Annotated in this window: 58 protein-coding genes (1 of these 58 only partly in view); 34 read left to right on the top strand and 24 right to left on the bottom strand. The window is 64.3% G+C overall.

Going from position 1 to position 56,421, the window contains the following annotated elements; translation table 11 throughout:
- Positions 1-1,393, top strand: partial view of a glycogen debranching protein GlgX gene (gene glgX / locus DVO78_RS04485; protein WP_120003616.1) — the 3' portion only. The gene continues 722 nt to the left of window position 1, outside the view; the window shows 1,393 of its 2,115 coding nt (coding positions 723-2,115); the start codon falls outside the window, past its left edge; it ends in the stop codon at positions 1,391-1,393.
- On the opposite strand, the gene thpR is transcribed toward glgX, so the two are convergent.
- Positions 1,394-2,023, bottom strand: coding sequence for an RNA 2',3'-cyclic phosphodiesterase (gene thpR / locus DVO78_RS04480; protein WP_157983874.1), 630 nt, complete (start codon positions 2,021-2,023; stop codon positions 1,394-1,396).
- Between the two features lie 62 nt (positions 2,024-2,085).
- On the opposite strand from thpR, the gene DVO78_RS04475 reads away from it, so the two are divergent.
- A complete protein-coding gene (locus DVO78_RS04475) occupies positions 2,086-2,301 on the top strand; it encodes a DUF1990 family protein (RefSeq protein WP_120003614.1) in 216 nt (71 codons plus the stop codon).
- Between the two features lie 2 nt (positions 2,302-2,303).
- Here DVO78_RS04475 and DVO78_RS04470 read toward each other — a convergent pair whose 3' ends face one another.
- Both DVO78_RS04470 and DVO78_RS04465 read right to left on the bottom strand, forming a co-directional pair.
- Positions 2,304-2,837 (bottom strand): GNAT family N-acetyltransferase, encoded by a 534-nt coding sequence (locus DVO78_RS04470; protein ID WP_202912087.1) that lies wholly within the window; start codon positions 2,835-2,837, stop codon positions 2,304-2,306.
- 100 nt (positions 2,838-2,937) lie between these two features.
- On the bottom strand, positions 2,938-3,684 hold the full coding sequence (locus tag DVO78_RS04465) for a M50 family metallopeptidase (RefSeq protein WP_157983873.1): 747 nt from the start codon (positions 3,682-3,684) through the stop codon (positions 2,938-2,940).
- A gap of 131 nt (positions 3,685-3,815) precedes the next feature.
- Between DVO78_RS04465 and DVO78_RS04460 the strand changes: the two genes are divergently transcribed.
- Positions 3,816-4,499 carry a TVP38/TMEM64 family protein gene (locus DVO78_RS04460; protein WP_238385144.1) on the top strand — a complete coding sequence of 228 codons (684 nt, stop codon included), beginning with the start codon at positions 3,816-3,818 and terminating at the stop codon, positions 4,497-4,499.
- Positions 4,492-5,361 (top strand): alpha/beta hydrolase, encoded by an 870-nt coding sequence (locus DVO78_RS04455; protein WP_120003612.1) that lies wholly within the window; start codon positions 4,492-4,494, stop codon positions 5,359-5,361. The genes DVO78_RS04460 and DVO78_RS04455 overlap by 8 nt, the downstream gene beginning before the upstream one ends.
- Before the next feature lie 44 nt (positions 5,362-5,405).
- On the opposite strand, the gene DVO78_RS04450 is transcribed toward DVO78_RS04455, so the two are convergent.
- The 5 genes from DVO78_RS04450 to DVO78_RS04430 form a co-directional block, all read right to left on the bottom strand.
- A complete protein-coding gene (locus DVO78_RS04450; RefSeq protein WP_238385143.1) occupies positions 5,406-6,581 on the bottom strand; it encodes a PQQ-dependent sugar dehydrogenase in 1,176 nt (391 codons plus the stop codon).
- Between the two features lie 111 nt (positions 6,582-6,692).
- Positions 6,693-8,480: an acetyl/propionyl/methylcrotonyl-CoA carboxylase subunit alpha gene (locus DVO78_RS04445; protein WP_120003610.1), complete on the bottom strand. Its 1,788-nt coding sequence runs from the start codon at positions 8,478-8,480 to the stop codon at positions 6,693-6,695.
- Between the two features lie 8 nt (positions 8,481-8,488).
- Positions 8,489-9,241: a Maf family protein gene (locus DVO78_RS04440; protein WP_238385142.1), complete on the bottom strand. Its 753-nt coding sequence runs from the start codon at positions 9,239-9,241 to the stop codon at positions 8,489-8,491.
- Positions 9,238-9,546, bottom strand: coding sequence for a hypothetical protein (locus DVO78_RS04435; protein WP_157983872.1), 309 nt, complete (start codon positions 9,544-9,546; stop codon positions 9,238-9,240). Before DVO78_RS04435 ends, DVO78_RS04440 begins: the two co-directional genes overlap by 4 nt.
- A gap of 215 nt (positions 9,547-9,761) precedes the next feature.
- A complete protein-coding gene (locus DVO78_RS04430) occupies positions 9,762-11,363 on the bottom strand; it encodes an acyl-CoA carboxylase subunit beta (RefSeq protein WP_120003608.1) in 1,602 nt (533 codons plus the stop codon).
- 221 nt (positions 11,364-11,584) lie between these two features.
- On the opposite strand from DVO78_RS04430, the gene DVO78_RS04425 reads away from it, so the two are divergent.
- The 9 genes from DVO78_RS04425 to DVO78_RS04385 all read left to right on the top strand — a co-directional run bounded on the left by DVO78_RS04425 (position 11,585) and on the right by DVO78_RS04385 (position 21,730).
- Positions 11,585-12,442, top strand: a complete 858-nt coding sequence (locus DVO78_RS04425) for an SDR family oxidoreductase (RefSeq protein ID WP_120003607.1) — start codon at positions 11,585-11,587, stop codon at positions 12,440-12,442.
- A 183-nt stretch (positions 12,443-12,625) separates the two neighbouring features.
- Positions 12,626-13,471, top strand: a complete 846-nt coding sequence (locus tag DVO78_RS04420) for a biotin--[acetyl-CoA-carboxylase] ligase (RefSeq protein WP_120003606.1) — start codon at positions 12,626-12,628, stop codon at positions 13,469-13,471.
- A 127-nt stretch (positions 13,472-13,598) separates the two neighbouring features.
- A complete protein-coding gene (locus DVO78_RS04415) occupies positions 13,599-14,204 on the top strand; it encodes a hypothetical protein (protein ID WP_120003605.1) in 606 nt (201 codons plus the stop codon).
- The gene (locus tag DVO78_RS04410) at positions 14,197-15,582 is read left to right on the top strand and encodes an adenylate/guanylate cyclase domain-containing protein (RefSeq protein WP_338016563.1); all 1,386 of its coding nucleotides are present in this window, start codon (positions 14,197-14,199) and stop codon (positions 15,580-15,582) included. Before DVO78_RS04415 ends, DVO78_RS04410 begins: the two co-directional genes overlap by 8 nt.
- A gap of 93 nt (positions 15,583-15,675) precedes the next feature.
- Positions 15,676-16,449, top strand: coding sequence for a PP2C family protein-serine/threonine phosphatase (locus tag DVO78_RS04405; RefSeq protein ID WP_120003698.1), 774 nt, complete (start codon positions 15,676-15,678; stop codon positions 16,447-16,449).
- A gap of 54 nt (positions 16,450-16,503) precedes the next feature.
- Positions 16,504-16,800, top strand: coding sequence for an Asp-tRNA(Asn)/Glu-tRNA(Gln) amidotransferase subunit GatC (gene gatC, locus DVO78_RS04400; RefSeq protein WP_120003604.1), 297 nt, complete (start codon positions 16,504-16,506; stop codon positions 16,798-16,800).
- Positions 16,801-16,807: 7 nt separating this feature from the next.
- Positions 16,808-18,337 (top strand): Asp-tRNA(Asn)/Glu-tRNA(Gln) amidotransferase subunit GatA, encoded by a 1,530-nt coding sequence (gene gatA, locus DVO78_RS04395; protein ID WP_120003603.1) that lies wholly within the window; start codon positions 16,808-16,810, stop codon positions 18,335-18,337.
- On the top strand, positions 18,334-19,851 hold the full coding sequence (gene gatB / locus DVO78_RS04390) for an Asp-tRNA(Asn)/Glu-tRNA(Gln) amidotransferase subunit GatB (protein ID WP_120003602.1): 1,518 nt from the start codon (positions 18,334-18,336) through the stop codon (positions 19,849-19,851). The genes gatA and gatB overlap by 4 nt, the downstream gene beginning before the upstream one ends.
- Before the next feature lie 247 nt (positions 19,852-20,098).
- Entirely contained in the window at positions 20,099-21,730 is a 1,632-nt protein-coding gene (locus DVO78_RS04385; protein ID WP_120003601.1) for an alanine/glycine:cation symporter family protein, read from the top strand.
- Positions 21,731-21,880: 150 nt separating this feature from the next.
- On the opposite strand, the gene DVO78_RS04380 is transcribed toward DVO78_RS04385, so the two are convergent.
- The 7 genes from DVO78_RS04380 to DVO78_RS04350 form a co-directional block, all read right to left on the bottom strand.
- On the bottom strand, positions 21,881-22,234 hold the full coding sequence (locus tag DVO78_RS04380; protein WP_157983871.1) for an endonuclease domain-containing protein: 354 nt from the start codon (positions 22,232-22,234) through the stop codon (positions 21,881-21,883).
- 46 nt (positions 22,235-22,280) lie between these two features.
- Entirely contained in the window at positions 22,281-22,616 is a 336-nt protein-coding gene (locus DVO78_RS04375) for a hypothetical protein (RefSeq protein ID WP_120003599.1), read from the bottom strand.
- Between the two features lie 188 nt (positions 22,617-22,804).
- On the bottom strand, positions 22,805-23,614 hold the full coding sequence (locus tag DVO78_RS04370) for a fructosamine kinase family protein (RefSeq protein ID WP_120003598.1): 810 nt from the start codon (positions 23,612-23,614) through the stop codon (positions 22,805-22,807).
- Between the two features lie 26 nt (positions 23,615-23,640).
- Positions 23,641-24,537 (bottom strand): inositol monophosphatase family protein, encoded by an 897-nt coding sequence (locus DVO78_RS04365; RefSeq protein WP_120003597.1) that lies wholly within the window; start codon positions 24,535-24,537, stop codon positions 23,641-23,643.
- The gene (gene ligA / locus DVO78_RS04360; RefSeq protein ID WP_238385141.1) at positions 24,530-26,833 is read right to left on the bottom strand and encodes an NAD-dependent DNA ligase LigA; all 2,304 of its coding nucleotides are present in this window, start codon (positions 26,831-26,833) and stop codon (positions 24,530-24,532) included. The genes DVO78_RS04365 and ligA overlap by 8 nt, the downstream gene beginning before the upstream one ends.
- Before the next feature lie 132 nt (positions 26,834-26,965).
- A complete protein-coding gene (locus DVO78_RS04355; RefSeq protein WP_157983870.1) occupies positions 26,966-28,045 on the bottom strand; it encodes a baeRF2 domain-containing protein in 1,080 nt (359 codons plus the stop codon).
- A 173-nt stretch (positions 28,046-28,218) separates the two neighbouring features.
- Positions 28,219-29,688, bottom strand: a complete 1,470-nt coding sequence (locus DVO78_RS04350) for a glutamyl-tRNA reductase (protein ID WP_120003594.1) — start codon at positions 29,686-29,688, stop codon at positions 28,219-28,221.
- Between the two features lie 79 nt (positions 29,689-29,767).
- Here DVO78_RS04350 and hemE point away from each other — a divergent pair, with 79 nt between their 5' ends.
- The 5 genes from hemE (at position 29,768) to DVO78_RS04325 (ending at position 34,421) form a co-directional block, all read left to right on the top strand.
- Positions 29,768-30,913, top strand: coding sequence for a uroporphyrinogen decarboxylase (gene hemE / locus DVO78_RS04345; RefSeq protein WP_238385140.1), 1,146 nt, complete (start codon positions 29,768-29,770; stop codon positions 30,911-30,913).
- Between the two features lie 103 nt (positions 30,914-31,016).
- Entirely contained in the window at positions 31,017-32,492 is a 1,476-nt protein-coding gene (hemG, locus tag DVO78_RS04340; RefSeq protein WP_120003592.1) for a protoporphyrinogen oxidase, read from the top strand.
- Between the two features lie 246 nt (positions 32,493-32,738).
- Positions 32,739-33,512: a formylglycine-generating enzyme family protein gene (locus tag DVO78_RS04335; RefSeq protein ID WP_120003591.1), complete on the top strand. Its 774-nt coding sequence runs from the start codon at positions 32,739-32,741 to the stop codon at positions 33,510-33,512.
- A 14-nt stretch (positions 33,513-33,526) separates the two neighbouring features.
- The gene (locus DVO78_RS04330) at positions 33,527-33,823 is read left to right on the top strand and encodes a TfoX/Sxy family protein (protein WP_120003590.1); all 297 of its coding nucleotides are present in this window, start codon (positions 33,527-33,529) and stop codon (positions 33,821-33,823) included.
- 121 nt (positions 33,824-33,944) lie between these two features.
- The gene (locus DVO78_RS04325; protein WP_120003589.1) at positions 33,945-34,421 is read left to right on the top strand and encodes a VOC family protein; all 477 of its coding nucleotides are present in this window, start codon (positions 33,945-33,947) and stop codon (positions 34,419-34,421) included.
- A gap of 190 nt (positions 34,422-34,611) precedes the next feature.
- Here the strand turns inward: DVO78_RS04325 and DVO78_RS04320 are convergent, their stop codons facing one another.
- Complete coding sequence (locus DVO78_RS04320; protein WP_120003588.1) at positions 34,612-35,199, bottom strand: TetR/AcrR family transcriptional regulator; 588 nt, start codon at positions 35,197-35,199, stop codon at positions 34,612-34,614.
- A gap of 49 nt (positions 35,200-35,248) precedes the next feature.
- Here DVO78_RS04320 and DVO78_RS04315 point away from each other — a divergent pair, with 49 nt between their 5' ends.
- The gene (locus DVO78_RS04315; protein WP_120003587.1) at positions 35,249-36,382 is read left to right on the top strand and encodes an FAD-dependent monooxygenase; all 1,134 of its coding nucleotides are present in this window, start codon (positions 35,249-35,251) and stop codon (positions 36,380-36,382) included.
- Positions 36,383-36,587: 205 nt separating this feature from the next.
- Here the strand turns inward: DVO78_RS04315 and DVO78_RS04310 are convergent, their stop codons facing one another.
- On the bottom strand, positions 36,588-36,824 hold the full coding sequence (locus DVO78_RS04310) for a PIN domain-containing protein (protein WP_238385139.1): 237 nt from the start codon (positions 36,822-36,824) through the stop codon (positions 36,588-36,590).
- Positions 36,793-36,939 (bottom strand): FitA-like ribbon-helix-helix domain-containing protein, encoded by a 147-nt coding sequence (locus DVO78_RS18350; protein WP_420799051.1) that lies wholly within the window; start codon positions 36,937-36,939, stop codon positions 36,793-36,795. Before DVO78_RS18350 ends, DVO78_RS04310 begins: the two co-directional genes overlap by 32 nt.
- 269 nt (positions 36,940-37,208) lie before the next feature.
- On the opposite strand from DVO78_RS18350, the gene DVO78_RS04305 reads away from it, so the two are divergent.
- From DVO78_RS04305 to hemL, 9 genes are all read left to right on the top strand, one after another.
- A complete protein-coding gene (locus tag DVO78_RS04305) occupies positions 37,209-37,820 on the top strand; it encodes a DUF998 domain-containing protein (RefSeq protein ID WP_202912083.1) in 612 nt (203 codons plus the stop codon).
- Between the two features lie 73 nt (positions 37,821-37,893).
- Positions 37,894-38,703, top strand: a complete 810-nt coding sequence (hemQ, locus tag DVO78_RS04300) for a hydrogen peroxide-dependent heme synthase (RefSeq protein ID WP_120003586.1) — start codon at positions 37,894-37,896, stop codon at positions 38,701-38,703.
- A gap of 33 nt (positions 38,704-38,736) precedes the next feature.
- Positions 38,737-39,762 (top strand): hydroxymethylbilane synthase, encoded by a 1,026-nt coding sequence (gene hemC / locus DVO78_RS04295; protein ID WP_120003585.1) that lies wholly within the window; start codon positions 38,737-38,739, stop codon positions 39,760-39,762.
- Positions 39,763-39,810: 48 nt separating this feature from the next.
- Positions 39,811-40,038 (top strand): FitA-like ribbon-helix-helix domain-containing protein, encoded by a 228-nt coding sequence (locus DVO78_RS04290; RefSeq protein WP_120003584.1) that lies wholly within the window; start codon positions 39,811-39,813, stop codon positions 40,036-40,038.
- Complete coding sequence (locus DVO78_RS04285; RefSeq protein WP_120003583.1) at positions 40,035-40,439, top strand: type II toxin-antitoxin system VapC family toxin; 405 nt, start codon at positions 40,035-40,037, stop codon at positions 40,437-40,439. The genes DVO78_RS04290 and DVO78_RS04285 overlap by 4 nt, the downstream gene beginning before the upstream one ends.
- Positions 40,440-40,463: 24 nt before the next feature.
- Positions 40,464-41,267, top strand: coding sequence for a uroporphyrinogen-III synthase (locus DVO78_RS04280; RefSeq protein ID WP_120003582.1), 804 nt, complete (start codon positions 40,464-40,466; stop codon positions 41,265-41,267).
- A gap of 139 nt (positions 41,268-41,406) precedes the next feature.
- Positions 41,407-41,889, top strand: a complete 483-nt coding sequence (locus DVO78_RS04275) for a hypothetical protein (RefSeq protein WP_120003581.1) — start codon at positions 41,407-41,409, stop codon at positions 41,887-41,889.
- 39 nt (positions 41,890-41,928) lie between these two features.
- Positions 41,929-42,909, top strand: a complete 981-nt coding sequence (gene hemB, locus DVO78_RS04270) for a porphobilinogen synthase (protein WP_120003580.1) — start codon at positions 41,929-41,931, stop codon at positions 42,907-42,909.
- 92 nt (positions 42,910-43,001) lie between these two features.
- The gene (hemL, locus tag DVO78_RS04265; RefSeq protein WP_120003579.1) at positions 43,002-44,306 is read left to right on the top strand and encodes a glutamate-1-semialdehyde 2,1-aminomutase; all 1,305 of its coding nucleotides are present in this window, start codon (positions 43,002-43,004) and stop codon (positions 44,304-44,306) included.
- A 208-nt stretch (positions 44,307-44,514) separates the two neighbouring features.
- Here the strand turns inward: hemL and DVO78_RS04260 are convergent, their stop codons facing one another.
- A complete protein-coding gene (locus DVO78_RS04260; RefSeq protein ID WP_120003578.1) occupies positions 44,515-45,435 on the bottom strand; it encodes an aminoglycoside phosphotransferase family protein in 921 nt (306 codons plus the stop codon).
- Positions 45,436-45,818: 383 nt separating this feature from the next.
- Here DVO78_RS04260 and DVO78_RS04255 point away from each other — a divergent pair, with 383 nt between their 5' ends.
- Complete coding sequence (locus DVO78_RS04255; protein WP_202912082.1) at positions 45,819-46,949, top strand: DUF262 domain-containing protein; 1,131 nt, start codon at positions 45,819-45,821, stop codon at positions 46,947-46,949.
- Positions 46,946-47,608 carry an MAE_28990/MAE_18760 family HEPN-like nuclease gene (locus DVO78_RS04250; protein ID WP_157983869.1) on the top strand — a complete coding sequence of 221 codons (663 nt, stop codon included), beginning with the start codon at positions 46,946-46,948 and terminating at the stop codon, positions 47,606-47,608. The genes DVO78_RS04255 and DVO78_RS04250 overlap by 4 nt, the downstream gene beginning before the upstream one ends.
- A 378-nt stretch (positions 47,609-47,986) precedes the next feature.
- On the opposite strand, the gene DVO78_RS18345 is transcribed toward DVO78_RS04250, so the two are convergent.
- The 3 genes from DVO78_RS18345 to DVO78_RS04235 form a co-directional block, all read right to left on the bottom strand.
- Entirely contained in the window at positions 47,987-48,205 is a 219-nt protein-coding gene (locus tag DVO78_RS18345; RefSeq protein ID WP_420799050.1) for an integrase core domain-containing protein, read from the bottom strand.
- 323 nt (positions 48,206-48,528) lie between these two features.
- A complete protein-coding gene (locus DVO78_RS04240; protein WP_120003575.1) occupies positions 48,529-50,151 on the bottom strand; it encodes a DUF6119 family protein in 1,623 nt (540 codons plus the stop codon).
- Positions 50,152-50,717: 566 nt separating this feature from the next.
- The gene (locus DVO78_RS04235) at positions 50,718-51,266 is read right to left on the bottom strand and encodes an NADPH-dependent FMN reductase (RefSeq protein ID WP_120003694.1); all 549 of its coding nucleotides are present in this window, start codon (positions 51,264-51,266) and stop codon (positions 50,718-50,720) included.
- Positions 51,267-51,687: 421 nt separating this feature from the next.
- Between DVO78_RS04235 and DVO78_RS04230 the strand changes: the two genes are divergently transcribed.
- Positions 51,688-52,755 (top strand): NHL repeat-containing protein, encoded by a 1,068-nt coding sequence (locus DVO78_RS04230; protein WP_157983868.1) that lies wholly within the window; start codon positions 51,688-51,690, stop codon positions 52,753-52,755.
- Between the two features lie 39 nt (positions 52,756-52,794).
- Here the strand turns inward: DVO78_RS04230 and DVO78_RS04225 are convergent, their stop codons facing one another.
- Positions 52,795-53,394: a uracil-DNA glycosylase gene (locus DVO78_RS04225; protein WP_120003573.1), complete on the bottom strand. Its 600-nt coding sequence runs from the start codon at positions 53,392-53,394 to the stop codon at positions 52,795-52,797.
- Between the two features lie 668 nt (positions 53,395-54,062).
- Between DVO78_RS04225 and DVO78_RS04215 the strand changes: the two genes are divergently transcribed.
- The gene (locus DVO78_RS04215) at positions 54,063-54,404 is read left to right on the top strand and encodes a PfkB family carbohydrate kinase (RefSeq protein WP_238385137.1); all 342 of its coding nucleotides are present in this window, start codon (positions 54,063-54,065) and stop codon (positions 54,402-54,404) included.
- Here the strand turns inward: DVO78_RS04215 and DVO78_RS04210 are convergent.
- The gene (locus DVO78_RS04210; RefSeq protein WP_120003570.1) at positions 54,380-55,114 is read right to left on the bottom strand and encodes a CDP-alcohol phosphatidyltransferase family protein; all 735 of its coding nucleotides are present in this window, start codon (positions 55,112-55,114) and stop codon (positions 54,380-54,382) included. The two genes, DVO78_RS04215 and DVO78_RS04210, sit on opposite strands and share 25 nt — an antisense overlap.
- 73 nt (positions 55,115-55,187) lie before the next feature.
- Here DVO78_RS04210 and DVO78_RS04205 point away from each other — a divergent pair, with 73 nt between their 5' ends.
- Together DVO78_RS04205 and DVO78_RS17465 are read left to right on the top strand one after the other, a co-directional pair.
- Positions 55,188-55,646 (top strand): transposase, encoded by a 459-nt coding sequence (locus tag DVO78_RS04205; RefSeq protein ID WP_338016561.1) that lies wholly within the window; start codon positions 55,188-55,190, stop codon positions 55,644-55,646.
- 379 nt (positions 55,647-56,025) lie between these two features.
- Positions 56,026-56,163, top strand: a complete 138-nt coding sequence (locus DVO78_RS17465; RefSeq protein ID WP_157983866.1) for a hypothetical protein — start codon at positions 56,026-56,028, stop codon at positions 56,161-56,163.
- Positions 56,164-56,421: the final 258 nt, after the last annotated feature.

Raw genomic sequence — 56,421 nt, 5'->3', positions numbered from 1 at the left:
TGACCCGGTCACCGAGTTCAAGCAACTGGTCCGCACCCTCCACGAGGCCGGCATCGAGGTCCTGCTCGATGTGGTCTACAACCACACCGGCGAAGGCGGTGCCTCCGGTCCGACGCTCAGCTTCCGCGGGCTGGACAATCACACCTACTATCGGCTCGGCGAAGACCAGTCGACTTATCTTGACGACACCGGCACCGGCAACTCTCTTCCGGCTGCGCGTCCTGCGGTGACCAGGCTCATCCTGGACAGTCTGCGGTACTGGGTGACAGAGATGCATGTGGACGGCTTCCGGTTCGACTTGGCCACTACGCTGGGCCGTGAGAGCCCGGACTTCGAACCGGGCGGCCGGTTCTTCCACGCACTGCGGCAGGACCCGGTGCTGGCCGGGGTGAAGCTGATCGCTGAGCCTTGGGACATCGGCCACGAGGGCTATCACGCCGGCGGCTTCCCGCATCCCTTCCGCGAGTGGAACGACCGCTACCGTGACGGCATCCGGCGCCTCTGGCGCGGCGAGGACTTCGCCGCCGCGGACCTCGGATCGCACCTGCTGGGCTCGGCGAAGATCTTCCAGCGCCCAGGCCGGGACGCGACGACGTCAGTCAACTTCCTCACCGCCCACGACGGCTTCACACTGACCGATGTGGTCAGCTACGCCGAGAAGCACAATGAGGCGAACGGGGAGCAGAACGCCGACGGTCACAACCATAACTTCTCGGACAATCTCGGCGTCGAAGGTCCGACCGAGGATCCGGCGGTCAATGCCGCCCGAGCAAGCCGGCGCCGGGCGATGATGGCGACACTGCTGATCTCTCAGGGTGTGCCGATGCTGCTGGCCGGCGACGAGATCGGCAACAGCCAGGGTGGCAACAACAATGCCTACGTGCAGGACAATCCGACCGGATGGGTGGACTGGACGGATCCTGATGCCGAGTTCCTTGCGCTGACCCGCAGCTTGATCCGGCTGCGTGCCCAGCAGCCGCTGCTGCGTCAGCGAGACTTCCTGCACGGTGAGACCCGAGCTGACGGTGAACCGGATATCCGCTGGCACCGGGCCGACGGCATCGCCCCGCAAGAGGCCGACTGGCACGATCCTGACTGGCAGACGCTGGTCGCCGAAGTCCGCGGCTCCGCCGCCGCGCCGGCCGAACAGCAGCGTGCAGGAGCGTTGCTGCTCATCGTCAACACCGGCTCCGAGACCGATGTGGTGCTGCCCGAGACGAGCCAGCGCTGGGAGGTGCTCATAGACACTGGCACGCTGTCTGACCTGCCGGTCGGCGAAGACCCAGGGGAGCAGGTGGCTGGCCGCCGAGCCGCAGCGAATACTGCCGTGCACACGGGAGGAACAGCGCGCTCGGTGGCGGCCCAGTCGGTTGCGGTGCTCGGCGCGCTCTGACTAGCGCAGGCCCAGGGGCAGTGCCGCGAGCGTGGAGTACTGTGGAGCCCCCGATTTTCCAGCCCCGAGCTCAGAGAGCACCAGATGCGCTGCGTCAGCCACCCATGCTGGACCTTCGTAGACCGCCAGCGCCTCAGCGCGGCGACGGATCTGGGCCTCACCTCTGCGCCGGTCCCGTTCCCTGGCACGGGCAAGGGTCACATGGGCACGACGGCGCTCCCGGGGCCGGGCAGGTTCAGAGCCACGCCCGTAGCCCACACCGATCTCTTGGACCGTGCGCATCAGATCGACCAGCGGGTTTGAGCCGTTGGAGTGCACGGCCAATGTCTTCTCCTGCACGCCTGCCCACAGAGTGCGGCCGGTGAACACCCCAGCCCCGCGGAGTCTCAGAGACATAGCTGGTGCGGCGGCCAGTGCCGATTGAAGATCGGCGATGAGGTCTTCGGCTGCCCCGGAGGGGACATCACCGTAGAACGCCAGAGTGATGTGCCGGTCTTCAGGAGCCACCCAGCGTAGAGGATGGCGGCCTCGTCCATCGGCGTCGCCGGGAGCGCCATTGACAGATTCGAGGGCCATCTGCAGATGATCGTTGATGTGCTCGGGCAGAAAGAACCCCACAAACAGGCGCATACCTTCCCAACGCCGCCTGCGGCCCCGTCCATTCCGACCTTCGGTAAGGTGTGAACGGATGAGTGCCCTCATGGTCCCGCAGTGGCAGCCCCGCCGTTCCTGGTCACCCGGTCTCCGGGGAGGAAGCCTTCATCGTCCAGCGGCAGGGACGAGAGGTGCGGTTCATGGTGCGTTCGCTCACCAAACCGGCAGAAACACAGCCGTGGCGGGCGTTATTTCCTCTGCTGCTGGTGGCTCAGCGAATCACCCGCCGCCGCTATCTCCGGGCGCTGCGCTGAACTCAGACCAGGGTGGCCTGGAGCTGAGTCTCGGTCAGGGGCCGGTCGGCGTAGACCAGGCGGACCGCACTCGGATCCGGATTGCCGGCGTCGGGCCCACGGTGCTGCAGGCTCAGACCGACCTTCTGCGCCACCCGTGCCGAGGCGAGGTTGTGCTCCAGCAGATAGGCCACCACCGGAAGTTCAGGGCGTACCCGCTGAGCCTGATCCACGGCGTGCCGGGAGGCCCTGGTGGCGATGCCACGGCCGTGGGCCTCATGGGCAAGGCGATAGCCCAGATTCCAGAACGCCCCGTGCTTCACCGAACACCCGATGTGTCCCAGCAGTTCCCCGGTGCCGGCGTCGCGCACCATCCAGGCTGAAAGTCCGTCACACTCCCACCCCTCGATCCACGCGCACACCATTTCTTCGGTCTGTCTCAGCTCGGCGTGCCGACCTGAGGGTAGGTGCGTCCAGACCCGTGGGTCGCTGTAGATAGTGTGGAGCGCTGCGGCGTCGCCCGGTGTGGGCCTCTCCAGCCGGAGCTCGTCCATCATCACCTGCTCAATGCTAGTCCTCAGCCCTGGTCGAAGCCGCTCAGGGCGGCATCCCAGTGTCTGCGTGCTGGAAACCCCCGCGGACTGCGATCGAGGTCAGTCACCTGAACAGCATCCAGAACACCGCCGCGGCGCAGCCGAGGCTGATGAGCAGGAAGAAGATCAGCCACAGTGCAGCCGGCAGAGGGAGCCCCCGCCACGCTCGGGCAGCCTGGGAGGCATCTGTGGCGGCGACAGCTGCCCTGGACCTGCCTCCTCCTCTGCTGAGGTGGACCCGGCAGACATCCAGGGTCCCGCGCACTCCGGCCAGGGCATAGAAGACCCCGAGCGCGACCACGGTGTAGCCGACGACTTCGGGGTCGTTGCGCCACCAGATGAAGCCCGAGGCCAGTGCCGCCATTAGGCAGGAGAGGACACCGACCACATTGCGGGAGAGCAGCAGCGCCAGCAGAAGAACCGCCACATAAACCGTCAGTGCGGCACCGGAGTGGCCGGCAGTGGCCAGCCAGACCAGTCCCACCGCCAGCAGTCCGGGTGCGGGATAGCCCGCTAGAAAGGTGATGAGCAGACCCGGGCCGCTGGTCTTGCCGCGTGAGACAGTCACCCCGGAGGTGTCGGTGTGCAGCTTGATCCCGGAGACCCTGCGCCCGCTCAGCCAGGCTGCGAGCACATGGCCCATCTCGTGAATGATGGTCGAGGCCTGCCGGGAGATTCGCCACACCGCCGGCACAGCAGTCAGCACCAGCACCAGTCCGGCGGTCGCAGCCACCATCGCTGGATCAGGGGAGGCTTCCACGCCCCAGCGCGCGATGACGGCCTCCCAGGCAGCGCGAAGTCGCTCTGTCACAGCTGGTGGTGCTGCGGATGCATGAGGCGGTGCCAGAGTTCCATCATGTGAGGTCCTTTCACTGTCCTGCCCGGGTGTGCGGTGCTGACTCATTGATGGTAGTCCCGCCGGTGACAGATAGCATGGCGGACATGGCACAGCAGGAGCACGACGACGCCGGGGAGACCGAGTCCCCCTGGGTCGCCTGGCTGCGCAACGCGGCGCTGGTGGCTGTGGTGCTGGGGATGCTCTGGCTGCTGTTCAACGTCGAGCTTCCGCCGGCCGATGAGCTGCAGGCTGCCATTGAGGATTTCGGCTGGGCGGCTTGGCCGGCTTTCGTGGGTCTCTACGCAATAGTCGCCCTGACGCCGATTCCGGTCACGGTCATGGCGGTCACCGGTGGTTTCGTCTTCGGGACGGTCATCGGCAGCGGGCTCTCGGTCATCGGAGCGTTTCTGGGCGCCTGGGGTGCCTATTGGCTGGCACGCGGTCTGGGCAAGAAGACCGTGCTGAGGCTGCTGGGGAGGTACCGGTCCCGGGTTGAGGAGCACCTCAGACACGAGGGGTTCGAGGCCGTGTGCGCGCTGCGGCTGATGCCGGGGGTGCCGTACTGGCCGGTCAACTACGGAGCTGGCGCCTTGGGCGTGCGCACCAGGGTCTATGCGCCAGCCAGTCTGCTCTCCATCATTCCCGGTCAGGTCTCACTGGTGGCGATCGGCAACTTCATCGCCGAGCCGAACGCCATGGCCGGGGCGCAGGTCCTGATCGCCTGGGGCGTGGTCGTGCTGCTGACGATTCTGGCCTACCGCCGCTGGCGCGTAGCCCTCAATGAGTAGTAGTGCCGGCGGGCAGCCCCCGCATACCCGCAGCCGTGCCCGTCGGCCTGTCCGGGCCGCTGCGGTCGTTCTGACAGCACTGGTGATGGTGGTGATACTGATGTGGAGCCTTCAGCGTTCCCTCATCTACTTCCCCGACACCTCCGAGGTGCCACCGGCACCGGATGTGCTCTCCGGCGGCCAGGATCTCACCTTGAGAACCTCCGACGGACTGGAGCTGGGCGCTTGGTTCGCACCGGCGGCAGCCGGGGCCGAAGACCGTGAGCTGGCGGTCCTCATCGCTCCGGGAAACGGGGGGAACCGCTTGGCCCGGGCCGGATTGGCCGAATCCTTGCAGCAGCAGGGGTTCGCCGTGCTGGTCATGGACTACCGCGGCTACGGGGGAAATCCCGGCAGGCCCAGCGAAGACGGGCTGATCCAGGACGGGCTGGCGGCGGTGGAGGCGCTAGAGGCTGAAGGGTACCCGCCGGAGCGCACCATCTACTTCGGGGAGTCGCTCGGCGGCGGCGTGGTGGCAGCCCTGCTGGTCCAGCGGCCACCGGCGGCCGTGGTGCTCCGCTCCCCGTTTACCGAACTCGCCGAGGTCGGCCGGCACCATTACCCCTGGCTTCCGGTGCGGACCATTCTGCGCGACGAGTTTCCGGTGACACCGCACGTGGCCCAGTCACAGGTGCCGATCTCGGTGATCCGAGCAGAGGAAGACTCCGTGGTCCCGGCTGAGCTCAGCGCCGAGGTGGCCGCCGCTGCCCCGAACCTTGTCCAGGAGCAGGTCATCGACGACGCCGACCATAACGACCCGGTCATGTTCGGCTCGGAGATCGCCGAGGCCGTTGCCCGCCTGGCCGCGGTCATCGACTCATGAGCCAGCGGCTTCCAGCTGCTCTCAGGCCACTGACCAGCAGGAGGCTATTCCGGGCGGAGTTCGAGGAGATCACCGCTGTCGGTGGCGATCCAGATCGCGCCGTCGGGGGCTTCCTCCACCGCGCGGATGCGGTCACCCATGTCCCACTCCCCGGCAGGCTCGGCGTCTTCTCCGTCGAGTTCCACGCGGACCAGATTCTCACCAGAGAGTCCGCCCAGTACCGCACTGTCCTGCCATCCGGTGAACAGATCACCCTGGTAGATCATCAGGCTCCCTGGTGAGATCGCGGGCACCCAATAGGCCTTGGGAGCTTCGAACTCGTCGTCGTCGGTGTGGTCGGGAATGTCCCCGCCGTCGTAGTGCATGCCCATGGAAGCCTCAGGCCAGCCGTAGTTCGCACCTGCTGTGATCAGGTTCAGCTCGTCACCACCCTCCGGCCCCATCTCTGAGGACCAGATACGGCCCTGGGAATCGGCGGCGATGCCCAGCGGGTTGCGGTGACCGGTGGTCCAGAACTCAGCTGCTGCGGCGTCGTCCTCGGCAAATGGATTGTCCTGTGCTGGTTCACCCTCCAGGGTCAGCCTCACGATGGTCCCGAGGTTGGTGTCCATGTCCTGTGCCGGGTCGAGCTCCTGGCGGTCCCCAGAGGTGATGTAGAGGTGCTCCTGGTGGGCCAGCAGGCGAAGGGCGAAGTGACCGTCATCGGAGGCGGGATCCTGCTCCCAGATGACCTCAACATCCTCCAGAGAGGCCTGTTCCAAGTCCAGCTGGGCCCGGCCCGCCACTCCCTGGCTGCCCTCGTCGGCGGAGCGGACCCAGCTGAGGTAGACGGTCTGGTCCTGCTCGAAGCTGGGAGCGGCGATCACATCGTGCATGCCTCCTTGGCCCTCTGAGACCACCTCAGGGATTCCGCTGATCTCCTGGATATCACCGGATTCCTGATCCCGCATCATCAGCGCGCCGGTGCGCTCGGTGATCAGCAGCGCATCAGTGCCGGGCAGAAACTCCAGGGCCCATGGGGAGTCGAACTGTTCATGCTCGATGGTCTCGAAGTCGGTGACCGGCTCGCTGTCCTCGGAATCTGCAGCGGAGGTCTCGTCAGGGGCCTCTTCCGCCGTCTCGGCAGGTGATGCCCCCTCAGCGGGCTCAGCGGTCCCGCCAGGACTGCCAGGCTGGTCGGAGGCGCAGCCGGCCAGCAGAAGTGATGCCGTTGCGGCCATAGTGAGCGCCGGTCGCATACGCCGAACGTAGCGGACCAGGTCTGGGAAAACCTGTGCGCCCACCACGCGTCGGCTGGGCGGTACGCGGAGCGGGAGGGTATGTTCTGAGGCTCAGTCGGCGATAGTGGCCAGCGCTTCCCCGGATTTGACGCTGGTGCCGGCCTCGACCTTGAGGCCTTTGACCTTGCCGGCCTTGTGCGCGGTGATCGGCTGTTCCATCTTCATCGCCTCCACCACCACCACCAGATCCCCCTCGGCAACCTTTGCCCCGTTTTTCACCGCAACTTTCACCACAGTGCCCTGCATCGGGGAGGTGAGATCGTCCCCATTGACGGCAGCGGCGGCGGCAGCCCGTTTCCGGCGCTTCTTCTTCGCTCCCCCCTGACCGGCTCCGGTCAGCTTCCCTGCGGTCAGGGATGAGGGCAGGTTGACCTGCACCCGTTTGCCGTTGACCTCGACCACCACCTCTTCGCGGCCCTCCGCCTCAGCACCGCCTGGGTGGGCAGTCAGCGCGTTGTAGGGGGCGATGGTGTTGTCGAACTCGGTCTCGATCCACCGAGTGTGCACGTGGAACTCACCGGCCCGGGGCTTCTCCAGCTCAGGTGCGAACGCCGGGTCCTCCACCACCTTCCGGTGGAAGGGCAGAACCGTCGGCATACCCTGGATGTTCATCTCGCCCAGTGCACGTGTGGCCCGTTGCAGCGCCTGGCGCCGGCTGGAACCGGTCACAATCAGTTTGGCCACCATTGAGTCGAATGCCCCCGAGATGGTCTCCCCGGACCGCACCCCGGCATCGACCCGCACCCCAGGGCCCGTCGGGAGGTCGAAGACCTCCAGGCGGCCCGGGGCGGGCATGAAGTTCCGTCCGGGGTCCTCTCCGTTGATCCTGAACTCGATGCTGTGTCCACGTACCGAGGGATCGTCATAGCCGAGCTTCTCGCCTCTGGCGATCCGGAACTGCTCGCGCACCAGATCGATGCCGGTGACCTCCTCGGTCACCGGATGCTCCACCTGCAGCCGAGTGTTGACCTCCAGGAAGCTGACCGTCCCGTCGGCCCCGATCAGAAACTCGCAGGTGCCGGCGCCGGTGTATCCGGCCTCCTTGAGGATGGCTTTGGAGGACCGGTAGAGCTGACGGTTCTGCGCCCGGGTGAGAAACGGCGCCGGGGCCTCCTCCACCAGCTTCTGGTTCCGCCGCTGCAGCGAGCAGTCACGGGTTGAGACCACGACGACGTGCCCGTGCCTGTCTGCCAGGCACTGGGTCTCCACGTGACGGGGCCTGTCCAGGAACTTCTCGATGAAGCATTCGCCGCGCCCGAAGGCAGCAGTGGCCTCCCGCACCGCGGATTCATAGAGCTCCACGATCTCGTCCTGCTCGCGGACGACCTTGATGCCGCGCCCTCCTCCGCCGTGGGCGGCCTTGATGGCGATCGGCAGGCCCTGCTTCTCCGCGAAGCGCAGGACCTCCTTGGCGGAGGTCACCGGCTCCTTGGTGCCAGGAGCCAGCGGTGCGCCGACCTTCTCGGCCAACTGACGGGCCGAGACTTTATCACCCAGCAGCTCGATGGCCTCCGGGCTCGGACCCACCCATACCAGTCCGGCTGCCATCACCGCACGGGCGAACTCGGCGTTCTCCGAGAGGAAACCATAGCCGGGGTGCACGGCGTCGGCCCCGGTGGCCGCGGCGGCATCGAGGAGCTTTTCGATGACCAGGTAGGAATCTGCCGCACTGGACCCGCCCAGCGCGTAGGCCTCATCGGCCATTCCCACGTGGACGGCGTCACGGTCCGGGTCGGCGTAGACCGCCACCGTGGACAGGCCCTCATCCTGAGCAGCCCGGATGATCCGCACCGCGATCTCACCGCGGTTAGCGATCAGTACCTTTGAAAACTCGGTCATGGTCTTCCTTACTCCGTGTAATCGGTCAGATCGTGGCCCAGGCGTTCCAGCAGCCGGCCCAATGCGGCCGGGGACACCCCGATGACCGCCTCCCGGTCGCCGTCGACCTTGTCGATGAACTCTGCGGCCCCGCCCTCCAAGGTAAAGGCTCCGGCACAGTGCAGCGGCTCTCCGGACTCTACGTAGGCGCGGATCTGCTCATCAGTTGGATCGCCGAAGACCACCTCGGACGAGACGGTCTCCGAGGCCGCCTCCAGCTCCCCATTGGGCGGCTGGGGAGAGCCTCCGAGCAGTCCGTCGGCGAACCTGCCCAGCCAGTGGAAGGCTGTGGTCTGCGTGGCCGTGCTGGCATCGACGAGCCAGTGGCCTGTGTGCAGGACTCCGGTGTTCCCCCGCATGGCCAGCCAGCGCTGGAAGGCGACGTCCACCTCATAGGGCTTGCCGTAGCCCACGCCGTGAAGCTCGAATACCGAGTCGCAGCCCAGCACCACCGCCCCGCGCGCCTCCGGCCGGGATGCCACATCCTCTGCCTTGGCCCGGGCCAGCAGCTCCGCCTCATCGGCGGGACTCAGTGCGCCGCCGATCTCCGCGGCGGTCTCCACGGCCGCCCGCTCATCGACTTCGGAGACCACCACCTCGAAGCGGATGCCGGCCTCCTGCAGAATCATTCGCCGGCTCGGCGAGGCCGAGGCAAGGATCAGGCGCGGGGTCTTACCGGATCTGCCGCTGGGCCAGGGCTGGGTGTGGGCTGAGCGGCTCACCGAAGACCTCCTGTCGCCTGTTTCCAGGAGGCAGGTCCGGGCCGGCCCCAGAGTCCGTGCTGGTCGGAGTCCAGGCGGTGCTTGCGCTGCAGGGTACGGTCAGCAGGCCCGGTGCCGCCGGCATCATTGCCGGCCGGCTCCGCTGAGGCCAACTGGGCCAGCACGGCCACGAGCGCCGCAGACTCCTCCTCGGACAGCTCCGTGCCGCGGACGCCCAGGTCAGCATCAGTGTTGGTCTCGCTGGCGGGGAGACCCCGCTCAGCTCTCGGCCGGCTTTCGCCGGCCTTCGCGCCTGAAGTCGGCACATCGCTTCGTTCGTGCCTCACAGTGCTGGTGACGCGCCTTGCGGCGCTCAAACCCTCAATCGGGTCTCCGGCGGCGGGGAAACCCCGTTCGCTCCCCGACGTGGCCCCCGAAACTGTCACAGTTTCGCGGGTCCCAGACGTCAGGGGCCCTAACGCTGACGCGTCTGCACGGGTCCCTGACGTCGCGGTTCCCCTCGGCTGGCTTGCGCTCGTCATCACAGCGGAATGTTCCCGTGCTTCTTGGCCGGCGGGGTCTCCCGCTTGTGATAGGTGGCCCGCAGCGCCTTGCCGATCTGCCAGCGGGTCTCGGCCGGTTCGATCACCGCGTCGATATAGCCCAGCTCAGCAGCCTGGTAGGGGTTCAGCAGTGCGGCCTCATAGCCGTCGATCAGCTCCTCGCGGCGGGCCTCGACGTCGCCGCCCTCCTTGGCCACGCCGGCCAGCTCCCGGCGGTAGAGGATGTTCACCGCGCCCTGGGCGCCCATCACCCCGATCTGGGCGGTGGGCCAGGCCAGGTTGACATCAGCGCCCAGCTTCTTGGAGCCCATGACGATATAGGCGCCGCCGAAGGCTTTGCGGGTGATCACGGTGATCTTCGGAACGGTGGCCTCGGCGTAGGCGTAGAGCAGCTTGGCGCCGCGGCGGATGATGCCGTTCCATTCCTGGTCGGTGCCGGGCAGAAAGCCGGGAACGTCCACCAGGGTGAGAAGAGGGATGTTGAAGGCGTCGCAGAACCGGACGAACCGGGCGGCCTTCTCGCTGGCGGCTATGTCCAGGGTGCCGGCCAGCTGGGTGGGCTGGTTGGCCACCACACCCACCGAGCGGCCCTCGACCCGGCCGAAGCCGATGATGATGTTGGGCGCATAGAGCGACTGCAGCTGGAGGAAGTACCCGTCATCGAGCAGCTGCTCGATCACCACGGCCATGTCATAGGGCGCGGAGGCCGAATCGGGGACAAGAGTGTTCAGCGCCTCATCGTCGGCCTCGATCTTGGGGCGCTCCTGGTACGGCTCCACCGGGGCCTCGGCCAGATTGTTCAGCGGCAGAAGCTCCAGAAGCTCCTTGGCGAACTCGATGGCGTCCTCTTCATCGGCTGCCATATACGCAGCGGTTCCGGTGGTGGTGTTGTGCGAGCGTGCCCCGCCGAGCTCCTCCATGTCCACGTTCTCCCCGGTGACCGACTTGATGACATCCGGGCCGGTGATGAACATGTGGGAGGTCTTGTCCACCATGATGACAAAGTCCGTCAGTGCCGGGGAGTAGGCCGCGCCCCCTGCCGCGGGCCCCATGATCAGGGTGATCTGCGGGATGACCCCGGAGGAGTGAACGTTGTTGCGGAAGATGTCGGCGAACATCGCCAGTGAGGCCACACCCTCCTGGATGCGGGCCCCGCCGCCGTCGTTGATGCCGATCACCGGGCAGCCGTTGCGGGCGGCGAACTCCTGAACCTTGACGATCTTCTCTCCGTTGACCGCGCTCAGCGAGCCGCCGAAGACGGTGAAGTCCTGGGCGTAGACCGCCACCAGGCGCCCGTCCACGGTGCCGTATCCGGAGACCAGGCCGTCGCCGACCAGCTTCTTCCTCTCCATGCCGAACGCGTGGGTGCGGTGCACCGCCAGAGCGTCGAACTCCACGAAGGAGTCCTCGTCCACCAGCATCTCGATGCGCTCGCGCGCTGTGTGCTTGCCGCGGTTGTGCTGTTTGGCGATGGCCTCCTCACCGGCCGGTGCCAGAGTCTGATCACGACGACGCCGAAAGTCCGCCAGTTTTGCGGCAGTGGTTTTCGGCTGAGGGGTTCCTTGCGCGGAATTGTCCATAGTGGGCTATCGGGTGCTTTCGTCGTCGTGCTGTACGGGTTCCACAAACTCTGCGCCATTCTAATGAGCCCAGGTGCGAAGACGGATGTAGGGACCCTACAAAAACTGTGGGAGTCCAACATTCTGATTCACATTGATTGCTACCGGTGAGTAAGATGTGAGAGAGAGCGAGCCGGGCATCCGGCTCGCCGCGAAGCGATCAGACGGGAAGTGAGCCAACGATGACCACAGACTCTCTGGCGTCCACAACAGTCCTCATTTCCGGCGGCAGCCGAGGCATCGGGCATGCCATCGCCGTCAAGCTCGCCTCGGCAGGGGCCAATATCGTCCTGCTGGCCAAGACCGACAAGCCGCACCCCACCCTGCCGGGAACCGTCCACACCGCAGTGGAGGACATCGAGGCTGCCGGGGGACAGGGACTGGCCGTGGTGGGGGACATCCGCAACGACGGCGACGTGGCCCGCGCTGTGGACTCAGCAGCTGAACGGTTCGGCGGGATCGACGTGGTGGTCAACAATGCCTCCGCCATCGACCTGCGGCCCACCGAGCAGCTGGAGATGAAGCGCTACGACCTGATGCATGAGATCAACGCCCGTGGGACCTTCGCGCTGTCCAAGGCGGCGATCCCGCACCTGCGGGCCAGCGCAGAGACTCCAGGGTGGTCACCGAAGATCCTGACCCTGGCCCCGCCGCTGACCGGAGCGGACGGGAAGCTCAACCCCACTTGGTTCGGCAAGCACCTGGCCTACACCATGAGCAAATACGCCATGTCCATGACCACCTTCGGGCTGGCAGCCGAGCTGGCCGACTCGGGTGTGGTGGTCAATTCGCTCTGGCCGGTGACGCTGATCGAGACCGCGGCGCTGCGCAACATCCCTGGTGGCGAGCAGCTCGCTCGCGGAGCGCGCAAGCCTCAGATCGTGGCCGACGCCGCCTTGTGCCTGATCACCGGCGAGGCCGACTTCGGCTCCGGAGGGTTCCTCACTGACGAGCAAGTGCTCACAGCCGTCGGCGTGAGCGACTTCAGCGGCTATGCAGTGGACCCGGAGGTCGAACTGGTGCCGGACATCTTCCTCTGAGCCGTTGCATGAAACCCAGCGGTGAATCGGTCGGGTTGTTCAGCGCAATGCGGTCCAGCAACCACAAGAATTCGCCATTCTCTGGCGTTGAGGCGTGGAAAGCGCCGAATCGGCGGGGTGATTCGGGCATCCTGCCCCTCACCGCACCACAAGTTCGCCGCCTGAGTGCCGTAGCGTGGACCTATGGTTGAGGCGCGGCGTCCCGAACTCGATGAAGACCTGCTTCACCAGCGCCTGGTGGCCTCGGGGCTGTACTCCCGGCTGAGCAGGCTCCGGGCCACAGGTTCGACCAACGCGGACCTGCTGGCAGCAGCCGAGGAGCCAGACTTCGACATCAAATGGCCGCACCTTTCGGTACTGACCGCTGAGGAGCAGACCGGCGGCCGGGGGCGGCTCGCCCGGGCATGGTCCTCGCCCAGAGGCTCATCACTGTCCACCTCCGTGGTGCTGAGGCCCAGCCTGCCCATCGAGCAGCGGCACTGGTTGAGCCTGGCAGCCGGGCTGGCACTGGTTGAGGTGCTGGAGGAACGTGGTGTGGAAGCGGCCCTGAAATGGCCCAACGACGTACAGGTGGCAGGCCGAAAGATCGCCGGGATCCTCGCTGCTGTCCCGCCGCGGTCACCAGGCACGGTGATCGTCGGCTGCGGCATCAATGTGCTGCTCACCGCCGATCAGCTGCCGACGCCCACCTCCACCTCGCTGCTGGTGGAGATCGGGCGTGCAGGCTGTGACATCGCGGCCACCGGCGCCGCGGAGGGCGCGCGGCTTCGCACCGAACTGCTGGCCGATTGGCTGGAGCGCTTTGCCGGGCTGGTGGGGCGGATCCAGGGTGCGGGCGATATCGGCCCCGTCAGGGATGACATCATCTCAGCGATCAGCACCGTGGGCCAGCAGGTCCGGGTGGAGCTGCCCGACGGCACAGCGGTCCGAGGTGCGGCAGTGGCGGTGGAGAACAGCGGCGCCCTGACAGTAGAGGTCAGCGGGTGGCGTCGTACTTTTGCGGTGGGCGATGTCTTCCATCTGCGTTAGCCCCGCTGGGGGCGGAGCCCGCTCAGCTCTCGGCGAGCGTGCGCTCGCCCTTGCGACTGAGGCGCATTGAGGGTCCCGGCTAGACTATGAGGTCCACGGATTCATCACAGAAGGAGGTGCGTGCGGAATGCTGCTGAAGCTCGTTGACGGCGAACAGGTCGTCGTCCGGACCCGTGCTCACCACCGTGCCCTGATCCCGGCGGCGGTCAACCTTCTGGTCACCGTAGCCCTGCTGAGCTTTCTGCTGGGATATCTGACCAGGGACACCCAGCCGGCCTTCATCCAGCACTACAGCCACGTCGCGGTGTTCCTCATCTGGGCCGTCGGGCTGCTGATCCTCGGGCTGGGCACCGTCAAGCCGCTGATCGGCTGGTTGAACAGGTTCACGTATCTGACCACCGAGCGCTTGGTGCAGAAGAACTTTGTGGGCGCGCCCCAGGCCACAGTGGTTCCCTTGGCGCTGCTCAGCCAGCACCAGACGCGCCAGAGCAGTATGCAGGAGATGGTCGGCGCCGGTGATCTGCTGCTGGTCCACGGCGCCTATGGGCAGCACCAGCGGACGAAGCTGCGTGATATGCCTGACGCTGAGCAGTTCAACATGGTGCTGGCTCAGGAGCTGGGTGACTACCGCCGCCGGGCCCAGGCTCAGGCAGCCGCGGCTCAGCAGGCACAGTACGCGGCCTCAGCGCGCGGCGATGTGCACGGCTCCTCCTTCGGGGGTGGGCGTGTCTGACGCTGGGGAGCGGGCCCGGCAGCGCGGCTTCGGCGCCAACCGCTACATGGAGGATGAAACTGCGGAAGTGTCCCGTCCCGGGTCCGAAGGGGGCTATACCGCCGAAGAGCTTGCCGTGGCCCGTGCCGACTGGAGCGATTTCGGCTCCGCAGAGACTCCGGTGACCAGTACGCCGCCGCCGCAGCCGTCCCCGCGGCCGGCTCGCGGCTTTGTCCCCGGGGGCGAATCCGCGCCCCTGGACGACCAGGGGCAGGACAGCAGCCACGCCGAGGGCTCCACGGCCACCGCGCCGATCCCCACCCCCAGTCTGGAAGAGCGCAAATGGCACCGCAATATTCGCAGCCTGGAGCACCGGCTGCTCGGTGCTGAGCGCAGCCTCACCTACCGGGAGATGGCTGTGCGCATGGGGGTTTCGACGCATTCGGCCCGCAGGCTCTGGCGGGCCCTGGGCTTCCCGAACCTGGACGACGATGTCAAAGCCTTCACCGAGACTGATGCCGAAGCGCTGGCCCAGATGGTGGACCTGGTCCGTGACGGTCACCTGAACCAGGAGACCGCCATCTCCCTGACCCGGTCGGTGGGCCAGATGACCGACCGCATGGTGGTCTGGCAGATCGAGGCCCTGGTGGAGGACAAGATCGCCAACCAGGAACTCTCCGACGCTGAAGCGCGCAGCCAGGTGGTGGAGACCCTTCCAGCACTGGTGGAGCCCCTGCAGCGGCTCATGGGCTATGCCTGGCGCAGACAGCTTTCCGCCGCCCTGCAGCGGCTCACGGTGCGGGTCGAGTCCGGGCTGGCCTCGCTGAGCCGCAGCCGCGACGGCAACGGTGATGACCAGCAGACGGTGGACTCACCTCTGCCGCTGGCCCGCGCTGTCGGCTTCGCCGACCTGGTCTCCTACACCTCGCTGTCACGGCAGATGAGCGAACGCACTCTGGCCCATATGGTCCAGCGGTTCGAGTCCAAATGCGCAGAGATCATCTCCATTGGCGGTGGCCGGCTGGTCAAGACCGTCGGCGATGAGGTGCTCTACAACGCCGAAACACCGGAGGCCGGTGCGGAGATCGCCCTGGCGCTGGCCGAGACGATCGCCGCCGACGATGTCCTTCCTGAGGCGCGGGTCTCGGTGGTGTGGGGCAGGGTGCTCTCCCGGCTCGGGGACATCTACGGCCCCACGGTGAACCTGGCGGCCAGGCTGACTACGCTGGCCGACCCGGGAACTGTCCTGGTGGACTCCTCCACCGCTGAGGCGCTGGAGGAGAGCTCCGACTATCTGCTGGTCCCCCAGCCGCCCAGGATTGTGCGGGGGTTCGGTGAGGTCGCGCCCAGTATGCTCCTCAGAGCAGGCGGCAGTGGCATCGTCCTCGATGAGGACTAGGGCGCGTCCGTGGCAGAGGGCGGAGCTTGATAACGGTGAGAGCACGCCAAGGTCACGGTTCGGTTTCTTTCGTGACAAGATGGTTCCGTGGCCATGAGCGCGAATTCCCCTGAGAGCACTGCGGTTCCGTACGTCGACTACGGGTACGGCTCCCATGTTGGGCTGCGCCGCGAACTCAACGAGGACTCCTTCGTGGTCTCTGGCCGGCTGTTCGTGGTCGCTGACGGTATGGGCGGCCATGAGGCGGGTGAGGTGGCGTCGTCGTTGGCGGTCCAGGCCCTGGCCGAAGGATGGGAGTCCCACGCGGGCCAGGTGGGGCAGCAGGAGATCCAGCGGTTCCTGGACGATGCCGACGCCCGCATCCGCCAGGCCACCGACTCCAAGGCCGGCACCACGCTCTCCGGGGCGGTGGTGGTGGAGGCTGAGGACAAGGACACCGGTGAGGACACCAACGGACAGTGGCAGTGGCTGGTATTCAACATCGGGGACTCGCGGACCTACCTGCTCAACGACGGCGCCCTGATCCGGCTGACCCGTGACCACTCCCAGGTGCAGGAGCTGGTCGACTCCGGCATGATCACCGCCGAGGAGGTCCACTCGCACCCGCAACGCAACGTCATCACCCGAGCGTTAGGGGCCGGGGATGTGTGGGGCGCGGACTTCACCAGAGCGACTGTTGCAGCCGGCCAGCGTCTGCTGGTCTGCTCCGACGGTCTGACCGGAGAGCTCACCGATGAGCAGATCGGACAGATCCTCAACGCCGGGCGCAACGCCCAGGAGACGGTGGACTGGCTGATTCACCAGTCCCTGCGCCACGGCGGCCGGGACAACGTCACCGTCATCCTGGTTGATGTCGGCACCGACTGAGTCACTACACTGACACCTGAACAACTGCCCGCCAATCACGCCTAAGGGAGCACCATGTCCGAGATCTCGCGCGCTGACGTCGAGCATCTTGCCAAACTCGCCCATATCTCCATGACCGATGCCGAGCTGGAGAAGATGACCAGCGAACTCGGCGTCATCGTCGACTCCGTCCAGAAGGTCCAGGAGGCCGCAGGGGAGGACGTGCCGGCCACCAGTCACCCGCTGCCGCTGACCAACGTGTTCCGCGAGGATAGGGTCGGTCATGTCTTCACCGCTGCGGAGTCGTTGTCCAACGCGCCTGATGCGGTGGAGTCCCGGTTCAAGGTCCCGGCCATCCTGGATGAGGAGTGAGGAAGAGATGACGACGACGCTTTCAGGCCTTATCCGCCTCACCGCCGCCCAGATGGCCGTCAAGCTGCGCGCCGGGGAGATCACCTCGGTGGAGCTCACCCAGGCTCACCTGGACCGCATTGCCGCAGTCGATTCCACTCTCAACGCTTTCCTGCATGTCAGCGCGGAAGAGGCCCTGCAGACCGCGGCTGAGGTGGATGCCATCCGGGCTGCCGGCGGCACGGACGCTGAGGCCCTGCACCGGCTGGCCGGGGTGCCGATCGCGGTGAAGGACCTCATCGTGACCAAGGGCCAGCCGACCACCGCAGGCTCGAAGATGCTCGAGGGCTGGATGAGCCCCTATGACGCCACGGTGGTCCAGAAGCTCCGTGAGGCGCGGCTGCCGATCTTGGGCAAGACCAACCTCGATGAGTTCGCCATGGGCTCCTCCACCGAGCACTCGGCCTTCTGCGTGACTCGCAACCCCTGGGACACCTCACGGATCCCGGGCGGGTCAGGCGGTGGCTCAGCGGCGGCTGTGGCCGCCTTCGAGGCGCCGCTGGCCCTGGGTACCGACACTGGTGGGTCCATCCGCCAGCCCGGTGCTGTCACCGGCACTGTGGGCACCAAGCCGACCTACGGGTCTGTCTCCCGCTATGGGGCGATCGCCATGGCCTCATCCCTGGACCAGATCGGCCCGGTCGCCCGCACGGTGGAGGATGCTGCGCTGCTGCACGAACTCATCGGCGGATACGACCCCAAGGACTCCACCTCGCTTCACCAGGAGGTCCCGGCCTTCAGCACCCATGCGGCCGCCCACGATGTCACCGGTCTGCGCATCGGAGTGATCAAGCAGCTGCAGGGCGAGGGCTATCAGACCGGAGTGCTGGCCCGTTTCCAGGAGTCGCTGGAGGCGCTGCGCGCCGCCGGGGCGCAGATCGTGGACGTCGACTGCCCCAGCTTCGACTATGCGCTGGGCGCCTACTACCTGATCATGCCCTCGGAGGCCTCCTCCAACCTGGCCCGCTACGACGGGGTCCGCTATGGCAGCAGGGTGCTGCCTGAGGAGGGTCCGCTGACCATGGAGCGGGTCATGGGGGCCACCCGGGCCGCAGGCTTCGGCGAGGAGGTCAAGCGCCGGATCATCCTGGGCACCTATGCGCTGTCGGCCGGATACTACGATGCCTACTACGGCTCGGCGCAGAAGATCCGCACGCTCATCCAGCGGGACTTCGACGCCGCCTTCGAGGCAGCCGATGTGCTGATCTCTCCCACCGCCCCCACGGTGGCGTTCCCGCTGGGTGCGAAGCTGGATGATCCGTTGGCCATGTATCTCAACGATGTCGCCACCATCCCGGCCAATCTTGCCGGAGTTCCCGGCATTTCGGTGCCCGGCGGACTTTCCGAGGGTCTGCCGGTGGGTATCCAGTTCCTGGCCCCGTCCAAGCAGGACGCCCGGGTCTACCACGCCGGTGGTGCCCTGGAGAAGCTGCTCAACGACGATTCCGGCGTCCCGCTGTGGGCGCAGGTTCCCGAAGTGGAAGAGGCTGCACAGTGACTGAAACCTTGACTGAACCGCGTCCCCTGAGCTTCGAGGAAGCTCTCCAGAAATACGATCCGGTGCTGGGCTTCGAGGTCCATGTGGAGCTCAACACTGCCACCAAGATGTTCTCCTCAGCACCCAATGCCTTCGGTGATGAGCCCAACACCAACGTCAACGAGGTATGCCTGGGGCTGCCCGGTACGCTGCCGGTGGTCAACGGCAAAGCCGTGGAGTCAGCCATCAAGCTGGGGCTGGCGCTGAACTGTTCGATCGCCGAGTACTGCCGGTTCGCCCGCAAGCAGTACTTCTACCCCGATACTCCCAAGAACTGGCAGACTTCCCAGTACGACGAGCCGATCGCCTTTGACGGGTACGTGGACGTGGAGCTGGACGACGGTGAGATCTTCCGGGTGGAGATCGAACGCGCCCACATGGAGGAGGACGCCGGCAAGCTCACCCACGCCGGTACCTCCGGACGGATTCAGGGCGCGGACTACTCGCTGGTCGACTACAACCGCTCGGGTGTGCCGCTGATCGAGATCGTCACCAAGCCGATCACCGGAGCCGGCGAGCGGGCCCCGCAGATCGCCCGGGCCTACGTCTCCGCGGTCCGCGACATCGTCAAAGCTCTGGACATCTCTGATGCCCGGATGGAACGGGGCAATGTGCGCTGTGATGCCAATGTCTCGCTGATGCCCAAAGGGGCCTCCGCGTTCGGGACCCGCTCGGAGACCAAGAATGTGAACTCGATGCGGGCGGTGGAGCACGCCGTGCACTTCGAGATTCGCCGTCACGCCGGGATTCTCGAGGCCGGCGGGTCAATCGTGCAGGAGACCCGCCACTGGCAGGAGACCTCCCGGACCACCACCTCCGGGCGGCCGAAGTCTGACGCCGATGACTACCGCTACTTCCCCGAGCCGGACCTGGTGCCGGTCACCACCACCGCTGAGTGGATCGAGGCCCTGCGCGCGGAGCTGCCCGAGCCTCCTGCTGAGCGGCGCCGCCGGCTACGCGAGGCCTGGGCCTACTCCGATGCTGAGTTCCGTGACGTCGTCGCCGCCGGGCTCTTGGACCAGATCGAGGAGACCGTGGAGTCCGGGGCCTCGGCCGCCGCGGCCCGGAAATGGTGGATGGGTGAGATCTCCCGCCTGGCCAATGCCCGGGAGACCGAGCCGGCCGCCCTCGGCGTCGAGCCGGCCACCATTGTGGAGCTCAACGGCCTGATCGACGAGGGCAGGATCAACGACAAGATCGCCCGGCAGGTCCTGGAACACCACCTGGACGGTGAAGGCGGCCCTGCAGAGATCGTGCAGAAGCGCGGACTGGAGGTCGTCTCCGACGGCGGTGCGCTCACCGCGGCGGTGGAGAAGGCCATGGCGGAGAACCCCGATGTGGTCGAAAAGGTCGCCGCCGGCAAGCTCAAGGCGATCGGCGCGCTCATCGGCCCGGTGATGAAGGAGACCCGCGGCCAGGCTGATGCCGGAAAGGTTCGTGAGATCGTTCTGCAGAAGCTGGGAATCCAGGGCTAACGGCATCCAGGTGGCTATGCGCTGAAGCTTCGGCCGGCGGGTTCCAGACGCGCCGGAAATACCACGTGACGGAAATCACAGACTAGGTGTAAGGTGTGAGCCAACCTGAAATGCGTTTGTAACACCTCATCGGTGTCTCGCAAACCGCGCGAAACAGTGAGCGGGTAGATTGAAGCGCATTCTGGGACTGCCCAGAGGTGCTTCGGCACTTTAACCACTCGTACATCAAGATGAGGGGACAAACGTTATGAGTCCGCACGGACAGATTGTGGCTGCGGCAAATGGTCCACTCCAGGACGCGGCCGACACCGTTGACGAATTCTTCGGTCTGATCACCGAGTTCTTCGTCAACCTGATCTTCGGCACGCAAGTCACTATTCCGCTCGGTGCGCCCTTCCCGGAGGGAACGACGCTCTGGGACGGGTCGCTACTGGTGCTGTGGTCATTCGCGGCCGCCATCGGCTTCTCGATCTACTTCAAGTTCATTCAGTTCAGCGGGTTCAAGACGTCCCTCGAGGTGGTCCGCGGCAAATACACCCGTGAGGACGATCCCGGAGAGGTGAGCCACTTCCAGGCACTGACGGCGGCGGTCTCCGCCACCGTGGGGCTGGGAAATATCGCCGGTGTGGCGGCAGCGGTCTCACTGGGCGGACCTGGTGCCACCTTCTGGATGATCGTGGCCGGCCTGTTCGGCATGTGTACCAAGTTCGTCGAGTGCACGCTTGGCGTCCGGTACCGGGAGATCGATGAGAACGGCATCGTTCACGGTGGCCCCTTCAAGTACCTGCCGGTGGCTTACCGCAGACTCGGACGCATCCCCGTGGCCATCGTCACCGGTATCTTCGCCATTTCGATCATGCTCTTCGGAATCATCGGCGGTGGGATGTTCCAGGCGAACCAGACCTGGGGAGCCATTGTCAGTGCCGGTGATACCCTCAACGACGTCACCGACTCCAGCATGTTCGACTTCCTCAACAGCACCCTCAGCGCTTTCATCTTCGGCCTGATCTTCGCAGGACTGGTCGCACTGGTGATCATCGGTGGCATCAAGTCCATCGGACGTGTCACTGCCAAGCTGGTGCCGGCGATGGCGATCGTCTACGTGGGCGCTGGCCTCATCATCATTGGTGTCAACATTGGCAATATCGGCGATGCCTTCAGCGCGATCATCAGCGGTGCGTTCACCGCCGAGGGCATCGGCGGCGGCGTGATCGGTGTGATCATCATCGGTGTCCAACGTGCGGCCTTCTCCAACGAAGCCGGCATTGGCTCGGCACCGATCGCCCACTCTGCGGTCAAGACCCGCCGCCCGGCCTCCGAGGGCTTCGTCGCCGCACTGGAGCCGTTCATTGACACTGTGGTCGTCTGTACCATGACTGCGCTGATCATCATCTTCGCCTGGCCGGATGAGTACGCCGCTGCTCTGGAAGGAGAGGCAGTCGGAGACATTGCTGTGACCTCGGCAGCCTTCGACTCCTTCCTGCCGGGCTTCTCCGTTGTGCTGGCGATCTGTGTGGCACTGTTCGCCTTCTCCACCCTGATTACCTGGGCCTACTACGGCACCCAGGCCTGGCGCTACCTCTTCGGCAAGTCCCAGACCGGCGACACCATCTTCCGCGTCATCGTCTGCGTGATGATCGTCATCGGTTGTGTGGTCTCCTTCGCCAACATCATCGACTTCGCTGACTCCGCGCTGTTCCTGTGCATCTTCATCAACGTCATCGGCTTGGTCATCCTGGCACCGGTGGTCAAGAAGGAGATGCAGCAGTACATTGCCGACCGCAAGGCCGGCCGCCTGATGGAGGATCCGGAGTACATCCCCGGGCCTGAGGATCTCAAGCTGGTGGTGGACGAGGACAAGGTCCCCTCCAACACCTGAGTTCTCCTCTTCTTCCTCGTTTTCTGGAAGGCTCCGGCCGTGACCGCCATAGGCGGGTCGCGGCTGGAGCCTTCCGGTGTGTCCGGGCATCAGGGAATCGTCGAGGCGTTGTCTGCAGTACGTCCCTGATCGGTGGCGTGAGTGCAAAGTTCACGTCGCTGATTCGAGCAATCGGCTAACTCGTGCGATCACCGTTCGGAATCTCTCCGCCAGATCCACGCGGCTGACCCGGATGACAGTCCAACCAGCGTGTTCGAAGGCTGCGTTGCGCCGCTCGTCCTTCGCCTGCTGCTCAGCAGTGAAATGATGCGCCCCTTCATATTGGAGGATGACGCGTTCGGCGACGTATCCCAGATCGCCGCGATACCACGGATTCCGTGGTGTCAGCGGCACCTGAAGCTGCGGCTCCGGCAGATCGGCCTCCGTGATGGCAAGTCTCAGCAGTGTCTCAGCTGGAGAGTCCGCACCGATCCGGACCTGTCCGAGGGCACGTCGAGCAGCCACGACTCCGCTGGACTCGCGCCGGAAGTCAAGATAGGAGCGCAATGAGTCATGGGTCGTCCACGGTGGGGTACGGTTCTCCAGGGTCGGGTGCGGCTGTCGTACCAGGTTGATCGCCAGCGATGATCAGATCCTTGGCCTGCAGTTGGGTCGCCAGCTCCAGGAAAGTGCGTTCAGGGCAGGAGATGCGCAGTCCTTCAACGGTCCTGACTTCGCGTGGATCGACGAAGTGCGGCCGGTGTGTCACCACATGCGGCATGCCGGAGACTGACGCAAGCGCGTGAAGCGCACTGATGTGCATCTGGGCCACCTCGGCGGCGCGCGCCTCGGTCCGGGAGAACACCCTGCCCCCGAGATAGTCAGGGATCGGTCGTCGGCGTGCCATAGGGACCACAATGATGATTCCTGTTGTCCATGGGGAGCCCTGTACCGGTCACTGTGGAGAGCCCGGCATGTTCTCGCCCAGAGCTGTACCTGGGGAAAACTCCGCATAGAGGCGAATCGTCGATCTGTTGTGCACTGCACCGATGAAGGGTGTCCCGGACGCCAATCACGCGTTGTGGATTCGGAGTCTCAGAGCCTCAGCGTGTGCTGTGCGGCGGCTATGGTTGCCTCCCGGTAGGTGTGGCCGAATAGCAGCCAGTGCGCCGCGAGATAGAACAGCTGGTGGACTGGTACCCGGTCCCGCCACCCCTCGGGCAAGGGGACCGTGCGGTGATATGCGGCCAGCATCTGGTCCACGTGGGGCAGGCCGAACAGCTGGAGCAGCGCCAGGTCCGATTCGCGGTGTCCTGCATGGGCGGCAGGGTCGATCAGCACAGCCCCACGTTCAGACCACAGCACATTGCCGCCCCAGAGGTCGCCGTGGATCAGCGATGGGGGCTCCACGCCGTCGAAGTCACCTGCAGCGATGCGCTCTTGAGCACCGTGCAGGACGTCCCACTCCGACGCCGCGTCCTCGCGAAGACGCTCCAACAGGGGCTCCAACCGTTCGGCGGCGTGGAACGCGCCCCAGGAATCATGCGTTCCGGCGCCCATCTCCATGAGCTGTTCAGCCGGTCCGAACAGCGGCGGCACCCCGGCGGGATGCTCCGGCGGCATTTGGCCGAACAGAATGGGCGCCCCGGCGTCGTCGTCGGTCTCTTCGGGCCACACGGATCGGTGCATCATGGCCAGGGAGGTGCCGAAGTCCTCGGCCGCGGACTCAGCCGCCCTGCAGGTGCTGATATGCTCCAGTGCCAGCGACGGGGGCTGAAGATCGATCACCTCCACAACTCTGGGGCCGCCGGCGGCTTCGGCGGACCTCAGCCAGCGCAGGCCAGCGGCTTCCACCTCCGCGGCCCGAGGGTGTGAAAACGATGTCTTGACGTGGTTGAGCGGCATTCGGTCACACCTCAGTAGGGTTGGTTTCAGAGTCCGGTTGCTGCGGGGTCCAGCGTCCCAGGGTCCATGCCGATGCTGCCGACGATGCACCAGTCCGCGCCATCGGCATCCCCCGGTGAAGCCGGCCGGCGCACCGGAACGCCGGCTTCCTCAGCGATCACCGCGCCGGCTGCCCAATCATGCTCCTGAATGCCGAATTCGGCATAGGCGTCCTGGGTGCCTTCGGCCACCATGCAGATGTCCAGAGCGGCTGCGCCGAGCCGGCGAATATTGCCGAAATGCTCATTCATCGCGGCAACTGACCGGGCCTGTGCTGCCTTGCGCGCCGGGTCGTAGCCGAAGCCGGTGGCCAGCAGCCCTGCGCTGAGATCTCCCCGCGGACCGGACAGCGGCACCGGTGGTGTCCCCTCGCGCGCGGTGAAGGCGCCGAGACCCCTGGCCGCCCACCACACCTTGTGCAAGGCCGGAGCGCTGACCACTCCCAGGATCCACTGGCCATCCGGAGCCTGCAGGCCCACAGAGGTGCCGTAGTACACGATGCCCCGGACAAAGTTCGTGGTGCCGTCCAAAGGATCGATGGACCACCGGTAGCCGGTGGGTTCGGCGACTTCCGTGGTGCCGTACTCCTCCCCGGAGATCACATCATGGGGCCGGTGCCGGCTGATGACTGAGCGCACCGCCTCCTCAGCACGCCGGTCGAAATCGGTGACGAAGTCAGACTCAGAGGACTTGGTGGTGATCCCGTGCCCATTGCGGTCCAGCGGCTGTCCCGCCGGGGCGGCCTCGTCACGCTCAGCCAGGACGGCGGCCCCGGCGGCAGCGGCCTGCTGGGCAATCGCGAGGAGCGCTCGCAGGCTTGTCGGAGAGTCCCGCGAATCCTCCAGACCCCGGTATGCTCCCTCAGGCAGCTCACTGTCAGTCATCGGTCTCATCAAGTCCTTCCGGTCCGCCATTGAGAAGTACGGTGAACTGCTCCTCGTCCAGCACGGGCACCCCGAGGGATTCCGCTTTGGTCAGTTTGGAACCGGCGTTCTCACCGGCGACCACATAGTCGGTCTTCTTGGACACTGACCCTGCCGCGCGTCCGCCTCGGCTGATGATCGCCTCCTTGGACTCATCCCTGGAGTAGCCCTCCAGAGAGCCGGTGACCACTACGGTCAGGCCCTCGAGGGTGCGTGGGGTGTCCTTGTCCACCTCGTCCTCCATGCGCACTCCGGCAGCAGCCCAGCGCTCAACCACGTGGCAGTGCCAGTCCACGCTGAACCACTCGCGCACCGAAGCGGCGATCACCGGCCCGACCCCGTCGATCCCGGCCAGCTCGTCCTGATCTGCCGCGCGGATCTTCTCCATGGACCCGTAGGCAGCCGCCAGGGCCCGGGACGCGGTGGGCCCCACATGCCGGATGGACAGAGCCACCAGAACCCGCCACAGCGGCTGCTCCTGCTTCTTACGCTGCAGCTCCTCGAACAGCTGGACCGTATTGGCGGTGGGCTCCGAAGGCCTTTTCAACTCGCCGTCGCGCCCGTATTGAGGTTTGGTCCAGAAGTACAGCGCCGGGGCCCAGTGTCCTGTGGGTTCACCCGAGACGCGCACTTCACGCCAGACATAGACGTCCTTGAGATCTTCCGGGGTGAGGCCGAACAGGCCGGCCTCGCTGCGCAGCACCGGGGACTGAGGCGCGACGACACCGGCGGAATCCTGCTGCACCGGAGCGCCTGAGGCTGCCAGGGCGGCCTGATCGATGTCTTCGGGTGTTTCCGGGCGGCGCAGGTCCGGGTTGGTCAGTGCCAGCCCCGCCTCATAGCCGAGGGCTTCGATGTCCAGCGCGCCGCGGGAGCCGATGTGGATGATCCGCTCACTGAGTTGGGCGGGACAGGATTCGGCGTTGGGGCAGCGGTAGTCCACGTCCCCCTCCTTGCCTGGGGCCAGCAGCGTCCCACAGGCAGGGCAGTGCTGCGGGAAGACGTACTCGTGCAGCTCAGCCTCACGGCCCTCGCGAGCCGGCAGCACGGGGCCGAGGACTTCGGGGATCACATCGCCGGCTTTGCGGATGAAGACATCGTCACCGATCAGCACGCCTTTGGCTCTGACCACGTCCTGATTGTGCAAGGTGGCTCGCTGGACCTCGGAGCCGGCGACCTTGACCTTCTCCAGCACCGCGTAGGGGGTCACCCTGCCGGTGCGGCCGACCTGTTCGCGGATGTCGATCAGCCGGGTGGTGACCTCCTCAGGGGGATACTTGAAGGCCGCAGCCCAGCGTGGCACCCGTGAGGTGTGGCCCAGAGCTCGCTGGTGGGTGAAGTCATCGACTTTGATGACCACCCCGTCGATCTCGTGGAGGAGATCGTGTCGCCTGTCCTGGTAAGTGTCAAGGTAGGCCTCGATCTGCTCGAAGGACGTCAGAAGCTCGGTGTAGGGAGAGACCGGCAATCCCCAGGCCGCCAGCTGGTCGTAGGCCTCATGCTGACTGGTCAGCTCCAGCCCGGAGCGGGCACCGATGCCGTGGACGAACATCGACAGCGGGCGCTGGGCGGTCTTGGCCGGGTCCTTCTGGCGAAGTGAGCCCGCGGAGGCGTTGCGTGGATTGGCCAGCGGCGGCTTGCCTGCGGCGATCAGGGATTCGTTGAACGCTGCGAACTCCGCTGAGGGCATGAAGATCTCGCCGCGGACCTCAAGCTCCTCGGGGTGGTGGTCCCCGGTCAGGCGCTGGGGGATGTCCTTGATGGTGAGCACATTATGGGTGACGTCCTCTCCGGTGGTGCCGTCTCCGCGGGTGGCCCCGCGGACCAGCTCGCCATGGCGGTAGAGCAGGCTGATGGCCAACCCGTCGATCTTGACCTCGACCAGCCAGCGGGGCTGCTCGCCGGGGCGCAGCTTCTCCAGGGACGTCACCGTCCGGTCGTACCAGGTGCGCAGCTCAGAACGGGAGAAGAGGTCCTCCAGGGAGTACATCCGCTGAAGATGCTCTACCGGGGTGAAGGCGGAAGAGGCTGCCCCGCCGACCTGCTCGGTCGGTGAGTCAGCGGACTTCAGCTCCGGATGCTCAGCCTCGATGCGGCGCAGCCGGTGGATGAGCCGGTCATACTCCGCATCGGAGATCAGCGGCGCATCCTTCTGGTGGTAGGCCACCTGGTGGGTGGCCACCTCCTCGGAGAGTTCAGCGTACTCCTCACGGAGGCCAGCGGAGGCGGTGGTGCCGGCGTCGTCCCTTATCGTCACTCGCCCCAGTCTAGCCGTGCTCCCATGATGAGAATCGGCGGTCTGAAATCTGCGCTGCGGGAACGGTCCCGCCCGTAAGTGCAGAAATCACGTCGGCGATGCGGGGTGTTCTTGCTGGCAAGGTGGAACCCCTCAGGAATGGGCGGTCTGCGGCTGGACATCCATCTGATCGACTGGCGCCTCATAGCGCAGGACTGCGGCGACGTTCTCAGCCACCGAGGTGCCGACCAGGGCGACTTCAGCGTCAATCAGGGCCGCTGCACGCAGCAGTTCGTCCTCGGCTTCGGCATCTTCGTCATACCGCAGCAGCAGGGTCTCCACCGCACCGAGTGTGGCGGCACGGCGGACGTTCTCCGCGCCCTGGACCGCCAGGCCGTTGGCCTGTGCGCTGCCAAAGTGTTCGGTCTGCTCCCTGGCCCGGTCCAGGGTGATCTGGCGTGCGGTGCTCCGCAGGGCCCGCTGCAGAGACTCTTCGGCGCTTTCGTCACCGGTGTCGCTGGGAATCCCGCCGCCGGCCTCCACCTCATGGGCGATGCCCTGGAGTTCTGCCGGCAGGTCATTGAGCAGAAGTTTCCGGCCTTGGACCTCACCGGCGACCACCACCGCCTCAGGCCGCCAGGTGGCAGCGGCTGCGCGGACGTGCTCGGCGATGTCACGGATGTTCAGCCAGGCGGCCTCATCGGAGCGCTGCTGCATGCGGCGGTGATGCTCTGCACCCTCACGAGGCTTGTGGACACTCTCTGTGGCGGATCCCTCCACCTCGGAGACCTTGCCGGAGTCCAGCACCGCTGCGGAGGTGAACACCTCCCGGCGCACTGCCGCGCGCTCCTTGTCCACCAGCACCACCAGGGCGCGCACCGAACGGGTCCGCTGGCGCACATAGTCGCCCAGAGCGGGCAGATCGCCGAGGACTGCACGGTCGCCACCATCGCGGGTGGCGTCGAAGTCCTCCTCCAGCAGGAGTCCGTGGCGGTTGGCCACCAGCACCCGGCCCTCAGTCTGGACAGCAGTGATGTTCTCGGTCAGGATTGCATCGTCCAGAGCGTCAAGGGCCTCCTGATGGGTCCCGGCGTCGGCGAGCTGACCGCGCAGCTCATCCCAGCGCAGCCGAATCTCGTGCTCGGCATCGGGGCTGGCAGGAAGAGCCTGCAGATACACCGTGGCAAAGGGTGGTGCATCCTCGTAGATAGGGCGAAGTGTAGCGAGCTGCATCTTCATCACCTTCCTCATAAAGGGTCGGGTTCGACATGCTCGGACAGTGCTCTTCACACTAAAAGCCGCAGATCAGCGCGGACTCGAAGAAAGCTTGACGTTCTCTGGTCGCTTCGTAGACGCCGTGTGGTGAAGCTGGTCCCTGCCGTCGAGGTGCCCGGTGATGAGAGTGCTCAGGCGGACCTTCGCAGCTGCTGGACAGCCTCCAGCCGCTCCACGCTGAACTCGCCGGGCCGGTGGTGACGGCAGAACCCGCCGTCGGGAACCTGCTGGAGATATGTGGCCATCTGCGCCAGCTCGGCTGCCGAGAACTCCTCAAGACGACGACGCCGCGGCCGCGTCTCACGCCGGGTGTCTCCGCCGGCTGGAACCTCCAGGCCGAAGAGGGTCTCCAGGGCTGTGATGTACTCATCGCCGCGGCCGGAGGCGGCCAGCTCTCGGGCGCGGACAGTTGGTGTGTGCAGCAGTTTGCGGACCATTCTGCGGAGCCCGAACTCCACCTCCTCGGAGGCGGCTGTGCAGCCGTGCTGCTTGCGGACTTTCTCCATCTCCTCGTCCAGCAAAGACTGCACGTGCTTTCTCAGGGTGATGATCGCATCGTCGGCGTTCCGCTCGGCACGCTCGGTCACATAGGTCTTGACCGAATCTGAGACAACTGTGCGGGCTTCCTCCACTGAGGCTGAGGTTTCCTCCGGGGCGGCAACTTTCACCGACTCCAGAGTGATCAGGTCCACCCCGGGAAGTTCGGCGACCTCCGGGGCGAAGTCATGGGACAGTGCCAGGTCGACCACGGTCAGCGGGTGGTTGCGCTCCTCCAGCTGTGCCAGTGAGCGAATCTCTCCGGCCGTGATCTGCCGGTTGCCCCCCGAGCAGCCGATGACCATATCAGCCTCACCGAATGCGCCGACCAGTTCGTCCATCCTCAGGGCCCGTGCCTGTCCGCCGCGCCCGTTGAGGAACTCGGCGCGCTCGGCCAGAAACTGCTCAGCGCGGCCGGAGCCGGAGAAGACTGCGATATCGGCCACCCCGCGCTCGGCCAGCTGCGCCAGCGAGGTCCCGGCATAGGCACCGGTGCCGATCAACACCACCTTGGCGTCGCGGTAGAACTCCGGGCCGTGGCCGCGCATATCACCGGCGATGTCCAGGGCCACGGAGACGATGGACCGGCCGCGGGAGCCCAGCGCGGTCTTCGCCCCGACCTCTTTGGCCGCGCGGGTGGCGGACTCGAACAGCCTGGTCAGTGAACCGGACGCGGTGCCGGCAGCCTGAGCCTCAGCCAGAGACCGGCGCACCTGGCCGGCGATCTCCCGCTCGCCGATCACCGCGGAGTCCAAGCCCGCGCCGACCTCGAAGAGGTGATGGACGGCGTCGTCGTTCACCAGGGTTTTGAAGGAGCGGTCCACCGTCTGGGGGTCAAGGCCCGAGGACGCGGCCACTGCCGTGATCAGTTTCTCCCGCCCGGCCTCCAGATCCTCCGGGTTCGCCGAGGCGGCCTCCGCGTAGATCTCCAGTCGGTTGCAGGTGGCCAGCGTGATGGCAGGCAGATCAACAGCAGCGGCAACATCGGCCGCTCCTGAGGAGAGAGTCCCCACAGTCTCCAGGTCGAGATCTGAGTGGGTGGCAACAAGCGAAAAGAGAACCACAGCGCCCCAATTCTACGCGCAATAGAAAAACTTTGCTGAGGTGTTCGCCGCTGTCCCCGTTCAGGGCAGAATGGAGGTCATGACCACAACACACCTTCCGCCCGACCACCCCTTGGGCTCCGGACTCACCGCTGATGCTCCGCTGATCAACCAGTACCGGGGGTCCCGCAGCAGCACCGGAGAACCCGCCAGGTCCGGGCGGCGTCCAGTGTGGTTCATGCGGCAGGCCGGGCGTTCGCTGCCGGAGTACCGGAGGCTGCGCGAAGGCACCACTATGCTGGATTCCTGTCTGAACCCCGAGCTGGCCAGTGAGATCACTCTGCAGCCGGTGCGCCGCCACGGTGTGGATGCGGCCATCTTCTTCTCTGACATCGTGATCCCGCTCAGGCTGGCCGGTGTGGGGGTGGAGATCAAGCCCGGTGTTGGCCCGGTGCTGGACTCCCCAGTGCGCACCGCCGCCGACGTGGCTGCGCTGCCTGAGCTGGACGACGCCGCCTTCGCGCCCATCACCGAGGCTGTGCAGCGCACTGTGGCCGAGCTGAGCACCTTGGGCCCGGAGGGCAGCGCGGTGCCGCTGATCGGCTTCGCCGGTGCCCCTTTCACCCTGGCCGCCTACATGGTCGAAGGCCGGCCCTCCCGCGACCACCTGGGCCCGCGAGCCATGATGCACGCTGACCCGGAGACCTGGAACGCACTGGCTGCCTGGGCGGCAGATGTCTCCGGCCGGTTCATGCGCGCCCAGGTGATGGCCGGGGCCTCCGCCGCGCAGCTGTTCGACTCCTGGGCTGGATCTTTGGGCCGGGCGGACTACCAGAATCATGTGTTCGAGCATTCCCGTGCTGCGTTCTCCCATGTGGCCGGGCTCAGCGGTGTCAACGGGGTCAGCGCTCCGCTGATCCACTTCGGCACCGGCACCGGGGAGATCCTGGACCTGATGAAGGATGCCGGAGCCGATGTCCTGGGCGTCGACTACCGGCTGAACCTGGCTGAGGCGACTCGGCGGTTGGGCCCCGGGACACCTCTGCAGGGCAATATCGACCCCGCCTTCCTCACCGCCGGCTGGCCGGTGCTCGAGACCCATGTCCGCGAGGTCATCGCCGCCGGCTCTGGCGCCGCCGGGCATGTGCTCAACCTCGGTCACGGCGTTCCCCCTGAGACTGACCCGGCCGTACTGACACGTGTGGTGGAGCTGATCCACTCCCTCGACGATGAGGCCGCCGTCTGATCATGCCTGAACTCACCTTTGCGCCTCCACAGGTTCGTCTGGCCCTTTTCCCCTGTGGGTGGTCGGGCAAGACTGAGGCAGTCATCCCGCAGGCGGGGCGCTGATGGCCCGCGTTGCCGTGGTGGGCGGTGGAATCGCCGGGCTCACCGCAGCATGGGAGCTGGCCCGTGCCGGGGTCCAGGTGGATCTCTTCGAGGCCACTGACCGGCTCGGCGGGGTCATCGCTCCGGTCACACTCTCCGGGGTGCAGGTCGATGCCGGGGCTGAGGCTTTCGCTACCCGAGTGCCGGCGGTCGGTGAGTTCCTCGCCGATCTGGGGCTGGAGGAGCAGATCGTCTCCCCGAACCCCGCCGGTGCCTGGTTGCAGCTGCCGGAGTTCGCGGCACCGCTTCCGGCCACCGGGATCCTCGGCATCCCCGGGGAGCCAGGGGCCGACGACGTCGCCGCCATCCTGGGTGCCCAGCACGCGGCACGGGCTGCCGAGGACCTGAGAGCGCCCATGACGTGGACCGCCGGGCAGAGCCCGAGCCTGGGGGAGGTGGTTGCTGAGCGGATGGGCCCTGCGGTGGTGGAGAAGCTGGTGGCACCGATCACCTCTGGGGTGCATTCGGCTGATCCCTATGACCTGGCTGTCAGCGCCGCCCATCCACAGTTGTATCGGGCTATGCTCGCCGAGGGATCACTGGCCACAGCGGTGTCCAGGCTGCGCGCCGCAGCGCCGGCAGGCTCAGCGGTGCAGTCCCTGTGGGGAGGGATGAGTACTCTCATCTCCGCTCTGGAAGCCCAGCTTCGGGACCTCGGTGTGAACATCCACCTCAACACCGGTGTCTCGGAGGTCCAAGTTCACCGGAATGGTGTCCGGATGGGGGTTATTCTGGCAGATTCACACCTCCGGCCTGGACGAGGTGAGGTGGAGGCCGAGCACCTGATCATGGCAGTGGAGGGACCCGAGGTCGAGGCTCTGCTCGGTCAGGAAAGTGCAAGCGCGGCGCGGCACTCGGCTCAATCTGGCGTCGCCCTGGTGACACTGCTGGTGCATGCCCCTGAGTTGGACTCCCACCCACGCGGCACCGGGATGCTGGTGGCACCCAGTAACGAGAATATCCGGGCCAAAGCCATGACCCATATCTCCGCCAAATGGGCCTGGGCCGCTGAGGCGCTCGAGGCCAAGCTCGGGCCCGGGCATCACCTGCTCCGGCTCTCCTACGGCCGGGTCAACGACTCACCTGGCGCTCTGGGCTTCGGCTCCTCAGACCGCGATCTGATCACTGCGGCCATTGCAGATCTCCCTCACCTCACCGGTGCCCCTGTGGCCGGCGAACAGATCGTTGACCGGACCGTGGTGCGCTGGCAGCGGGGACTCCCCGGTGGCGGTGCCGCCCAGCGCGGTGATGCCGAAGACCTCAAAGCGGCTTTGGCCATACAAGGCGCAGAGGGCGGACCGCAGCTTGCCGCCGTCGGTTCATGGTTCGCCGGCACCGGACTTGCCCAGGTCATCCCCGATGCTCGGGCGCAAGCTCGAGAGCTGTGCGTGCGCTTGGCAGAAGAAGGCAGTTCATTGGACTTGCGGTGTCATTGAGGACTGAGGATCCTCAAGAAGCGCAGAAGTAGATACCTATACCGAGCACGGGCCTTCCTCGGCGTAGTAGCGGGTCAGTGGTGTTGGCAGCGAGCGATCGCTATCCGCGGCGGACACGGAGCATAGAGGCAATCTGCAGTCATCCCCTTGGACTAGCGTCGCCCTCGGTCTATGGTGTCTGCGCTGTCCCGAACGGCGTAGGGGCTGGCTGCGTATTCTTGAGGTGCGTCTTTCTTCGCCCCAAATATGATCGCTGTGCCTGCTGGCTCGATCGTGTTGCGGGATGCGAGAACGAAAACTTCTCGTACGGTGGAGTTGCGGAGTTTCCGCCTCGCTTCTTATCCGGTGACGTGGGAACTGTATTCGCGTGTGCTGGGTGTCAAGGTGCCGGGCACTGAGGAGGCGGATGCGCCAGCACACTCGGTGTCATGGCTTCAAGCGGTGAACTGGTGCAATGCCTTGTCCGTCGAGGCGGGGCTCGCTCCGGCTTATGATGTCGGCCATGCCGGGGTGCTCTGGGATGTGAGCGCCGAGGGGTTCCGGCTACCGACGGAGGCGGAGTGGGAGTGGGCCTGCCGAGCGGAATCGACTGGCCCGCACTACGGTCCACTTCCGAACATTGCATGGACCGATGCTGACGCCGTGACTGGCGCGCAGCGGGTGGGGCGGAAACAGCCCAACGCCTTCGGGTTGTTCGACACGCTGGGCAACGTGTGGGAGTGGTGCTGGGACTACTCCGACCCAGCTCGGTACGCCGACTATCGCGTCCTGCGTGGCGGAGGATGGGCCGACAAGCATTGGAGCGTGCGCGCATCGGTGCGACGAGGCAGCATGCCGGGTGCGCAACTGGAGGACCTGGGTTTCCGGCTGGCCTTGGGTGCCGTAGGAGATGCCTCCGACCACGCCGCTCAGGGGTGGTCACAGCGGGCCGATCAGGAACGCGCGCAGATCAACGGTCCGATTCCCCTTGGCTGGACGCCGCTTCGGGGAATCTCCTACGGTTCGCCCGAACAAAGCTGAGACAGGGGCACGTGATGATTCCCGGGCAGATTGCACTCATCGAACGCCTCCGTTCCCTGCTCGCTGACCAGCCGGTGGTGCGCGAAGTATCGATCTTCGGCGGCAGATCAGTGATGGTCAACGAAAAGATGATCGTCAGTGCCCTGAAAGATGGCGGCCTGCTGGTGCGGGTCGATGCCGACCAGCACGACAAACTCCTCGGCAGACCGGGAGCAGTGCAGGCCGAGATGGGGCCGGGGTGCGATACGGGTCCGGGCTGGATAGAGGTCGAGGCCGAGGCGATCAGTGACGATGAGCATCTGTCCTCCTGAGTCGGGACCGCGATGGAATACAACCGCTCGGTGACTGGCGGCCACCCATGAGCGCTCGGGACAGCTCTCCATTACGCACGGCTTGCCTCTCACATTGATGTGAGGTTTTAGCATAAGGGCCATGTCACAAGAACCCCGCAACTCAGCACCCCAGACCCGCGTCAAGCAGCTGCGCCTCGTCGTCCAGGTAGAGGACTTCGATACGGCGCTGGCATTCTACCGAGACGTTCTCGGTCTGCCTGAACGCGCTGCCTTCGAAGGAGAGGACGACGCGCGGGTCGCGATCCTCGATGCCGGCCAGGCAACCCTGGAACTTGCGAATCCCGCCCAGACGAAGATGATCGACGCTATTGAGGCCGACAGGCAGCCCAGCGCACGAATCCGGGTAGCATTCGAAGTTGACGATAGCTCCGAGACAACAGCCGCACTCGTTGAGAACGGAGCAGCCCTGGTCGCAGCCCCGACCGAGACGCCATGGCGATCCATCAACTCCAGGCTGCACGCTCCTGCCGACCTCGAAGTCACCCTGTTCCAAGAGCTAGAGCCTGCATCGACGCGGCAGGCTCAATCAGGCAGATCGGTCAGGCAGATGCGGTGAATCGGCGACCATCGCGGTAAAGGTGGAGTATGCCGTCCATCTACCTTCATGCCGAGCCCTGCGTCTTGGAAGCCCTCGCCGACACCGGCGCTGTTGTCATCCAGGGCGCCCCACAGGTGGGCAAGACGACGCTCGTCCAGGAGAGACACCACGGGGTTCCTTGCTCGTTGTCGTCGCGGCTCTGCGGTGATCAGTCGGATGCCTTAGCTTGCGAGATGCCGTCGAGGTATGCGCGAACGATATCTTCTACGTTGATCTTGGCTCCGCGCACCGCGCGCTGCATCAGCAAGCTGTCCATGAGGGCGACGAGGTCATGGGCGTGCCGTGCAGGTTCTGCGACCCCCAGGCTAGAAAGCAGTCCCTCGGCGGCGCGGATCAGGCGGGGCCGCAAGGGTGGATCACCGGCTAACGCTTCGAGCATTGCAGGATCACTTCGGTATTCGATGTGCAGGGCGATTCTTGCGAGGTGCTCGTCGGCTCGAACGAGGGTCATATCGAGTCCGTGCGCGATCAGTGCCGCAGCTTGCGGGACTGTAGGCCGGTCTGGAATCGGCATACGGCCCATGTCCATCAATGTCCGAGTCGCGAGTCGCTGAACGATGAGTTTCGTAAGATCGCGTCGGGTTCTCGCATAGTACGAGGTCGAACCGACCGGTAGGGCAAGCTCCGCGTCGATTGCTCGGTGCGTGAGCGCACGGACCCCACGTGAGGCGATCAGGCGTATTCCTGCCTCGGCGATCTCAGAACGGCGATCAGTTCCCGCAGCTTGCTCCGACATGGATACAATCCTAGAATAACTCTACTTCTGTAGAGGGCAAGGAGTGGGAATGCGTATCGCAGTAATCGGCGCGGGAATCGGCGGTCTCACCGCCGCTGTCGGTCTACAGGCCGATGGCCATGAGATCACGGTCTTTGAACAGCGGCCGGAGCCGAGCCCTGACGGTGCGGGTCTGACGCTCTTCGGCAATGCGTTTGAGGCACTGGACTTGCTCGGTCTCGGCGATACCGTCAGGGCTGTTTCCAGTGGAGCCATCGCGTCGATGCGTCCTGGCCAACGGCACCCGTCAGGATCGTGGCTCATCACTGTTCCTCAACGCGCGATCGCGTCGATGCGCAGCGCCCACCGTGTCGACCTCCACCGAGCACTCACTGAGCACCTGCGAGCCGGAGCCTTGCACACTGGACAGACGGCGCTTGTTGCTGCTGATGGCTCCCCGAGCGTCACAGTCGGCGATCGCACGGAGGACTTTGACCTCGTCGTCTCAGCCGATGGCATCCGCAGCCGAAACCGGGTAGCGCTCGGCCTAGATACTGGGCTCCGGTATGCGGGATACACCGCCTGGCGTGGGGTGACCAGTCGCCCTGTCGATATTCAAGGAGAGGCCGGGGAAACCTGGGGTCGCGGGCAGCTCTTCGGGATCGTGCCCCTTCCAGATGGTCGGGTGTACTGGTTCGGAACCCTGAGCACTTCAGCGGGTGCGGCGTTCTCCGACGAGCACGAGGCAGTACAGCGGCAGTTCGCCGGCTGGCATGATCCGATCCGAGAGTGCATCAGCGCCACCCGTCCGGAGGCGGTGATGCGGCACGATGTTTACGACCTCGCCAAGCCCCTCACCTCGTTCACTCGCGGGCGCACCGTCCTGCTCGGTGATGCGGCTCATGCCATGACGCCGAACCTCGGACAAGGCGCAGGGCAGGGCATTGAGGACGCCGCCACCCTTACACTGCTACTCCGGAATGCGAGCAGGAGCGACTGTGATTCGATACTTGCCCGATACTCGGGCCTCCGGCGAAAGCGCACCAGAACAGTCTTGCAGCGCTCGCGTATGGCGGGCCGAGTCGCGCAGGCCGCAAACCCTCTCACGGTGGGTCTGCGCAACACCGCCCTGCGACTCACGCCGGGCAGCCTCATGGGCACGCTGAGCCAGCGCATCCATGCTTGGCCGAAACCGACCGGATAGTCGCTCATACAGTTGTTTCCACTCATGGAATCACTGCGAGAGCCTCCTGCGGCCAACCGAAACCGCCGAAAGAGTTCGGTCTGGACGCGACTATCTGCACGACTTTACTGTGTTCTCAACATCGCGGTGATTTCCGTAGGTACCGGGAGTACTTCTACGCCGTACCGTTCGGTCCCGGCAAGGGCCCGGCAAGGGTCCAGCGGCTTCACCACCGAGTTGAATCGAGATCACATCTCTGGCTCTGTCGAATGTAGTGCTGGCGGGTTGCGCAACTCGCGTGGTGGGCGCGGCAGATCGCGGCGATCTGAGCATCGGCCATGCTGATCGGCATCTCGGCCTGGTCCCGGCCCACGGTGATACGGCGGACGCCTACAAGAATCTCAACGAGGGTGATCGTAGTAATAGCGACCTCAGGGGTCAGAGACTCGAGCCAGGATGTCACGAGCCTCGGCCTCCACGGAACGCCCATGTTCTTTTGCCTGGGCTGCAAGATTCCTGGTGATGGACTCGTCGAGCCGCGCACAGTGATCGTTGCCATCTTGATCACCTCCACCCACCCATTCCCTCCTGGTCTTCGGCGGTCACCAGGGAGATCCAGCTCGCGCGATCGGGGTGTTGCGCGCACCATTGGTGGTACGTGCTCCAGCGCGCCCCTGGATCAGTTCCAGATCCTGTGCGCTGACCTCGATCGTGCTGCGCAGGACCTCAAGTGAGATGACCGTCGACGAGGGTTCGGCCGAAGGCGGACCGATGGGAGGGCCCCTTCCGGGCATGACTAATGGCACTGTTCGGCGACCGATGCCAGTGCTGTGATGGTGTGATGGCTGTGGGGAATATTGAAGACTTCCTGTTGTGGGTTGGAGCCGCCGGGTCCAGCGGATTCCTCGCCGTCGTGCTCATCGAAGGCTGGATGAGGCCTGGCTACTCGCCTGTCCGGCACCCTGTGAGCGCGCTGGCGCTGAGCCCTCGCGGATGGATCCAGGTGGTGAATTTCGCCGTCGCTGGTCTCGCGATCATCGCAGGGGGCATCGGGGTGCTTTTGCAGGGAACAGGATTGGTCCTCGCACTGAGCATCATGGTCTTCGGTAGTGGTCTGGTCTGCTCTGCGTTTCCGATGGACCCCAGCCGCGGCTATCCACCTGGTGCCCCGGAGGGCGACCCTACCCAGCAGAGCTGGCATCACCGGATTCACGATCATGCAGGCGCAGTGGTGTTCTTCTCGCTTCCGGTCGTCGCCGTGGTCGCGGTGTTCGTCCTCCCGGTGTGGTGGATGAAGCTCATTGCCGGGGCAATGACTGCATTCCTGAGCGTATCGATCTACTTCTGGGACCAGGCGTGGCAGAACGACTCACCCCGAACTGGGCTGGCCCAACGGGTTTTCATCTTTCCCGGATGGCTGTGGGTTGCCTCGGTGTTCTCGGTCCTCGCCATCGAATAGGAGCCAGACCCGCGTCGTCGTTATTTCTACGCGCTGTAGAATTCGCCTGCCCGGCCGCGATAAGCTGGAGCCCATGAGCTATGGTCGCAACCCCCAGCGCAGCCCGGAGGACGTCAACTCGTCTGGAAAGGACTGGTTCACCCTCTTCACCGTGTTCAAGCGGGCAGGAACCTCGTTGAAGCGTGCCGGCCTGACCGAGGGAACCAGGTTCTCCGGCGGCAACCGAGTCGCACGTGCGGTGACTGACTTCTTCACCGACGGGCAGGCCATCGCCAAAGAGTTCGATGAGACCGTCGCGTCTGTCTCCGGCGGCGGACTGGGCACCGACGATGACGCCGTGGAGCTTCGCGGGGTCTACGACGTCTCTGGTATGCGCGCAGAGGCAGACATCATGCTCTGGCTGACCGGGCACAAGGCGGAGAACCTCCAGGCCGCTCTGCGGAAGCTGCACCGTTCGGCCCTGTTGAACACCACCGAGATCGCCTTCTCCGCCATGGGTGTCCACCGCACCGCCGAGTTCGCCCGGGGCCACGTTCCGGCCTTCGCCCGCGGGGTGGAGGCCGAGGACTGGCTGGTGGTCTACCCCTTCAACCGCAGCTACGACTGGTACCTGTTGGATCCGGCCAAGCGGGGAGCGATGCTTCGTGAGCACGGCCAGCTGGGTCAGGAGTTCCCCTCTGTGCTGGCCAACACCACCTCGGCCTTCGCGCTCAACGACTGGGAGTGGCTGCTGGCCCTGGAGTCGGAGCAGCTGACCGACTTGGTGGACATGATGCGCAAGCTGCGCGAATCCGAGACCCGCTACCACGTCCGCGATGAGACCCCGTTCTACACCGGACGCCGGCTGCCCCGCACCGCCGATATCCTTGAGGTTCTCGCCTGATCCACTGATCCCGCCCACACAACCCTAGAGGAGCTGGCTGTGGAGACCTTCACGCTCGGCACGCGGGGAAGCAGACTCGCACTGACCCAGAGCACAACGACCGGCGACGCCCTGGCTGAGCTCTCCGGCCTCGACTATGAGCTGGTCACCATCAAATCCGAAGGTGATGTGCTCACCGGACCGCTGAGTCAGCTCGGCGGCACCGGGGTCTTCGCCACCGCGCTGCGCCAGGCATTGTTCGACTCGCGAATCGATGTGGCGGTGCACTCCTTGAAGGACCTGCCGGCCAAGGACGTGGCCGGACTCAGCATCGCAGCGGTGCCCCTGCGTGCCGATGTCCGCGATGCCCTGTGCTCTGCCGATGACCTGACCCTGGACGAGCTTCCCGAAGGGGCCAAGGTGGGCACCGGGTCTCCGCGGCGGGCCGCCCAGCTGAAGGTTGCCCGCCCGGATCTGGAGATTGTGGACATCCGCGGCAATGTCGGCACCCGGCTTGCCCGGGTGCGTGGACGTGAGGACGCTGCGGAGACCTCCAGCCAGGCGCCCGACGCCGCCCGCGGCGACTTGGACGCCGTGGTGCTGGCCGGTGCCGGGCTGGCCAGACTGGGGCTCGAAGACCATATTTCTGAACTGCTCGCCGCCGAAGTCATGCTCTCAGCTCCCGGTCAGGGGGCGCTGGCCGTGGAGGTCCGCAGCGAGGACGCCGGGCCACAGGCTGCTCTGGGGATAGGTCTGGCGCAGCTCGATGACTTGGAATCTCGGCTGGAGGCCACCGCAGAGCGTGCTTTGCTGGCCCGGCTGAACGCCGGCTGTTCTGCCCCGATCGGTGGTCTTGCCCGGTGTGAGGATGAGCCCGACGGCGGGGTGAGACTTCGCCTGGACACTGTGGTGTGCGCTCCCGACGGCTCACAGGTCCAGCGCGCCGGCGCTGAGCTCGCCATCGAGGCTGGTGCTGAGCGTGATGAGGGCATCGCCCGGGCTGCTGAGCTCGGCAGCCGTGTCGCGGAGACCCTGCTGGCCGAGGACGCCGGCTTGCTCAAGCACGTCATCGGCACTTGAACCCCAACACCTGTTGACATGTGGGATGCATGAAGTCATCATTTTTGCATGACCATGATCCAGTTGCGGAATGTCCCCGAAGAGACGCACCGAGCGCTGAAAGTGCGTGCTGCACAAGAAGGGCTCTCGCTGTCTGACTATGCCAGAAAAGAGCTGGAGAAACTGGTCGAACGCCCCACTGCACAGGAACTGTTGGAGCGCCTCGCCGCACTGCCGCCCGTGGAGCCAAGTGAATCGCCGGCTGAGGCGGTTCGGGCCGAACGTGAAGCACGGTGATCGTCGTCGACGCCTCCTTGGTGCTTGAGGTGTTGTTGAATACCACCAGAGCAGGAGCCGCGCGCGTGATCCTCAATGATCATGATGGCACCGTGTGCGCGCCTGAGCTGCTTGATGTTGAAGTGATGCAAGTGTTGCGGCGCTACGTTCGCTCCGGTGATATCTCCGCCGAACGGGCTGCGCAGGCCCGCGATACGTTGAAGGCGCTTCCGGTCGAGCGCGTGGAGCATCTCCCCTTCGTTGATCGCGTATGGGACCTGCGGGAGAACCTGACTGCCTACGATGCGATCTACGTGGCTCTTGCAGAAGCTCGCCACTGCGCGTTGGTCACCACGGACAGCAAGTTCCAGAGAACGCCGGGTCACACCGCCGACATCGTGACTGTGCGTGAGTACTCGTGAATAGATTGAGGGACTGGTGCTGCGATGAGTGATTTCCCCCACCGGGTGGTGCTCACCAGACACCCCCAGCAGGCTGGCGATCTTGAGGCCGGCCTACGTGGGGCGGGGTATGAGGTGGCGTTTATGCCGCTGACCCAGCAGGTGCTCCCTGAGGATCAGAGCGAATTGAGGCAGGCCATCAGTGACCTGCGGCGGGGAGAGTTCAGCTGGATGGTGGTGACCAGCGGCAACACTGTCCGCGCGCTGGTCTGGTGCGGGTGGAACGGTGCCGTTCCGGCGCATACCCGGGTGGGTGCGGTGGGACCCGGCACCGCTAGCGTGCTGGAGGAGCTCACCGGTATTAGGGACATCTGGATGCCGCATCAGCACAGCGCAGCAGGAATCCTCGCCGAACTGCCCCGACCCGCCCCGGGGGAGAATCCCCGTCTGCTGCTGCCCCAATCGGCGCAGGCCCGCACTGAGCTGGTCACCGGCCTGCGAGCACTCGGCTGGGATCCCACACAGGTCATCGCATACCGGACAACGGGTCTGGGCCCAGAAACCCCGGCACCGCCGTCCGCCAGATGCCATTTGCCGGGCCGCGCGGCTGCCGATACCGCCGGCGGCGCGGTGCTCACCCCCTCGGATCTGAAAGCCGACGACGCCGTCCTGGTCACCAGTTCTACCGCCGCCGAGCAGTGGTCCGCCCATCACGTGGTTCCGGAGGTGCGCCTGCTGGCGATTGGTCGCCCCACTGCTGAGACGCTGAAGCGACAGGGAACTCCGGCTGACCAGGTGCTCAGCGCTCCGACTGCCGCAGCTGTGCTGGCATGTCTCAATGTGCGGTGACCCCTCGTTTCTGACTGCCGACTGGATGAGAGGTGCGCAGAAGCAGGGACTGAATTGGCATCTGTTGATTCCGCCACGACGGCTTGGTAGACAGAGAACAGAACGAGTTACTGAATGAAGGAATTGGGTGCATTAGCAGATGGCTACGCAGATCCAGACGGATACAGCAGAGCAGGCTTCACTGAAGACGACCAGTCCCACTCCGCTGGGATCACCGCATTCTGGTGTGGCTGCGGTCCTGGTCACCCTGAGCTGGGCCGCACTGTTCTTCTTCGCGGGACTATCGTTCGCCGAGCATGGTTCAGTACCACTGGTGGGCCTCCTAGGCGTGGCCCTCGCTGCAGTGGCTTCTCAGGCCTACTTGGTGCGAGCGCATACACCGGGCTTCTGGGTCAGGAGTCAACAGATCCGGACCGCCCCGGCGCTGGCGGCAGGAGCCGCGTTCGGTGTGACCGTCGGACTGGTCACCAATGCGCTCTACCGAGGGATGGACGGCGACCTGGTGGTCTTCGGCATGGGGTGCTTGGCCATCGCGACCCTGGCTGTGGCCCCGGCCCAGATGATTCTCAGCGGTTCTGCGCGGACCAGCAACCAGCAGGAGGCCAGTGCCAGTCCCGGGTAGAGTTGAGGGCGTCCAATTCTCTCCAGGGGGCCCATTGACGTGACTTTTCCCGCACAACGCCCGCGCCGGCTGCGCCGCACCCCTGCACTGCGCAGGCTGGTCGCTGAGACCCGGTTGCACCCGGCCGATTTCATCCTTCCGGTCTTCGTCCGTGAGGGACTCAGCGATCCGGTGCCGATCAGCTCGATGCCCGGGGTTCTCCAGCACACTGAGGAGAGCCTGCTCGGCGCGGCCGAGGAGGCCACGGAGCTGGGACTGGGCGGAATCATGCTCTTCGGCATCCCTGCCGAACGGGACGCCCAGGGCTCAGCCGGGCTGGACCCTGAGGGCATCCTCAACCGCAGCATCCGCGCGGTGAAGAACCGTGTGGGGGAGGACCTGCCGGTGATGTCCGATCTCTGCCTGGACGAGTTCACCGACCACGGCCACTGCGGTGTGCTCGATTCCGCCGGGTGCGTGGACAATGACGCCACCCTGGAGATCTACGCGCAGATGGGTGTGGTCCAGGCAGATTCCGGAGCCGACGTCGTCGCGCCGTCGGGAATGATGGACGGCCAGGTGGCAGTGATCCGTGAGGGGCTCGACGCCGCCGGCCACCAGCAGGTGCCCATCCTGGCCTATGCGGCCAAGTACGCCTCGGCGTTCTACGGGCCCTTCCGCGAGGCGGTGGACTCCCAGCTGAGCGGTGACCGCAGGCAGTACCAGATGGACGCGCCGAACCGCACAGAGGCCATCAGGGAAGTGGAGCTTGATCTGGCCGAGGGCGCCGATATGGTGATGGTCAAGCCCGCCAGCGCGTACCTGGACATTCTTTCGGATGTGGCCGAGCTCAGCGATGTGCCGGTCTCGGCCTACCAGGTCTCCGGGGAGTACGCCATGATCGAGGCCGCCGCCGCCAATGGCTGGGTGGACCGCCAAGCCGTGGTGCTGGAGACGCTGACTGCGATCCGCAGGGCCGGAGCCACCAATGTGCTGACCTATTACGCCGCCGAAGCAGCCCGCTGGCTGCACTCGCGATAACAGTATGTCTCAGAACTAGCGAAACTCGGGCGTTTCCAGGGCTGGTTTCCACAGTTCTGAGACGCGCTGTCAGGAAACTGGAAAGGGATCCCATGACGACCAATCAGGCTTTGTTCGATACCGCCCAGCGGCTGATGCCCGGGGGGGTGAACTCCCCGGTGCGGGCCTTCGGCTCGGTCGGCGGCACACCGGTCTCTATGGTGGCAGGCCAAGGGCCCTACCTCACCGATGCGGAGGGTAAGCAGTATGTGGACTTGGTCGGATCCTGGGGGCCGGCACTGCTGGGCCACAGCAACCCGGCAGTGCTTGAGGCCGTCCGCGCCGCTGTGGACAAGGGCCTGGGCTTCGGCACCTCCCACCCCCTGGAGGCCAGGCTTGCCGAGCTGGTGCGCTCCAGGGTGCCCAGTGCGCAGATGATCCGCATGGTCTCCACCGGCACAGAGGCCACCATGACCGCGATCCGCCTTGCCCGAGGGGCAACGGGCAAGAACCTGATCGTGAAGTTCGCCGGCTGCTACCACGGCCACTCCGACGGACTGCTGGCCGCCGCCGGCTCCGGTGTGGCCACCCTGGGACTGCCCGGATCAGCCGGTGTCACCCAGGCGCAGGCCTCCGAGACCATCGTCATCGAGTACAACGACCGCCAGGCGCTAGAGCAGGTCTTCGCCGATCACGGCGGGAATATCGCCGCGGTGATCACCGAGGCGACTCCGGCCAATATGGGCGTGGTGCCCCCTGAGCCGGGGTTCAACCAGCTGATCCGCGATCTGACCGCCCAGCACGGTGCACTGATGATCTTCGACGAGGTGATGACCGGCTTCCGCATCACCGAGGCCGGATACTGGGGAATCTCCGGCCGCGCAGAGGGCTGGACACCGGATCTGTTCACCTTCGGCAAGGTCATAGGCGGCGGGATGCCCGCCGCAGCAGTCGCCGGCCGGGCCGAGATGATGGAGCACCTAGCACCCACCGGGCCGGTGTACCATGCCGGCACACTCTCCGGGAACCCGGTGGCCATGGCCGCAGGGGTGGCCACCTTGGAGAACGCCACCGCCGAGGTCTACGAGCACATCGATCTCAAGGCTCAGGTGGTCGCAGACGGCCTCAGCGCCACATTGAGCGATGCCGGGGTGGACCATACCCTGCAGAAGGTCGGCTCCCTGTTCTCGGTGGCCTTCGGCACCTCGCGGACCGGAGTGCGCGACTATTCACAGGCCCAGGCCCAAGAAGCGTTCCGCTACGGCCCGTTCTTCCACGCCATGCTGGAGCAGGGGGTCTATCTGCCGCCCAGTGTCTTCGAGGCGTGGTTCCTCTCCGCCGCTCACGACGACGCCGCCATCGACCAGATTCTCAGCGCCCTCCCCCGGGCGGCCAAGGCCGCCGCTCAGGCTGGCTGAGCGCATCCAGCCGGCTGTGCTTTTGCTCGCTGAGGCTCCCGAGATGACTGTTACACCCATAGCGGGACATCTTCTGTGAAGTATTGGATTGAGGGATGTCCACAGCGGCAATCACGCTGCGCGGTCTGTACTTGATCCATCACCGGCGCTCATCACCGATATCCAGAGTATCTTTCCAGACATGGCCGATCCGGGATTCCCGAACCCTCTACGGAGACTCACCACTACTCAATTCAAAGAGCTCATTGTCAGACCGGATTCGTGTGAGTGTGCTGCGGCCCAGGTCGCGCATCACCGGGTTGGTGTCGTTGTAATACCAGACCAGGCCCATGGACTGTTGAAAAGCCCAGGCTGCGCCGCGCTGCCATTGAAGATCAGAACAATCCAAACTGTGTCGAAGATGATCGCGCAGTGGACTGTCCAGCAGGTGCCAAGCTGAGACGAGGTCGAGTGCTGGATCAGCTGGACCGAAACTTCCACCGTCGAGAAGTCCCACCAGACGCCCGTCACTGATCAGGAGGTTACCGGGGATGATGTCTTTGTGCGCCATCACGTCAGGCTCCTGATGTGGCAGTTCCCGGAATCGCTCCCACAGTCGACGAAGGCCAGGAACATCGAGCAGTCCTTCGCTTCGACGGAAACACGTCTCCATCCACTCGTCATGAACTGAGAGTTCCCCACCGCGCTGAGTGCCTGAGAACACGCGCTCTTGTGTATGGGCCTGACGCAGCTCACTGATCAGCGTGACCAAGTCATCACAGAACCGTTGAGAGCCGGCCACGCTGGTGGGGGTCGCGATCTCTCCTGGGAGCCAGGTGTGAACGGGCCAGGGGAGCGGATACTCAGGTGCGGGTTCACCTGCTGCGACCGCTGTGGGCACAGGGACTGAGACCGCAGAAGCGAGCTCGTCGAGAGCGTCGGCCTCTCGCCGGAGGTCGTGTGCGACGTCTTTGGGGTCTGCGGCCTGGCGGCGAAACCGGGCCGCCAGGCTGTCTCCGATGCGTACGATCACGTTGACGGTTCCGGCAGAGTCCAGCCACTGCACAGGCTCGTGATCCCATTGCGGGAACTGCCTGCGGATCATCGTCTCGGTAACCTCAGGTGTGAGGTGGAGGTCGTTCTCATGCATATCATCAGACTATGCGGCGTCTCGGCCACTCACCGCTCCGTCCGATCGCACAACGGCCGAGGTCTCCTTGGCTGTCTCCTACGGGGCGTTAAACTCGACTGTGCATCTTGGGGTGTACTTTCCATTGGGCGCTGAGGCACGCGCCAAGACAATTGCGCCATCGGGTTCTGGCTGGGGTCGCCGAGCCCGGTGTGATGACGCATGGTGGATACGGCGGCTTATGGTCAGCATCAACCTGCACAAATTGACTTGCGACTCGTAGCTCTTGAGTATTCCGGGGCGAATGTGCCTTCGATGAAGGTCGATGCCACATTATTGGACATTATGCTGGTTTGTTGTGCGGGCTCTAGGATGCTCCCAGACCAACCGACTAGTATCCCAGTGTGACTAAGGACGAATCTCAGACACTGCAAGAGCAGATCGACCTGCGCCGCCGTGAGATTCAGACAGAGGGTTACCCAATGTCTGTCGGCGAGCTGACCAACTTGTACCGTGACGGCGAAATCGACATCCACCCTGAGTTTCAGAGATTCTTTCGCTGGACTGACCGGCAAAAGTCTAGGTTTATTGAGTCGTTACTGCTCGGAATCCCTATTCCTTCGATCTTCGTCTATCAGAGGCGAGACGGAGTTTGGGATGTGATTGATGGCTTGCAGCGGCTCAGTACGGTCTATGAGTTCCTCGGTCTGCTTCAAGGAGAAGAGGGTGAGAAGTTGCCTGCTAGTCGTCTAGTCGCAACGGAGTACCTCCCAGCGTTAGAAGGACGAAGCTGGGATGGCGACTCAACATCTGCCCTGACGCCCGAGCAACAGAGGATAATTAAGCGTGCATCCATCGACGTGAAGATCGTGCGACGAGAAAGTGACGAATCCACCAAGTTCGATCTCTTCCAAAGGCTGAACATTGGGGGTTCGCAGCTATCCGATCAAGAGGTGCGCAACTGTCTTCTTATCATGGCCAGCGCGGAGTACTACCGATGGGTTCTTGCTCTCCGCTCGAATTCGAGCTTCCAATCCACGATTGCACTTTCGGATCGAGCAGCCTCGGAACAGTATGACATGGAGCTTGCTTTGCGATTCATCCTCTTGAAAGACCTGAACGACGAGGGCGTCCGTGCAATTGGTGACCTCAGTGACTTCCTTAACCAAGAGTCTGTTCGACACGCTGAGGAATTCTCAGGACAAGATATTCAAGCGAACGAGAACTTTCAAGAGACGTTCGCCTTCATAGACGACGCGCTAGGAGACTCTGCATTCAGAAGATATGACCAGCCAAAGGACCGATTCATGGGTGGCTTCTCGGTGTCTTCGTTTGAAGTGGTCAGTGTCGGAGTTTACAGCCACCTCTCTGCTTGGAGGGCCCTTGAACCGGCGACTCGATCCCAGAGGTTGACTGAGCTTGTTAGCCAGATTTGGAGCGATGAGGAGTTTCGCAGCAACTCAGGAAGTGGAATGCGTGCGAATACACGCCTTTCAAAGACTATTCCCTACGCTCGGACGCATTTCCAGCCGTGAAACTGCGGACGCTGAACCATTTTGAGGATGCCGTAGACGGGGAGACTGCTTGGCGGCGTCGTGAGTTAACCACTCTGTTGTTCAGCGTTCGCGATGCGCGCCATACTAAGCAACAGGTATCACTCCGTAGTGGCCTCTCAATGCTCTACGCCCACTGGGAGGGGTGGATCAAGGTAGTCGCCGAGCTATTTGTCGAGTACGTCAACCAACAGGGGCTGAAACACTCGGAATTGGCGGCCCCATTTCTCGGCATCGCACTAAAGAAAAAGATATCTGAGACAGAGAAAGCCAACTCGGCTTCTGTTCATACGAATTTGGCTGATTTTATGATTTCGGGCGGATTTGAGGCAAAGGCAAAGCTGAACTCGAATGTGATCCGCACAGAATCAAATCTGAGCAGCAAGGTCCTGCTTGACATTACGACGCGGATTGGCATCTCTTTCACCCCATACGAACTTCTTTCGACTTTGATCGACGAACGCCTAGTTGGGGCTCGCAACTCGATAGCACATGGCGAGTACCTTGATCTGGATAAAGAGAAGTATGAGGAATTACACCAGAAGGTACTCCAAATGCTGAATACTTTCACAACAGATGTGCGTGAAAGCGCTAGGACACAGCGCTACCGAGTGACGTCGACGACCCTAACCAGACGTTGAATGATGTTCTACTCCGAGACCATTGGGTGAACGCTTCACGTCGTCGGGAGTGCTCTAAATCGTGTTCGTCACGTCCGTCGTTGAGGGGCATGAGCGGAGGAACCCTTACGAGTTGAGAAACTGCGGTCTTTACCCAACGAATGGATGTCACGGGAACGGGTGCGTGGTCCACTTGGTGCAAGTCGCTGTCTAGATAAGGCCGAGCTATGACTCGGCAGACCTTGGTATGCGCGAAGGCTCCATAATCAGCGGGCTGTCGATAACTACGAGAGAAGAGTTACGAGGCTCTTTGCCAACGACAGCTTGGTAGGCTAAGAGTACCCATTTAACCAGGGTGCCAGCAGGGCAACCTGAAGCGCCCCAGGTTCTCTGCCGCTTTCATATGAGGTGGGGCTCCGCTTCCAAGGCGGCGTAGTGGAGCTGTTCGTACTCTATCGGGGTCAGATGACCGATGCTGCTGTGGAGGCGTTGGTGGTTCCACCAATCGACCCACCCGGCAGTAGCGAATTCCACATCGGAAAGCTTCCGGAAGGGGCCTTCGTGGAAGACCTCGGGGCGGATGGCTTCGGTCTTGAACAACCCAATGATGGACTCCATGAGGCTGTTGTCGTAGGCATCGCCGACGATCCCGATCGAGGGCTGGATCCCTTCTTGCTGAAGGTGCGCGGTGAAGCGAATGCTCGTGAGCCCGATGCTCGCGTCGCAACACCTTCCTCGCCGTAGCTATCGGCGAGCGCTGCGACTCCTGCTTTGGCAGTCGGCGATGACGAGCCTCTGCCGCGACGGATGTGTCATTCCCCCGAGAGTGCTCCAAGAGCGACAAAGCTCGTCCTTGTGAGTAGTGGCGTACTTTCCATTCCTCGACGAGGCTCACGAGAGCACTAGTACACATGCAGTCTGCTGTTGCTTGTCTTGAATCGCTACATGTAGTCGATGCTGACCACGCGTACTTGGATGCCGCGACTCTCCAATTCGTCAGACACCCGAACCAGTGACACCTTGCTGAAGCTGAAGAGATCTTGTGCTGATACCGATCCACCTACCTCTTTAGGCCGTATCGCGTACACCACTTTCTGTGGTCTGGTCCCGATGAGGTCGGGATCGCCGTTGCGCTGTTTCACCCGTTCCCGCAGCATTTTGCGAGCTTCTTCGTCATGTTGAATAGCATGCGCAGAGTTGCCACCCTGTGAGAAAAGATGACTGAGGGGTGCTGAAGAAGTCGCTGACTTCACATGGACGTACACATCTTTCTCAGTGATGAGGTCACTGGGCTCGAAACCCCGTTTGTTCTGGGTCGTTTGCACCAGCTTCCGATCCATCAGAACGGCACCTAGTGCCTTCGCAGCCTTCCTGTTATAGGCTTCTTCGTTGTCTGGGGCGTGCCATGCGGGCATGGTTATGCCGGACGATTTTGCAAAGATGTCCTTGACGCGGTCATCTAGTTGCTTTGCGTAGTTCAGATCCATCGCGAACCACTGCCCGTTGTACAGGAAGTAGCGCCGCGCCGCCTCTTCCTTCTCAAATGCCACCCACTTGCGCAGCGGAATGTCCGTGCTTACAGGGTTCTCGCCTTCGGCATCAGCGAACAACTGAATCTTGATGACGTCTAGCGATTCGATGTCACGACCCTTCATCAACTCCAGAATCAGCTCTGCGGTCGGTAAGTCGGGGCGCGCCTTGGGACTCCCGCCGCGTTTGACTCGGAACGCCTCCGGCGGCTGGTTCTCATTCAGGTGCTCATGCGGCCAAGTTACGGCGACTTTGGAGACTCCTGGAGCCTTATGTAGCTCCGCTAAAAGGTGCTCCTCCAACTTTGCGTGTAGAGAAGTCTTCTTCTTGACAGGCACCAATTGCTCCAGCACCTCCAGCTCTGGAGGAGGCTTCTGAGAAAGCAGTGCATTGAGCACCTTCAGATCAGCAAGTAGCGTCTCTGGGGTGAGCCCAAGAGGCACTGAGACGGCGTCTGCTCCTCTCACGCGGAAGGCTTTGTTGACAGTGAGACCCTTGATTTCGGCTTTCCCCACGACCCGAGTGATCAATTCGCCGAAGCCACCGATTCCGAACCCAGACAACCCTGCGCCGGCAGGAATGGACGACCGATCGACCTTGGCCCGCTCGTCGAGGACGGTCCGAGTCAGCGAACTCAGAAGGTCGGGGTCGGCGGATCTGAGTGCAAGTCTCTGGCCAAATGCGGCGTCCACCAGGCTCTGATCCAGAAGCAGCCAGCCCATTCCCCAGCACAGCGCCCACGTTGGAGCAGCTTTCTCATCGCTAAGTCTGAGCAGGAGCACACCGGCGGCTGTTGTATTCGCTGGCTCTACTTTCACGCCGGTCAGCTGATGGACACGGCTCGCCCACTTGACAGGTCCGTCGGCACCGATCGTTCCGTGGATCAAGATAGCGTCTCGGTCTCCGACTTTGCATGATCCAGTGTTTATTGCTTTGTCAGAGCGGTATTTCTTCTTGACCGCATCCTCTAGGTTCGTGGTGTGCCGCAATCGGTACAGCGTCGTAGCCTGCGCGGTTGCTCTTGGCCGTGCCATGCGATCCCTCCCATATGCATTCGCCACCTCATTGCGCGGAACGACTCCATTCTCCCAGCAGATACTGCGATTGCGATCTTCAGCAAGTCATCCGCGGAGTGACGCCAGGCCAGGGTTCAGTAATCCCCGATGTTTGGTACGCGCAGTTGACGCCTTCCCTTTGCGATGAGGGTCCGCAATTGCTCAACAGAGGGCGGTGTCAACGGCGGGATCGTGTTCGTGTTCATGCTTCAATCTGACCGTGCCTGATCGATCAGGATCCGCCTGTTGATCAGCCCGGTTCTGAGCCTACTGGCGGCTAGAATGGGAGCACCCAATCGGGGTGTACTTTCCATTGGGCGCTGAGGCACGCGAGATGACAGTTGCACCCCGCCTGAGCAATTCTCCGTGTGTCCGCGAATCGATCAAAGTAATCGTGGCTGTTTGGGGTTCTGACTCCGCTCTTTGAGGCCCCGGTCGGCGAAGACTGAGCAGGCTGACTTGACGAGAGTCTGCTTGCGCGGAAGGCCTCACCTCTTGACAGGGAGACAGCCCCGCGTGCTGTCTCTTGGCACGGTGGTCTCTGATCAGTTGATGGGGGAGGTCAGCGTGTGAACTGCGGTGTGGATTCGCTCTCGGGTCGTCGGGTCCTCGACGGTGCCGGTATCGCTGATGAGGGAGCGGCCGACGGGGATGTTGAGGCAGGCGTCTTCGATGATGGCGGCTCCGGTGTAGGCCAGCACCGTTCTCAAGGATTCATAGGTTGCGGCCGCTCGTTGAGGGGCGGTGGAGGGGTTGATCCAGCCGACCGGTTTGCCGGACATGACGGTGTCGCCGATGGTCCACTCCAAAAGGTTCTTCAGGGCGCCTGGCATGGCCCCGGCGTACTCCGGTGTGCAGAACAGCAGTGCCTCGGATGTGCGGATTGCTGCGCGAAGGTCTGCGACGGAAGATGGTGGTCCGGATTGTTCGAGGTCGGGGTTGAAATGAGGCAGGTGAGTGAGCCCCGCGTAAATCGAGGCCGTCCAGTGTGAAGCAAGCGTCGCAGTCGCGGTCTTGAGCACGGCGGTGTTGATCGAGCCTTCTCGCGTGCTCCCACTGATGAGAAACAACGATTTGACGGGTTCCGCTGCCATGGCGTCCATTGTCGCATCGGATCGTAGACGCATTGACCTGCTGTTCTGCCTTGGTTCCCGCTCCGGGTATAGCGATCGTGTTCATGATCGTCTCGTACTCGATGAGGGTCAACTGGCCCAGGTTGACTCGCCACCGGTGGCGTTGGGAGGGGTGCCTCAACACTGTTCAGGTTCGCTAGCCGCAGATTGGGCCGCAGCTGTCCCCGCCAGGTTGAAGACGAGAGACCCCCCTGAACTGTTGGGTTGGTAGGGTCGATGCACACATCAACCGGGGTGTACTTTCCATTGGACGACGAGGCACGCGAGATCACAACTACACCCCCTCGACTTGGGCATAGCCCCATGATCCCGTTCGACACCCAAGACCAGGATGTCACCCATCTGGTCAGTAGGCCCCGTCGCTGGATGGCTTGTCGGTAGCATGGCAGGGGTGAGCGTGGTCACCGGATCTATGCCGTCGGCGGGCGGGTCATGGCGTGTGGAGCGGCGGTTGCGCTTTAGCCGGGAACGGCGGGTGATCGAGGGTGCGCCTCAGTTCGGTTTCCACACGGGCGGGCACGTGCTCATCGTTGAGTTCGCTGCTGGGTGGATCGGATCGATTGAAGACGGTGAGGTCGTGTGGACCGTCGGGGCGTGGGACCCCGGGCTCGCCGTGACTCACGTTCAGGCTCCCTTCGATGAGTCAAGGTTCGTCGCTGCCGTCACGCCCCGCACGCTGCTGGTGAGCGATGCCCACGTGGTGCACCGGATCGAATTGCCATCGCTTCGCGTGACGGCGTTGGTCGACACGACCGAGTTCGGGGTGAAGGAGCTGGGCAACTGTGTACCCGCACCGGACGGGCACCTGTGGGCCAATGACATCCTCGGCCACCAGATCGTGGAGCTGACCAGTGAGGGACAGTTGATCCGGCGGATCGGAGACGGCATCGCAGGATTCCAGCGCGGCACTGTCGGGTGCGCGGAGGCCCGGTTCGGGTGGATCTACGATCTGCGCTGCGGTCCGGATGGCCGACTCTACGTGCTGGACAGCACCAATTATGCGGTGCGCGTGGTCGACCCGGCGCTCGGGACCGTGACGACGATCTGCGGCGATGGCATTCCGGGTGGTCGCGGTGACGGCGGCCCGGCGTCGCTTGCACGCCTGGGCGGAGATCCCGCCGCCGACTTCGACGGGCCGTGGTCGCTCGTCGTGGACTCTGACGGTGATGTGTACATCGGTGATACCCACAATCACGCGGTGCGGCGGATTGACGCTGCGACCGGCCTGATCACCACCATAGCCAGTGCGACCAGCGCCTCACCGCCGATCGAGGGCGTGACCGATGGCTCGACGACGGAGGGTGATGCCAGCCGGAGTCGGGAGCCTCATGCGCCGTTCACCAAGATCTGTGGACTAGATCTGAACCCTGCGACGGGCCGACTGCTCGTCCCGGACTGGATCGATGACGAAAGCGACGAACTGCTCGTGCTGGTCCGCGCCGCGACGTAGTGCCCACCTGATCTGGCCCCGCCGATCGGTTCGGATCGATCAGCGTGGCTCCGAGGGGAGGATCTGGGCGAGCGAGAGGGCGGTGACGATGTCCTCGGTGATCATCTCGCGTTTGGACGCCTCGATCCGCCAGGCCGGCCCCGCCTGCAGGTAGGAGGGAAGCAGGCGGATGCCACCTAGGGAGTACGCGCCGTCGCGGATGCGATAGGTCGACCCCGCAGGAATGGCGCGCTTGCCCGTGCGCAGCCTGGCGATGTGGTTGATCGCGGCGATGGCGACGTCGCCCATGAGCAGGTAGACGGTGGCGGCAGGGAACTGGGCGAGTTCACCAGCAAGGGTCATGGCCTGGGTGCGGATCGTCGCCGCGCTGATCGACGCGCGGAGCTTGGGGTGCCGCACGGCGACCGTGAGGTGGATGCCGCGAGCCGCAAGATCGCCCACCGAGGTGACCGACAGCCCGGCGGCGGCGAACGCTTCGAGTGTGGTGGCGTCAAACTCCGAGCGCTCGGATGCCCCGTAATCGTCGCGGGCATCGCGGGCGGCACACTCGGAGATCAGGACCAATCGGACCGCGGCCGGGTCATCGGGGACGGGAGGCATCCAGACCCGGCCTACATCGATATCCACGTTCGCAGCCACTCGCCCTTCCACCACAGTTCCGACTCTATCGGCAGGTCGGACACATCAGAGTGCACCGGTTAGCCGAATCCCTCGGTTCGAGCCACGCTCCCTGGGTGCGCGCCAGTCCCGGCGCGTGTCATCGACTCGATCCTGGCGCAGACTAATCGGTGGAGTCTGTGGCTCCGTGACACTGCATCGAGTCGTGCCTCCCGGATCCCCTCAGCTGGCTGAGCCCCAGCGTCGTAGACTGAGACTCTCACCACAACGGGGTGTACTTTCCATTGGGTGCTGAGGCTCCCGAGATAACAACTACACCCGGCGATGTCATTGACTCATGGCCGCAATGAGGCCGTCGGTTGATGAGTTGGCGATCTCGGCTGTGCCCCGTGTGAGAGCGGAGTTTCGTGTTATCGCCTCCGCCTCACGAAGATGCTTATAGGGACTTGCCGGTGAATGTTTCTTCACCCGCCCCATGTCAAACCGGGTCTCCGGCCCAGTCTCGTTCTGATGGGTGGTGGTTGAGAGTCTCGACATCACTGCGATGAGTGCAGCTCGGATTATGGTGGTCTGGATGGGTTCCACGGTTTCTCCTGCATCCCTGGCGCGTATCCCGGTTCTCGCATGGCTGATGTCACTGGCTTTTGTGCTCAACCGGGTCATGGCCAACCTATGAAGGCCTGCTTGAGTTGGGCCCAGCACTGGTCACCGTGACCCGAGGCGCCTCCGGGACTAGGGCCTTGGCCCGGTCAGGGTTCGTTGAGCAGAAAGCGTTCCCGATGGAGGGCGCTGACACTGTGGGCGCCGGGGATTTATTCTTGGCCACTACGCTGTCCAACCTGCGTGAGAGGAGTCTGCTGGGTTCGGACGCCCCGGGGACCCTTCGGGACATGTCGGAGCGCGACGTGGCCGAGGTCCTGTACACCGCGGCCCAGGCCGCGGCCAGCACCTCCTCGCGTTTCGGTGCTCAGCCGTCCACAGCTGAGGAACTGTCCGCCGCCCTGGCTCAGCCCGCCGCACTGCGATCCTGACTTCGCCGATTCAGCGTCAGGTGCAGGCTCAGGACTGCGTAGTAGAGCAGGTAGCCGCCGGACAAGGCGATCAGCCACAGGCTCGGTGAGGGGTACTGCACAAGAATCAGTGCGTATAGGCCCAACCACAGCGTGGTGAGCGTCATGGTCGGCCACCACGCGGTCTCGGTTCGGGAGGGGTAGACGTACTTGACCGGAACGAAGACGAGCACTGTCAGGACAAGCAGCGTGGTGGTGGTCGCCGCAGTGCTGGCGCCGAGCACAATGAGGTAAAACGCCGCAATGTTCCAGTAGCTTGGGAACCCGACGAAGAAGTGGTCGTCGGTCTTCGCGTCGCTGCGGCAGAACTGATAGCAGGACGCGAGCAGAGGCACGGATGCCACGACGCCGCCGAGCCAACCGCCCGGCAAATAGCCTGCGCTCCACAGGAGCACCATCGGCGCAAAGGCATAGGTGATGTAGTCGATGATGTTGTCCAGCAGCGCACCGTCAAATCCCGGCACCACCTCCTTGACCCGGAAGCGGCGCGCCAAGAAACCGTCAGAACCGTCGATGATCATTGCAGCGAGGAAGAGCCACAGCACAATCTGAACTTCACCGGCATAGGACATGTGCACCATCAGCAGCGCAAGGACCACACCCAGTGCTGTATAGGCATGGACCGACATCGCCGCCAGGCGATGCCACGAGCCGGATTGAGGTACAGGCATGGCCTCACCCTAGTCTGCTCCACGTGCTGGCGGCCACATCACGAGGCGAAGGGGCAAAGGGGGTTCAGGCTTTGTGGTGGCCCATGGGGCATTCCCCACTCAGCGGGCTGAGGAAGACCCAGCCTCTCCATGCGTCAGCGCGGTGCGACGTTGTCCCGCGACACAGGGGGCTCTGCCGAATCACAAGAATCCGCAGGCCGAGCCGCCTGACCACGCGATCGGGCGCTCCCGGGAAGGGTTGAGGACCACGCTGCACCTGGTCTGCGACGGGTGTGGCAGGCCGCTGGGCATGATGGTCACCGGCGGGAATGTGAACGACACCACGATGATGACCGCTGTGCTGGAGGACATCGGCGTCCCGCGTGTTGGGAAGGGGTTACCAAAGACGCGCCCAGACCGGGTGCTCGCCGATAAGGGATATCCGTCGAAGACGAACCGGGCACGGCTGCAGGGCCGAGGGATCGCTGCGACGATCCCCGAGCGTGACGACCAGATCGCGCACCGCCAGCATGAAGCCTGGCCGACCCGTTGACTTCGAAGACCAGCAATAGGAACGCTACAAGGGCCGCAATGTGGTCGAGCGTTGCTTCAACCGACTCAAGCACTGGCGCGGGATCGCGATGCGATCAGACAAGACCACCACCAGCTACCACGCTGGCCTCTGCCTCGCCGCCGCCCTACACTTGCTATCCAGCGGGTATAGCAACACGTCCTAGTGGGGTTTGACGGACAAGTAGGATAAATCGTTGCAAGCCGGGGTGTACTTTCCATTGGGCGCTTGAGGCACGCGCTGAGACAATTGCGCCATCGGGTTCTGGCTGGGGTCGCCGACCCTACCTGCCAGACTGGTGTGAGACACCCGGGCTGAGCGTTTATGAGACTGGGACACCAACGATGGAAGGACCCAGCAGATGACACTTGGTGCTCTTGAGACCACCTCCGATCTCGTCGAAGCCTTGGAGGATCATGACACCGACACCGGGCCTCGGGGTTCGCGTCCGACCCGGCGCCGGTTCACCATTGAGTTCAATCGCCGGATCGTTGCTTAGTACCAGGCCACTCCGAAGGGTCAGAAGGGACTGCTGTTACGTGCTGAGGGGCTGTATGAGTCCACGGTGCAACGCTGGTGCCAGGAGCTGGGAGCCGGAACACTAGGGAGCATGAGTGCTCGTAGATCCCGTTGGCCATCGAAGTCCCCAGAGCAGCAGCGTATTGCTGAGTTAGAGAAACACGTCGCCAAGCTCGAAGGGGACTGTCTGATTAACGGTGGAAATGGTTTGGCATGATCTGAAAGGGAATCATGTCTG

Source organism: Nesterenkonia muleiensis (assembly GCF_003600155.1).
GTDB lineage: Bacteria > Actinomycetota > Actinomycetes > Actinomycetales > Micrococcaceae > Nesterenkonia > Nesterenkonia muleiensis.
This window is presented reverse-complemented; position numbering and strand designations above follow the sequence as displayed.

Excerpts from the sequence above, each read along its gene's own strand:
- DVO78_RS04230 (WP_157983868.1), top strand. The coding sequence starts at position 51,688 with ATGGCAGGGGTGAGCGTGGTCACCGGATCTATGCCGTCGGCGGGCGGG.
- DVO78_RS04405 (WP_120003698.1), top strand. The coding sequence starts at position 15,676 with ATGAGCGCGAATTCCCCTGAGAGCACTGCGGTTCCGTACGTCGACTAC.
- DVO78_RS04370 (WP_120003598.1), bottom strand. The coding sequence starts at position 23,614 with ATGCCGCTCAACCACGTCAAGACATCGTTTTCACACCCTCGGGCCGCG.
- DVO78_RS04240 (WP_120003575.1), bottom strand. The coding sequence starts at position 50,151 with ATGGCACGGCCAAGAGCAACCGCGCAGGCTACGACGCTGTACCGATTG.
- hemQ (WP_120003586.1), top strand. The coding sequence starts at position 37,894 with ATGAGCTATGGTCGCAACCCCCAGCGCAGCCCGGAGGACGTCAACTCG.
- DVO78_RS04445 (WP_120003610.1), bottom strand. The coding sequence starts at position 8,480 with ATGACCGAGTTTTCAAAGGTACTGATCGCTAACCGCGGTGAGATCGCG.
- DVO78_RS04470 (WP_202912087.1), bottom strand. The coding sequence starts at position 2,837 with ATGATGGACGAGCTCCGGCTGGAGAGGCCCACACCGGGCGACGCCGCA.
- DVO78_RS04235 (WP_120003694.1), bottom strand. The coding sequence starts at position 51,266 with ATGGCAGCGGAACCCGTCAAATCGTTGTTTCTCATCAGTGGGAGCACG.
- DVO78_RS04455 (WP_120003612.1), top strand. The coding sequence starts at position 4,492 with ATGAGTAGTAGTGCCGGCGGGCAGCCCCCGCATACCCGCAGCCGTGCC.
- DVO78_RS04355 (WP_157983870.1), bottom strand. The coding sequence starts at position 28,045 with ATGCAGCTCGCTACACTTCGCCCTATCTACGAGGATGCACCACCCTTT.
- DVO78_RS18345 (WP_420799050.1), bottom strand. The coding sequence starts at position 48,205 with ATGGAGTCCATCATTGGGTTGTTCAAGACCGAAGCCATCCGCCCCGAG.
- DVO78_RS04375 (WP_120003599.1), bottom strand. The coding sequence starts at position 22,616 with ATGGCACGCCGACGACCGATCCCTGACTATCTCGGGGGCAGGGTGTTC.
- gatA (WP_120003603.1), top strand. The coding sequence starts at position 16,808 with ATGACGACGACGCTTTCAGGCCTTATCCGCCTCACCGCCGCCCAGATG.
- DVO78_RS04385 (WP_120003601.1), top strand. The coding sequence starts at position 20,099 with ATGAGTCCGCACGGACAGATTGTGGCTGCGGCAAATGGTCCACTCCAG.
- DVO78_RS04415 (WP_120003605.1), top strand. The coding sequence starts at position 13,599 with ATGCTGCTGAAGCTCGTTGACGGCGAACAGGTCGTCGTCCGGACCCGT.
- DVO78_RS04320 (WP_120003588.1), bottom strand. The coding sequence starts at position 35,199 with ATGTCGGAGCAAGCTGCGGGAACTGATCGCCGTTCTGAGATCGCCGAG.
- hemG (WP_120003592.1), top strand. The coding sequence starts at position 31,017 with ATGGCCCGCGTTGCCGTGGTGGGCGGTGGAATCGCCGGGCTCACCGCA.
- DVO78_RS04420 (WP_120003606.1), top strand. The coding sequence starts at position 12,626 with ATGGTTGAGGCGCGGCGTCCCGAACTCGATGAAGACCTGCTTCACCAG.
- DVO78_RS04450 (WP_238385143.1), bottom strand. The coding sequence starts at position 6,581 with ATGGCCGCAACGGCATCACTTCTGCTGGCCGGCTGCGCCTCCGACCAG.
- DVO78_RS04365 (WP_120003597.1), bottom strand. The coding sequence starts at position 24,537 with ATGACTGACAGTGAGCTGCCTGAGGGAGCATACCGGGGTCTGGAGGAT.
- DVO78_RS04460 (WP_238385144.1), top strand. The coding sequence starts at position 3,816 with ATGGCACAGCAGGAGCACGACGACGCCGGGGAGACCGAGTCCCCCTGG.
- DVO78_RS17465 (WP_157983866.1), top strand. The coding sequence starts at position 56,026 with ATGACACTTGGTGCTCTTGAGACCACCTCCGATCTCGTCGAAGCCTTG.
- DVO78_RS04315 (WP_120003587.1), top strand. The coding sequence starts at position 35,249 with ATGCGTATCGCAGTAATCGGCGCGGGAATCGGCGGTCTCACCGCCGCT.
- DVO78_RS04335 (WP_120003591.1), top strand. The coding sequence starts at position 32,739 with ATGATCGCTGTGCCTGCTGGCTCGATCGTGTTGCGGGATGCGAGAACG.
- DVO78_RS04425 (WP_120003607.1), top strand. The coding sequence starts at position 11,585 with ATGACCACAGACTCTCTGGCGTCCACAACAGTCCTCATTTCCGGCGGC.
- hemE (WP_238385140.1), top strand. The coding sequence starts at position 29,768 with ATGACCACAACACACCTTCCGCCCGACCACCCCTTGGGCTCCGGACTC.
- gatC (WP_120003604.1), top strand. The coding sequence starts at position 16,504 with ATGTCCGAGATCTCGCGCGCTGACGTCGAGCATCTTGCCAAACTCGCC.
- DVO78_RS04260 (WP_120003578.1), bottom strand. The coding sequence starts at position 45,435 with ATGCATGAGAACGACCTCCACCTCACACCTGAGGTTACCGAGACGATG.
- DVO78_RS04290 (WP_120003584.1), top strand. The coding sequence starts at position 39,811 with ATGACCATGATCCAGTTGCGGAATGTCCCCGAAGAGACGCACCGAGCG.
- DVO78_RS04275 (WP_120003581.1), top strand. The coding sequence starts at position 41,407 with ATGGCTACGCAGATCCAGACGGATACAGCAGAGCAGGCTTCACTGAAG.
- DVO78_RS04210 (WP_120003570.1), bottom strand. The coding sequence starts at position 55,114 with ATGCCTGTACCTCAATCCGGCTCGTGGCATCGCCTGGCGGCGATGTCG.
- DVO78_RS04430 (WP_120003608.1), bottom strand. The coding sequence starts at position 11,363 with ATGGACAATTCCGCGCAAGGAACCCCTCAGCCGAAAACCACTGCCGCA.
- DVO78_RS04330 (WP_120003590.1), top strand. The coding sequence starts at position 33,527 with ATGATTCCCGGGCAGATTGCACTCATCGAACGCCTCCGTTCCCTGCTC.
- thpR (WP_157983874.1), bottom strand. The coding sequence starts at position 2,023 with ATGCGCCTGTTTGTGGGGTTCTTTCTGCCCGAGCACATCAACGATCAT.
- DVO78_RS04325 (WP_120003589.1), top strand. The coding sequence starts at position 33,945 with ATGTCACAAGAACCCCGCAACTCAGCACCCCAGACCCGCGTCAAGCAG.
- hemL (WP_120003579.1), top strand. The coding sequence starts at position 43,002 with ATGACGACCAATCAGGCTTTGTTCGATACCGCCCAGCGGCTGATGCCC.
- DVO78_RS04280 (WP_120003582.1), top strand. The coding sequence starts at position 40,464 with ATGAGTGATTTCCCCCACCGGGTGGTGCTCACCAGACACCCCCAGCAG.